Genomic DNA, 50,405 nt, shown 5'->3' on the forward strand with positions numbered 1-50,405 from the left:
CATTCGTGACAGGTTAAGAAAATGAAGCGAATGTCAATGAGAGAATATACTCAAAAATTAATCAAAAATCATTTCCCGAATCGCTCGCTGGTCGGGGAGAGGGAAAATGCAATTAGAAATTGCATTTTCCCTCTCTAAATGATTATCTCAATGTCGCAAGAAGACTCCCGGTACAGCGCAGCTTACCGGGAGTCTTCTTGCGACATTGAGATAATCACTCTGGATGAAATCAATAATTTGATGAAGTTCAGGAGTTGTTGCGTCAGGATTACTTGGTGTGGGATTTGTTGAGTCAGGTATGGAGTCAGGATTACTTGGTGTGGGATTTATGGAGTCAGGAGTTGCTGAATCAGGAGTTGCTGAATCAGGGATGAGTGATAGTGAATCTTGAATAGCGACAACAGAAGTTTTAATCGCGCCCTTAGTTGCGCCCCTGATTTCACCAAAGGACAGATTTACTCGTTCGATAGGTTCAGCAATTCCATCATCAATAATTGCAACATCAACAATTTTGTCACCGATTTCACCATCAGTCCAGGTGACAGTTACCGTTGAATTTGTGTAGTCTTTTCCTAATGTGGCACGTCCAGTTTTGGTGCTAGATGCTAATTTTATTTGGGCTGTAACTGCACCAATTCCGTCACCTGAACGGATGACAGTGACAGGGAATGTGGTAGAGCCATTTTCGGAAACTTCAAAAGTTTCTTGAGTAAAAGATATGGTGTCCATAACGTTTGATGTAGATCGTGTACCTGCTAGGGTCAGTCGAGCGATCGCCATCTGGTTTTATCGAGAGCGATCGCACTGGCTGTTTGAAATTATTAGTTTAAAAGTTCAATGTTTAAACTACTTGAACGTTGATGCTGTAGCCACGCATTTGGACTTGACCTTTACCAATATCCATTGCACAAATGTTGAGGTATCTGCCAGTAAATCTGTAACTAACCTCGACCAATTCTTCTTCTGATTGAGAATTCAGATATTTGCCACCAGCAAAAATCTCATCTTTGCCATTAGAACAACCAAACAAAGAAATTCCTGAGCCAATATAGCCAACTTTTACGGTAGCCACTCCGGTATAAACTCTCAGCAAATCAAGTTGGATTTTGCCGATATTTGAACCTCCAGCAGTAATCCCCCAGTCAGTGATTGAGGAATCTTCATTTCTCATTGCTGTTAAATTACCTGGAGTTTGACCGCCCCAATTCAATGCTGTTATGGGCAAATCTTGTAAGGGCAGAACTTTTAATTTAGAGGGGTTTAAAAGCAAAGCGCCATGATTGGTTAGATTTGAGATTTGCACGATTCCACCTATTGCTAAATCATCAGAACTTGCACCGGAATTATTTTGGATAATGGCGACTGCTGTTGTCATTCCTGTTTTGGTTGCCCCAATAATTTCACCAAATGAGAGATTTACTCGTTCTATTGGTTCGTTACTATCGTCTTCGTTCATCAAATGTAAATCAACGATTTTGGGTTCTGTATCTCCCGATGCCCAATTAACTGAAATTGCAGATAATTCGTAATCTTTACTGAAAGTGGCGCGACCTTGACGAGTCCCACTGGCTAATTTAATTTGAGCACTGACTTCGCCCTCTCCAGTTCCTTCTCTGATTAAAGTAACCGGGTAAGTTACCAAGCCACTTTCATGTACCTCGAATGTTTCCGATGCAAAACTTATTGTGTCCATTTTTTGGCAAGCGCATTAAAATTGTATAGTACAAGTGTACTATAATAGCAACCATTAGCTTCCATCAGTTTTTTTTGTGGACAAGCCAACTACTGAAGACGAGGCAGCAACGCCAGGGGTGGGGCCGCCAAGGAACAGATTGGAGAACACATTAAGAAATCGATACAAGCAAGCGCAGGCTACGCCAACGGCAGAAAATCATGAGTGAATATGATTATTTACGAGACAGAATCCGCAACAATCTTTGGTTAGGAAAAGATGTCTTAAACATTTCCGACCAAGTATTTTCGGTAATTAATGCCCCTAGAGATTGGTTCTATAACTTACCACCAATCAAATTTATTTTAGAATCCGAAAATTCTCCTTTATCGCAACTTAAGGATTTTCTGGATGAAGCATCTGATGTACCGGGAATAATTCGAGATTGTGGCTTGATTTTCTTAGAAACCGCTTATTCCATCAATAAAGCTTATAACAGCAAAGTTCATTACAATGCCCAAAATGCAGCCGCACAAAGAACGATCGCTCTTTTACGAACATCAGAGCGAGAAAAGTCGCTTTATCAAGGAGCAATCATCGCACATAATGAAGCTTTAAATCTACCTTTGTTATCCAAAAAAGCTGACGAGATAGCTGCATCAATGGCAGCAGTTGGGCAAATTGCTAATTCCGGGAGGCAACAAATTCAAAGCTGGCATCAAAAGGCAGTTCAGGAAATGAATAAAATTAAATCCGACTTAGATAAAAAGGTGGCCCAATTAACTGCCAAAGTTCAACAGAAAATTGCTGGCGCTCAACAAGAATTGAGTAAAGTTAAACGTCAATTAAATAAATTAACTAAAATTGTTGAATCCATGATTTCGGGAACTAACAAACAATCAATTCGCGCAATTGATTCATTTAGACCACGAGGCGTAATTGTACCAATAGCTGTCGGTGGTTTGGCTACAGTTGGGGGTGCAATTAGTGTGGTGAGTGCTTGCGCCACATTTCTCCTCTCATCCATGTTTCTCAAAGCAATTACCGATTTTCCGGCGCAATTACTTGGCGGATTAGTTCAAGCAACCACCTCAATAGTCCTGAAATTCTTTGGCTCTTCAGGTGCATCTGCTGTGAAATATTTGGCAGCAGCGGCACTCAAAGCGGCGGCTCAAGTTCTGCCAGCAATGTTTAGTAAAACTGGATTGTTCGGCGGTGCTTGGACTGTACTTTCTGCATACTCACCATTTATTATCATTGCGGCGATCGTCATCATCCTGGCAATTAAATCAACTAATACCGAAGTCGGCCCCATCCTTTATGTTTTTGGTTGTGGTTACAACGACCAACCCGATCTGGTTTTTGCTAGTTCTAGACGAGATATCAAGAAATTTACTATTAAACAAGTTCTCGTTAATTTAGCGAAAAAGTTAATTAATGAATCTGGGCGTAATTACAGCGAAATCTATGGATTTTCCTTGAATGAATTTGATGTTAAATTAACTTTGAATTTGACAGGCGATCGCCAAGATGTAGTGAAATCCGAAGTAGGCAAAGCACTTTTCACTACTAGATTTGCGCCATTTATCGAGGAATTTGCGTGATGATGACCGAATTTGAAAACATCCGCATTGTCGAAGATGGCAGTGTGGGACAAATCAAAACATTAAGCGAGTTTTCTGTATTTGATTGTTACGCTAAAAAATGGTCGGATAAACCCAAAGTAATTTTCCGCAACATTATGCTTTGTGGTTTGTATCCTAACAAAGATTTTTGTATGGGCGAAATCAGAGATACAGAAAAAGATTACCGTCGCTTGAATCCTCTGTTACCAGAAGGTGATGATAAACCCTGGTTTCTTGATTTAGCTTCCGGTGCTAGAACTGATGGCAGATTTACATTTGCTCGTGATACAACGATCGGCAAACTCTATTACGGACAACCAGATAAAGACCAATGGAAACGCATCATCTACGGTTCCATTATGCACACTGGTTGCAAAAAACTTGTCTACAAACAGATGAAATATATCGTGGTTGATGATGAAGCCAAAAATCAAAATGGCAATCCTCAAGATGACCCGATAAATGGATTCCATTGGCGCACTGGTGATTCCCACGCTAAAGCCAGCGGCGCTTTGATGAATCTGTTGGAAATTACTAGAAATGATGATGGTAGTCCTCTAGATGGTGAAATACCAATTCAATTTAGAGCTTGTTTACCTTCCCGCAATGGTCAACCAGGTTGGGTAGGCAAGGGTACAGTTTCTTATAATCCCCATTGTGATGAAAAGGGTATCGATTTGGTAATTCCTTTAAGTTCCCTCAAAGGTAACAAACCTGAATTAGGGAATTATGAAGGTAAACTTTTAATTGGCACAGTATTTGAAGCTGAAGAACGTCGCACTAAACTAGGTTGGATGATTTGGCAATGGTTTGCTTTTTCTACACTTGAAGACGATCTCATTATTTCTAAATTACATGAACGATGCCAAAAACTAAGTGCCGCATTTAACTCAATTCAAAACTTAGCTGAAATCTTACAACTTGACCAAAAAGAGTCAGATAAACTTTTACAAGAACTGCAAGAACCAGTAGAAACTGATGATTACAAATCTCCAGTTCTGCGAATCATCAAAGCTGATAAAAAAGGATTGCTTTTACTCCATCCATACATAATAGAACGAGTCCGAGATGGCATCAAAGAAATGTGGCTCAATTTAGCTAAATCTTGTGGAGTCAGATTTTATTCCCTGATGGCACAACCCGACGAAAATTTAGCTCATTATCATGTCGTCCAACCAGATGGCACCATTGTTGGTCAAAAAGTCTTTTGTGCTGGCTCACTTCCAGAAGGTGAATACATTGTTTACTGTAACCCGATGCGACATTGGGGTGATATTCAACTTTGGGAAAATAAACATGAAGGGATTTATCAGAATGCGATCGGCACAATGGCTGCACCTAAATTACTTTTACTAAGTTTAGGTCGTGATACCGATGGCGATTTTGTTCAGTTAATCAAATCTAGTAAGTATCCTTTTTTGAGGGATGCGATCGCCAATTTTGACAAACCCCCGGTGGTTGCCAAACTACCGAAAGTTGCCCTCACAGGGAATTTACAACAAATTGCTATCAATTCAATGACTGACTTAACTGGTGTGGTCGCTTCACTTCTGGGCAGAGCTAGAGCCGCCAACGCTGAACAGATTGTCTTGAAAATTCCCCCAGGCGGCGAACAGAAACAAGAAAAAGAAATGCGAATCATTGAATTTCTGTCTCAAGAACTTCAAATCGCTGTTGATTCCCTTAAGTCTGCTTACCCAAACAATGAAGCTGGATTAAAAGCCGTTACTGATTTTTTGAATAGTATTAATGCGGCTGCTCCTTGGTTAAAAGATTTTAAGGATGAGAGTTGTTACAGAAACCATCCCTGCGCCGTAGATGAAGATGCCCAGGATACAGTTTCTCGAATTGTGAAAATAGTTAACAGCTATTATCGAGAACCTTCATTTGGTGCGCCCGTTTCACCTAGAGATTTTCTCAATGTACTTTTTGATGATGTACCGCATGACCCAGAACAATATCAACACGCTTTATCTGAACGTGCCAGGTATCGTACAGAAATGGCAGCTGCTAGTAATTTAGCGGCTAAACAAGCTGGTGGTGATGCGGGATTAGCTGGACAGTTGAGATAGCAATACATGAAACAAGTTTCAGCTAATTTCCGCAACATTAAAGAAACGATTTTTGAAATCACTGACTTAAAGGGTGAAAAGTACGATCGCTTTTCCTGGGTCAGTGCATATTGGAAAGCGGCGCATGAAGCGGAAACTGGTAGTGCAGGTTTAGTGTTTTCTACGTTTGTAGATGAGATAATTGAAAAGCTGGAAAATGCGGAACAGAAAGACTTGGACGTTATTGAAGTTTACAATATTCAGAAAACTGCTACTTTTGATTTATGGAAAACTAAACGTTGGACTGGGCAGTTTGTCCAATATAAAGCAGTTTACGAGCCATTAAAAGTTGACTCGTTTGGTAATCCAGGTATGTACAAGTTAACGATTCATATCCGCAGCACTAAAGTTGAGATGCCTTTTTATCGATTAGGTATCGTTGGTGATAAATATGTTGGCAAAGTTGCAGTTGGTCAAACTGGAGTGATGAGGTTGTGTACGCATCGGACGATCGATGGCATAAATAAATCAGCTAAACTTTTTGCTGTTGATACCACTTATGAAGAAGCACAAGAACAACTAGCGACAAATTTCTGGAAAGAAGAATGGCCTGATAGTTAATAATTTACAGTTTTTAGGTAATAATTAAACTACAGGGTAAGAGGTAAAAATAATGAATCAAATTGAGTACATTCAAAACGCAACTGGTTATAATGCTCCAACTATTACAGGGGTATTAGATTCCTTTTTCAAATTTGTTGAAGTTTCCTTACGTCAGGGAAAGGAAATTCGTCTAGAAAAGTTTGGCAAGTTTACTTTTAAAGATACTCCACCTCGGACTGGTCGTAATCCCAGAACAGGTGAAGAAATTGAAATTGCTGCTAAACGCCGACCGGATTTTAAATTTTCCAAAACTTTTATCGTTGCTGTTCAACCAGAAGAATTACCATCAACCACTGCTCAAACCGAATCTGCTAAATTACCACCACCGTTCATCTAGCAGTGGGAAAAGCTGATGTTCTGATGTTCACAGATTTTGTTGAATCTACTGTACTTTGGAAACAAGAATTATCTAGCTGGGGTGTTTGTCTGTTAATAAAAGACAGGAAAAACGTTATTAATGCTTAATTGCCTCTTGCTGTTGCGTTACTGCTGAGATATATTGAAAGCATGAGTTTCGTGGAGGCTGAATTCAAGAGAAAGCTGTATTGAGCCAATTAAACGGCTGACAGTGAACTATTCCATAATGAATCCTAGCTCCTAGAAGCCTTTGTCAGAAGTGTTATCAGACCAAGTGGTAGGTAATTGGCAATTTAATCCCGATGTTTAAAGTAAAAGAGAGTAAATTTAAGCAAATGTTAATTTTGTAAATTTATTGGTAATTATGAGGACTTGAGATTTACAAATTATGAAACAACTAGCTGAATTTGTAGTAGCAGGCGAAATCATATTAGTAGAAGTAGATGAACCGGAGTCGAATGTTGTCGAACGAGCCGCATTACCTTCGGGACAAATGGTACTCAAAGCACAACAATCTTTTGAAGATGCTTTGGATAAAGTAAAACCAGTAGCCAATGCTATCATTTCTAAACTTAAGGATCTCAATAATCCGGCTGATGAAGTAGAGGTAAAATTTGGGATTAAACTAACTGCTGATGTGGGGGCAATTTTTACCTCGATTGGTGGAGAAGTTAACTATGAAATCACTTTGAAGTGGAACAATAATAAATCCAACTAAGTTGATGGCAACAAATAATTACTTTCAAGCCTTTAAGGGAGCGATCGCCCGTATTTATCACGCCAATGGTAATGTAGTTGGAGCAGGTTTTTTAGTGTCCGATCGCCATCTCCTCACCTGCGCTCATGTAGTAACAGCAGCTTTAGCTATTCTCCCTCAGAATGCTCAGGATATGCCTGTAGGTTCTGTAGAGTTAGATTTTCCTCTGATTGCACCAGGTCAAAAACTGAAGTCCAAAGTAGTCTTCTGGCTACCCGTTAACCCATCTCAAACACAAGAAGACATTGCGGGATTGGAATTAGAAAGTACTCCACCAGTAACTATAGAACCAGTACGTTTGCTTGCTGCTGAAGATTATTGGGAGCATAATTGTAGGATTTTTGGATTTCCCCAAGGACACGATTTGGGAATATGGGCAACCGGAATTCTGCGGGATAAAAGAGCAAATGATTGGCTTCAAATCGATGCTTTAGCGGCACAAAACCGTGCTGTAGAAAAAGGTTTTAGTGGCGCACCTATATGGGATGAATCCCTACAAGGTGTAGTGGGAATGGCGGTAGCCGCAGAAAAGCGACGGGAAGATGTGACAGCTGCATTTATGATTCCTACATCCATTCTCCGATCGGCATGGTCAGATTTAGGGCAGTGGATGGATCGGTATTCTTTATCTCTTAGGAACTTCTCTGATAATTTGCCCTCTTTTCGTCAGGTTAAATTAAAAGCTTTAAATGGTCGTTATTCAGTTTTATGTGCCCAATATGAAGCTACATATAACCAACTTAACTATACATTGAGCCAAGCCGATATAGTTAGCATTAGAGAACAAATTAAAGAGTTAGAGAAAGAAATTATCAATGTAGAGCAAGAAATTAATAATTTGTCGAAGTAATATAAATCCTTATGCAAGATGTAATTAATAATTTAAACTTAATCGAGCCAAAAGAAAAACGTTTACAGTTATTGTACAACCAATTTTATGCCCTCTATGCACAACTCAATACTGAAAGAAATAATGCTCATAAAATTTCTATTGAAGAAGACATTAAACAAAAAGAAGCAGAAATTAATAATTTAAAGGCTGAAATTAAAAGATTACGCGAATTAGAAATAGGAAGCGATCGCCTGTATAGAAACTATTGCAATACTTGGGAAGAGAAGATCCCTAAAATAGACTTTTCCAAAGCTAATGCAATTGTCGATCATATCTTCAAGAAAATTAAAAATCAAGAAGGTGCTGCTTTATTCGTACTACAAAATAGTCGTTCTATGGGGGGTGATTGGTGTATCACAAATATTAAATCTCAGCTGCAAAACATAGGTATATTGTATTCCCCTGGCAAATATGAGTTTTTAGCGCATCAGCAAGCGAATCAAATTGATTTTTTAAATTTTTTAGCTCAGAAGTTCAAGTACGAACCTTATACAGGCGCTCCTAGTCGATTTATTGATGAATTAATAGAAAAAATATGTAGTTCCCTTTGTAGTGGAAATATACTTTTTATTCAAGTAGATATCTACTCTTTGGATTCTCAAAATCAATTTTTGAGTTGGTTTTTGAAGGAATTTTGGTGTCCGTTGGTACGTCAGCTACCTGAAATAAGTCAACAACATCGTTTAGTAAGATTTGTAGCTGTTTTATCCGTAGGAGACTTGATTGAAAAAGATTGTTTGCCAGATGTTTTATATTGTAAAAAAACAAAGTTTGATCGAGAAAAATTTCTAGAGTTACCCCTGCAAAAATGGGAGCAAAAACATATTGAAGATTGGTTGTTTAGTTTTTCAGAACTTACTAGTCCCCCAATTAGATGTACTAGTACCCAAATTGAAGAAATGGCTCGAAGGATTCACAAAGTTACAAAAGGAGAACCAAATCAAGTTTACAATCAATTAATGGATCAAATGACTAAGCTTGTCAACGAAATAATAAGGAATTAAAGCTTATGGAACGAAAGATTAAATATAAATTCACAGGAAATCTAGAGAATCGCCCTCAGAATTCTCACCCTGATTCTCCGCAAAAACTAGAACCTTATATTGCCGATCGAGAATTAATTCAAGCAGTTAATTTAGCGATTTATCTTCGCCGTCCTTTGTTGCTAGAAGGGGAAGCAGGATGTGGAAAAACTCGATTAGCTGCTGCGGTTGCTTACGAGTTAGGTTTACCGTTTTATCGTTGGGATGTGCGTTCTACCAGTAAGGCAAAGGAAGGTTTATATACGTATGATGCGATTCTGCGGTTGCATGATGTTCAAGCTCAAAAAGTAGATTCCAAACTTAACCGAGATCCAAGTAACCCAACCTGCTATCGTCAATTTGGAGCGTTAGGTAGAGCTTTTTGTTTAAAAGATTGTCCTGCGATCGTCTTAATTGACGAAATAGACAAGGCTGACTTGGATTTCCCTAATGATTTGTTAGCAGTTTTGGATGAACCTTGGGCATTTGAAATTCCTGAAACCGGAGAGATAGGAGATAATAAGATTAAAGCAACCCACGAACCAATAATTATTATTACTAGCAACAAAGAGAAAGGAAATCTGCCTGCACCTTTCCTAAGACGGTGCGTATATTACTTTATCAAATTTCCTGGTGATTCAGAACGGTTGCGGGAAATTGTTGAGGCTCACTATCAGGCTCAAGCCGAAGATTCTTCTCAAGAAACCTCTGATGAGCCTGTAGCAACTAAACCATCATCAGAATTGATAGAATCTGCGAGTGAACGATTCTTGGCAATTCGTAAAGCTAAGGGGTTATTTAGAGAACCAGGTACTAGCGAATTTCTCGACTGGCTAAACGCATTGCAAAGCTTTGATTCACAGCCATACTCACACTCTAAGTTAAAAACTATCAATCCGCTTCCCTATCGAGAATTGTTATTTAAACAGTCGGCTGATTGGGAGAAATACGCATCTGCCTCATGAGTGAATTTAATCCAGAACTAATTGTTGAGAATGCCTTTAAGTACTTGCGAAAGAAAGGCTTTAATTTAGGTGTCAACGAATATCTAGCAGCATTGGATGCTGTTAGAGGTGAGATGGGTAGTCAGAATATTGATGAACTTAAATTGGTGTTGAAGTTGCTATGGTGTCATTCTCCAGAGGAGCAATCTTACTTTGCTTTACTTTGGGAAGAAATTGCTACGATCGCACCCCCTCCACCTTCTCAAAAGTCGATTCCCCCCAAACAAAACAGAGAAGAAACACCACCCCTACCGCCAAAACCACCTCCTGAACCACCTCCCGATCGCTCACACGAAATTCCATCCCCATCACCAGAGGATACTCCCGATTTAACACCCTTACCTGTTAAGTCGCCTTATATTCCTGTTGACTTACAAAATCCACCTAATCTTCAAACTTATTCACCGATCTCTCGTCGCAAGATGGCTTACACCTGGCGCTATTTGCGTCGTCTGATCCCAGATGGCCCATTAGATGTGTTAGATGTTGATGCAACGGTGGAACAAGCAGCTTGTCAAGGCTTTTTCTTAGCTCCTATCTATCGCCGTCGAGAAGTCAATCATGCTTCCCTATTGTTATTTATAGATCGGGATGGCTCTATGACTCCATTTCATCGTTTTACTCGTGATTTGGTGGAGACAGTCGAGCAAGATAGCACGATCGCTCAAATTCAAATCTATTATTTTTACAACGTTCCTGTTGTAGCTGTCTATCAAGATGCTCATTTAACCAAGCCTGTGACGATCGAGGAAGCTTTAGCAAGTTGCGATCGCGATACCAGCGTGTTAATTGTCAGCGATGCCGGAGCAGCTAGAGGTTATCATCGCATGGAGCGAATTCGCCCCACAATTCAGTTTTTAGTTCAGCTAAAACAGCGAACAAATTTAATCTGTTGGCTTAACCCGATGCCTAAAGAACGTTGGGAAAACACCTCTGCCGAAGCGATCGCCTACCTTGTGTCGATGCAGCAAATGGATCAAGATGGATTTAGTAACGCGATCGAAATCGTGCGCGGACAAGTCTTATCTCATCCACAAAATGAGTAATTGTGCAACAGGCTTATGAGCGAAACATCTCTAGAACAAAAATATGCTCGGCAGCAGGTCGATCGCTTTGTCCGTCGCTTTGAGCCATCTTATAAGAAATTGGCATACTATGCAGCCCTGCCTTTAGTTTTAACTCCAGAGTTGCTCAACTACCTGAGAAATCAGCTTTTGTGGGAAGAAGGAGAAGATATACCTTGGGTAGCAGAAGTAGATTTATTGCTATCAGATATTTGTAGACCTGTAGGCTACGAGCAATATGCAATGGAACCTGCGGTACGAGCTTACCTGATATCAGAAATGGAGGAAGTACTAGGTAAGAAACAAATAGAAGCAGTGGCTCGTTTATTGATTACTTATATCAAACATCTTTCCCAAACGAATCCATATATTAGTTCTCAAGAATTAGAGACGCAGCAGTGGGCGGCGATGGTCTGCATAGATGATAAAAGGCAGGAAGCAGTCGGTCAAATTTCCCAAGCATATCGAAAATGTATTGAAGCGACAGAAGGTGGAGGAAACCCGTTACTAAATCGATCGGAAATGGAAAGACTCTCACGCATTACGCAAGAACTGACTTCACAATTAAGAGATTATCCCACCCTTTTAGCTTTTGCCGAAGTAGTTAGACGTTTGGATGCAGATCCTACCATAGTTAGTGATGAATTACTTAATCGCTCTTGGCGAGTGGAAGATGTAGAATTGCGGCTACCAAATGCGCTAGTTCCTTCTCAAAAAGATACCAGTAACCCTGCCTCTCAACTTCCAAATAGACGGACTTTTAAATTTGAAGAAGCAAGCATTGTTTTTGAGGGTGATACTGACCTCCAACCCTTTGAATTTGAAGTGGCAACGCTTAACCGAGATATTATTGGCTTTATTAATGAGTTGCTTTTTGCTCGAAAAAAATATTATCTCAACGATATCCAAATCCAGGTTTTAACAGAAGCCTTAAATAAGAAGACTTACCAAGAAATTGCTGAGACTTTAGCATACAGTTTACGTGATATACAAAAAATTGCTTCAGAATTATGGAAATTACTTTCAGAAATTTTCAATACGAAAGTTACCAAAACTAATCTGAAAAGCTTATTTGTTAATCGGGAGTTAGTAATCCATCGCACTCGTCAACAAGCTTGGGGCTATAGCGAAGATTTGGGTAATGATGTTCTGCTGGAAATGGTAGCGATTCCTGAAGGCAGTTTTATGATGGGTTCGCCAGAAAATGAGAGTGAGCGAAGTGATAATGAAAGTCCCCAACATCAAGTAACTGTTAAATCCTTCTTTATGGGTAAGTATCCTGTCACTCAAGCTCAATGGAAAGCTATAGCAGTTTTGCCACAAATCAATCGAGAACTTAACCCAGATCCATCTTCTTTCAAAGGTGCGAATCGCCCAGTAGAATGCGTTTCTTGGTTAGATGCAGTGGAATTTTGCGATCGCCTTTCCCAACACACTAAAAAACCCTACCGCCTACCTAGCGAAGCCGAGTGGGAATATGCTTGCCGTGCTGGAACAACTACTCCCTTTCACTTTGGCGAAACAATTACCACAGATTTAGCTAACTACAATGGCGAATATACTTACGGTGCTGGCTCAAAAGGAATTAATCGTAGGGAAACAACACCCTCTGGTAGCTTTGGAGTAGCTAACGCCTTTGGATTATACGATATGCACGGCAATGTTTGGGAATGGTGTGCCGATCGCTGGCACGATAATTACGAAGGAGCGCCTAATGATGGGAGTGCTTGGGTTGATGAAAATGAGAATAAGAATGATTCTCAAATCACAAGGCGGCTGCGCGGTGGTTCGTGGCACTACACTCCTGTCTACTGCCGTTCGGCTTGTCGCTTCGACAGCAATGCGGACGATGACCTCAACTATGTTGGTTTTCGTATTGTATGTAGTGCGGAGTGGACTCGGTAGCCCTTTATACTTTAGACCTTTTGCCCTCTACCCTTTTTTCTTTTTCCTTTTCTCTTCCGCCGCAGGCGGTTAAAAATTTTTTTCAAAAATGAGTGAATTACCAATTATCCAAAAAACTTATGATTTAATCAAATGGTACGTGCCAATTTTGAATCGTTTACCCCGCAACCATAAATTTATCTTGGGTGACAGAATGATTACCGGATTGTATGATTTATTGGATGGGTTGATTATAGCCAAGTACGCATCAGATAAACTCAGTATATTAGAATCATTAAATAGCAAATTAGATATCCTACGCCATCAAACCCGACTGTTGTTAGATTTTAACTTGATTGAAGTTGAACGTTATGAATATGTGGGACAGTTAATTAACGATATTGGCTCAGACTTGGGAGGATGGATTAAACAACAACGTAAGCGGCAGTCAAACCCATGAAAAGATCTAATAACCTGTGGCAGCAAATCATTGAATTTGAGAATATCCTACAAGCAGCAAGACAAGCACAGCGGGGTAAGCGATTTCGAGATAACGTTTTAGCATTTAACTATAACCTAGAAATAGAATTAGCACGAATTAAGAAAGAACTGGAAACAAAAACCTATCATCCGGGTGCTTACAAAACTTTTGAAATAATGGAACCAAAACGGCGCATGATATCGGCTGCACCTTATCGAGATAGAGTTGTGCATCATGCTTTGTGTAATATTATCGTACCAATTTTCGATCGCACTTTCATAGCAGATTCCTACGCTAACCGAGTTGGTTTTGGTACGCATAAAGCCTTGGGTAGGTTTATTGATTTTTCTCGTTCTAGCCGTTACGTTCTGCAATGTGACATTCGTAAATATTTTCCTAGCATTGACCATGAAATATTGAAAACTTTGTTACGCCGAAAATTAAAATGCTCAGATACATTGTGGTTAATCGATACTATTATTGATGCTAGTAACGAACAACAAGAAGTTATAGATTATTTTCCCGGAGATGACTTACTCTCACCAGTACAAAGAAGGCGTGGATTACCTATTGGCAATCTTACCAGTCAATTTTTCGCTAATGTTTATCTTAATGGATTAGATCATTTCGTTAAAGAACAAATCAAAGCTAAGAAATATATTCGCTATGTAGATGACTTTGCCTTATTTTCGGACGACTGGGAATTTTTAGCTCAAGCAAGAATCGCCATTGAAAATTACTTAGCATCATTGCGATTAAAAATTCATCCGGTGAAAAGTCAATTATTTGAAACAAAACAGGGAGCCAATTTTCTAGGGTTTCGCATTTTAACAGACCGTATCCGAGTCCGCACGGAAAACCTGAGACGAGCCAGAAGAAGATTGCGACGGATGCAGCGAGACTTTGCTCAAGGTAAAATTGGAGAACCAGAAATCACCCAATCCATCCAAAGTTGGGTAGCGCATCTCAAACATGGCGATACCTGGCAGTTGCGCCAACAGATATTTACTAATCTGGTATTTACCAGAAGGTAAAGATGGGACAGGCACCCCGGCTGCGCGGTGGTTCGTGGAACAACAATCCTGAAAACTGCCGTTCGGCTTGTCGCAACAACAACAATGCGGACAACGATAACAACAACAATATTGGTTTTCGTATTGTATGTAGTGCGGAGTGCGCTCTTGTGTACCAGAACTGGCGGATGGGAATTCGTCGGGCGTGTCGAACAAGAGTCCAGACCTGTTCCAGTGATGTCGGTGACGGCATCCGAAAATAAACCTGAGTGAGGTAGCCTGGTAAGTTCGCTGAACGGTTGCCTCATATCATGTCCGATCGATCGGCGATAATATCCTTAATCCAAAACCCTGTAGAGACGTTATATATAACGTCTCTACATTATGAAAGATGCGATCGATGATTGGTTGCGTTCTCAAAGTAGCCGAACAGTTTTATTAATGCAAGCAGGTGCTTTAGCAGATGATGATTCCTTGGCAGAGTTGAGAGCAACAATTTACCAAGCAAGGGAAAAATATTTTTAATTTCTATTGCTCGGCTTTTTAGCATAATGTATGGCGAAAGACATTTACCACGATACAGTAAAAACCGCGCTCTTAAAAGATGGGTGGACAATAACTGACGAGTTTTTCCGGCTGGCGATCGGCTCTCGTTCAGTTTACATTGATTTGGGTGCCCAAAAAATCATAGCTGCTCAGAAGGAAGACCAGAAAATCGCTGTGGAAATCAAAAGTTTTTTAAGTCCATCACCAGTAAAGGATTTGGAAAATGCTCTGGGGCAGTATATTCTTTATCGTGATGGTTTGAACCGATCGCAACCTGAACGCATCCTTTATTTAGCTATTCAAGAGCGAGTTTATCTTGACTTTTTTCAAGAGGAAATCGCCCAAATGGTAGTAGAGAATCACCAGATTAAATTGATGATATTTGATGAGGAAAAACAGGAGGTTATCCAATGGATAGAGTAGGAGAATATCGGGAGATTATTGAACGTATTTTAACAGCACACGCTCGGATTCCTTACAGTCATGGGGAAATTGAAAGTAAATTGATTATCGATCGCGATCGCAACAATTTTGTCTTGATGGTATCAGGTTGGGACGGTAAACGCAGAGTTCATGGTTGTGTCGTTCACGTTGAAATTATTAACAACAAAATTTGGATTCAAAGAGATGGAATTGAAAATGGCATTACTGATGAACTAGTTGCCGCAGGCATTCCAAAAGAGCAAATTGTTTTGGCTTTTCATGCCCCCAACGTGCGACAGCATACTGGATATGCCATAGCTTAAATTCCGCAATTTCAAATTTAAAAGGTCAGGATAAATGCCAAGAATGGTGATTAAGCGCATTGAGCGTCAAGCAGAATATTTTGTGGAAGACCTGGGCGCTAAAGTTGAACTAGAGATGGTGTTGATTCCAGGCGGCAGCTTCTTGATGGGTTCTCCAGAAAATGAGCTTGGAAGAACCGATGATGAAAGTCCTCAGCGTCAAGTAACTATCAAGCCCTTTTGTATGGGCAAATACCCTGTCACTCAAGCTCAATGGAAAGCAGTAGCAGCTTTACCTCAAGTCAGTCGAGAACTTAATCCAGATCCATCTTATTTTAAAGGTGCGGATCGCCCTGTAGAATGTGTTTCTTGGTATGATGCAGTGGAATTTTGCGATCGGCTGACTAACAAAACGGAACGAAAATATCGCTTACCCAGCGAAGCTGAATGGGAATATGCTTGCAGGGCTGGCACAACTACTCCATTTCACTTTGGCGAGACGATTACCACAGATTTAGCGAATTATCGAGGTACAGATAACGAAGAGTATAAGTGGTCAGGCTCTTACGGTCGTGGCCCAAAAGGAATTTATCGTCAGGAAACAACCCCTGTAGGCAGTTTCAAAGTTGGTAATCGTTTCGGGCTATTTGATATGCACGGAAACGTTTGGGAATGGTGCGCTGACCATTGGCATAGTAATTACGAAGGCGCACCTGTTGATGGCAGTGCTTGGGTCAATGAACCACAAAATGAGAATGATAATAATTCTCAAATCGATATGGTGCTGCGCGGTGGTTCGTGGCTCAACTATCCTGAGGACTGCCGTTCGGCTTGTCGCAGCGACGACGTTGCGGGCAGCGGTAACAACCATATTGGTTTTCGTATTGTATGTAGTGCGGAGTGGACTTAGTAGCCCTTTATACTTTAGCCCTTTTGCCCTCTACCCTTTTTTCTTTACCCTTTCCGCCGCAGGCGGTCAAAAATTTTTTTAAATCAAGAGAACAGCTGATATTTTGAAAATTGCTCTAACTTGCTCGGTTTAAATTGATTTGGATGAGGATAAAATTGTAGCGATCGCAATAACTTATACAAATGCGATCGCCCCATTCAAAGATTAACGTTCACTGGGCAATAGTAAAACTCTGTTTTCCAGGTAGAATGTGATTACTGGTAGAGGAAAATCAGTATAAGCAATCTGCTGAGAAACTGCTGGTTTAACACCAGGGGAAGGTGTATCCTCCCAACAGGTTAACACAGCTTTGTTTCCTGAGTTGGGTTTGATGAAATCGTGTTCGTTACCAACAACTAATAACCACAATTGGAAGTCTCGCAGTCTGGGATTTTGGCGTAGTGTTGGTTGATAGGAACCAATTGCATCTAATAACCAGTAAGCTTGTGCGTTATCAGCCAAGAATTTGATGCCATCTGTGTATTGAAATCCTAACCAATGTTTGTAGTAGTTATCAGTTCCAGTGAAGTGACTTAACTGAGATTTGAGTTGTTTTGCTGATAGCATTGTAATTGATTGAACACATCAATCTCAAAAAGCGAAGCATTAAATGAAACTTCATTTAAAACTCTGTTTAACCAGCATCAAACCACATCCATTTAGAGCCACCGCAGACTTGAGGCGGTTCATACACTTGCTTTTTGCCGCATTTTTACCTCGATAAAACATTAACATTAAAAAGCGATCGCATTTAATCCATTGAAATTCTCGATAAATTCAATAGCAGAGTGTGATAATTCAAACCATTCACCCTGCCGACGATGCAATTTAAACTTTTGGTGGAGACAAGTTTCTGTGGAAATAGCATCATGACAACGAATCAACTTAACAATTGTTAAAGGCTGACTATTCATAGTCTGAAGTTGGCGGAGACGGCGATACGCGCTACGCGCAGGCTACGCCAACGATATTAGTTGTGCGACCAATTTTGTAGAGATTACTTTGTCCGGCGCGAAGTTTCAGTCCCCTTGCGGGGATTTAGTGATTTGAAAGTCTTTAAATGCTGAAACCGTAATAGTTTCAACATACGAAACGTTTCAGTCCCCTTGCGGGGATTTAGTGATTTGAAAGTTAAAGTCGTCGTGAGGGGTGTTACGCCTGATTTTATTGTTTCAGTCCCCTTGCGGGGATTTAGTGATTTGAAAGGGAAACATTGCCCCAAAGCTTTGAGAAACTTGTATTGTTTCAGTCCCCTTGCGGGGATTTAGTGATTTGAAAGCCAAAGGACGCAAGCGGGGAGAGATTGAACTGGACTGTTTCAGTCCCCTTGCGGGGATTTAGTGATTTGAAAGGCTGCATCTCAAATAATGGTGTCGTATGCGTTGGGGTTTCAGTCCCCTTGCGGGGATTTAGTGATTTGAAAGAATTAGGAGTGCAAGTTAAACCGATCGAAGGTGGAAGGTTTCAGTCCCCTTGCGGGGATTTAGTGATTTGAAAGCGAAGGGAACAACTCCCGGTCGCAAAATTACTCTACATAACGTTTCAGTCCCCTTGCGGGGATTTAGTGATTTGAAAGTCCAGTGCAATATACTTTCTTTAATCTCAAGGTTGGTTTCAGTCCCCTTGCGGGGATTTAGTGATTTGAAAGTTTTGGTCGTCATTGTACTTTTCAATCAGCAGCGATAGTTTCAGTCCCCTTGCGGGGATTTAGTGATTTGAAAGATTGTGGAATATTTGGAATAAGCAGGATAAGAAATATGTTTCAGTCCCCTTGCGGGGATTTAGTGATTTGAAAGCTGGTATCACCACTGGATACAGCATGATTGGGTTATGTTTCAGTCCCCTTGCGGGGATTTAGTGATTTGAAAGAAGCGATCGCGCTTCTCCTCTAAACTCATCTGCTCTTGTTTCAGTCCCCTTGCGGGGATTTAGTGATTTGAAAGCGAAAAGCATCTTTTTATGATGCGTGCTGGGATATTGTTTCAGTCCCCTTGCGGGGATTTAGTGATTTGAAAGTCATCAATCGCTATTTGTCGATCGCTCATACTTTTTATGTTTCAGTCCCCTTGCGGGGATTTAGTGATTTGAAAGTACGATTAAGCTTCTGTTCACGGCAAAACTCTCGAATCTGTTTCAGTCCCCTTGCGGGGATTTAGTGATTTGAAAGACTAACCGATAGTCGCACTATTAAAGCCAAGTTGCCGGACATTGTTTCAGTCCCCTTGCGGGGATTTAGTGATTTGAAAGCAAAACCGATTCAACTAGGAGAAGATACTTTTACCGAGTTTCAGTCCCCTTGCGGGGATTTAGTGATTTGAAAGAGGTCGTCAGCTTACCGGAAACTGCTAAGTTCTTCCACGTTTCAGTCCCCTTGCGGGGATTTAGTGATTTGAAAGCAAAATTATTTTTTCTGGGTCTGAGATGGAGTCGATGTTTCAGTCCCCTTGCGGGGATTTAGTGATTTGAAAGTAAGCGATAGGGAACTGCAATTCCCTATCGCTAGAGTTTCAGTCCCCTTGCGGGGATTTAGTGATTTGAAAGCAGGATTGTGTCCAGTCCTGCATTAAAACCATTGCATCATGTTTCAGTCCCCTTGCGGGGATTTAGTGATTTGAAAGATCGTTTCTTCCTATCACCCCGCAAACTTGCTTTCTAGTTTCAGTCCCCTTGCGGGGATTTAGTGATTTGAAAGCTGCCAATCCCGTAAGAAAAAATTCAAATCAAAGTGAAATAAGGTTTCAGTCCCCTTGCGGGGATTTAGTGATTTGAAAGCAGAGGGGACAAAGCAGAAGCCATCAGTCCGATCGGTTTCAGTCCCCTTGCGGGGATTTAGTGATTTGAAAGCCAAAGCGAATAAAGCAGAAATTACTTTCTGTTGGGTGTTTCAGTCCCCTTGCGGGGATTTAGTGATTTGAAAGTTAGGGACGATTGTGATGACGGCTGGTACTGGAATGTTTCAGTCCCCTTGCGGGGATTTAGTGATTTGAAAGTCTGCCGCCCAAAACCCTGACCAAGAGAGGATTGTGAAACCACTTTTCGTCGATCTCATTTTTGACCTCATTTCAGCCAAGTTTATTGCTACTAATTTGCAACAATTGAGCGGTTACTGAAACTGAAAGTATTGAATTGTCAAGGTTCTAAGCTTTTTCGTGAATCCCCCCAGGTTTTTGCTCCTGCTTTGGTTCACGAAAACTATCATAAATCACCAGCATTCTCTTGTCAATGTTTTCCGTTTATGTTATGAAACCTGGCTCCAAAAGAGAAACCAGGCTTGAGGTTAATAAATTACTGGTAGTTAAAGAACGATCGCAACTTCCTGCCTTGGTTCCTCAGAACCATAAGTAATCGTGCGTTTGAGAGATCCAGCATCCAAAACATAAATGCGTACCGAATCTTCTTTTGGCTTAATCAACTTTTCAATTTTCTGTTGCAGCTTCACAAATTGAATCGTAGTCAGAAAACATTCAAACACACTGTATTGCGTCCATTTGCCGTAACCAGATAACATTTTATGCAAGCGGTTACGCCGCTTATTAGCTGCCTTAGAATCCGGCAAATCGTAGATTACCAAATAAAACAAAGTATCTTTCATCGTAACACCAAAGGTTTGTAAGTAATGCCTTCTTGTAGATAACGACTCAACAAACGCGCCTGTAATTCGATCGCCCGTCGATAAGTACAGCGATAATCAAAAACCGGATGGGTAAACTCATCATTCATCTTGCGTTCAAACGCTTGTAAAAATCGCTTACGTCCATCATCATTAAGTCGATAAGCACCCAAACTTTCTGTAAAATCATTTGGTTGGATTTCACGTTTATTCAATACAGACAACACCAAACTATCTGCTACCAAAGGACGAAACTCTTCCATCAAATCTAGTACGATCGCAGGTTGACCTCGACTCACTTCATGCAAATAACCAACATAAGGATCGAGTCCCACAATATGAACTGCTGCTGTTACCTGTACCCGCAACAAACCATAGCCAAAACTTAACAAAGAATTCACCGGATCGGTGGGAGGACGGCGATTTCTTCCCGGAAAAGACCAAGGTTCCTTTAACATTGCTGTCCATTCTGCAAAGTAATCTTTAGCCGCAATCCCTTCCACTCCTCGAACTTCATCTAAAGTCTGCTTTTGCGGCACTAATTTCTTATAAGATTTCAGCGAACTATTAGCAATTTTCTGCCGATACAAAACCGTATATTGATTTTGAATTTTCCCAGCCACAATTGCCTTAACTAATTCCAATCTACGGGGAGAATCATTGTAAAGTTCAAACTGTGCCAACCGCAGAGAGCCATTACGAGAATAGCCAGGTAAAGCACTACCTAAATATTTCCCATAACCGGAAAGATAATGAATCGGCATCCCCAATTCTAAAGCATAAGTCAAAGCATCACCTGTAACTTGAGGATTACCCATCAATACTACTTGCTCAACAGTTTGAGCCGGAATTGATTGTTTTTTCCAATTGCCATCTTCTTGTTTCAGAGAAACAGTAAAAGCTTCGTAATTTTTACCCAAAACAGCTTCAGGTTGAGTGACATAAAGTACAGACATTTTTATTAAACTCCTTGACGCATTAATTGTTTAACTTCAAAAGGTAGACAAATTTTAATTAAGCTACAAGCGTGACATTTTTTCGGGTTGTCAATAGGTACAGGGATTTTTCCAACAGTAGTTTGTTGTGCCGCAATAATTGCTTGTTCAGTCATTTGACGCAACTGGGGCGTAAATTTTACCTGCTGTCTTCTCCGATTACCGTGATAGAAAATTTCCCCGAAAGGAATGTCTCTTCCCGTGCGTTCTTCCAAACACAAAGCAGCAGCACAAAGTTGAAAATGGTCATTTAAATGTTGTGCCATCTTCCCTTTTTTATATTCCAAAGGAATTAGTTGATTGTCTCGTTCTTCTACCGCATCAATAATGCCGCTAACTTTTAGGCGATCGCTCCATACCCACTGCTGACGATGAATTAAAGTATCGCCTTCTTGAGAAGTTCCTTCTTCATTAATATTTTCATGCAAGTAACGACCAATAATGATATGTTCGTTGTCCTCCATTTCGCCTAATTGGTATTCTAAGTAAAAGCGACGAGGACAATATTCCCAAGCATTTAAGTAAGCCAAAGGTAAGTAATTGTCATTCATAATTTTCCCTGAATAAGTCTGGTTTGTCCCATACCCATTGCCGTTTTGCGCCCTACCCCAGCAAAAGTAGCGAAATGAGCTAAAGTTGTAGCAATTTGAGCTTGTGTACTATTAGGAAATTGATAACGAACCCAACCTTTTGTGCCAATTTCTGCTACTCCTTTCATTTTTAAAGCAACAGTTTTTAGTTCATAAGCAGCAGTAAAACCTTGCCATTCAATTTCCGGTAATTCTAATTCTTTAGGTGCAAAAGTATTCCACTTGCGCCATAAACTAGAAAATACTAATTCTGGTAAAGGAAAAGGTTGGATTGCTTGACCTTGTTTAAAGCTTGTTGGTGACAAAAATTCTAAGTCAATAGTATTTTGACTAGGAACTTGAGCCAAAGCAGAAAAACTAGTCGAATGCTGAATATTTATCCACTTTCCTAACCGACAATGAATATTGGTTAAGGTAATCTCACAACCAATATCGTGACTCATCCCCCAAAGTAAAGGAGCAAGTAAATCCCTTTGCAAAATGCTAATTATTAAAGTTAATTGGTTAGCAGTTTTACCAGGTTTTACTACTAAAGTAAAAGGAAAGAAATCAGAATTATGTAGTCGTTCAGCTAAAGCGGGATTAGCAGTTGCTAACCAATGAAAACATAGAGCATGAATTGCCCGTCCTATACTTGATGGGAGAGGTTCAGATGTCAATAAAGAAATCTCTAAAACGTGCAATTCATTATGGTCGATTTCTACTCCAGTTAATTCATAAGGTTGACCTTGCCATTGCACCGCAGTTCGTTGACTAATTTGCCCAAAAATATAGGGTATAATCTCGGCATATTGTTCTGAATGAGAAGCAACTGCTAAAACTTTGTTCACTCCATTTTTTCTAGCTAAAGGTATCCAAATTGGCAAAGGTTCTACATCTGATAACCAAGTTTGTAGCGGGGTAATATTGCTGCTATTAGTTGGTTGTAAAACGAGGCTTAGTCCGGCGATCGGGGATTCATTTTCGCTGGTATAAATCATACTTCGCACTACTAGCTACTAATTCCAACGGTAAAAATCCAGTTTGAATTACTCGATCTTTGTCTAATTGTGCTTTTTCATTAGAATAAGGATTGATTTTGCTAAACTTGGTTTTAGCGCCCAAATCATCCATCAACTGCACAATAAAGCTTTGGTTAGGTTGGGGTGTAAATTGAGGTGTCGCTGTAATTTGAGTAGCATCTGGTAAGTATTGAAAAAAGCAACCACGCTTCCCAAAATAGTTAATTTGTGCTAACAATTGTTGCAATTCTTCTACCTTAACAGTTGGGCCAAAACAAATTTGTAAATTGCCCTCCAGGTACACCCATTCCCGAAACACAAATCCATCCTGCATCGGTACGGTAGGTCTATTTTTATCTGCTTTATCGGCAGTTTGATCGTAATATCGTAGTTTGTAACCATTCCGATTTACTATTAATCGTTCCGGTGGTTGGACAAAAATTTGTAAGTCACGAATCCAGGTAAATTCATTGTTAATCCACGCATCAAAATCTGTGCTGTGTGCGAAACCTTCATTTTCTAGTAATACTTTCAGAACTGCCATTTTAATAGCGTAAGGAGTTGGCACTAAATTTGACCTAGCTGCCATGCTAGTAGCATCAGAACGTTTGAGAGAAAATAAACTAACAGGTTTGTAAGCAACAGTAAGCCATTGTTCTGTTGACTCAGGTAATGATCTTTTTGATTTATTCGATCGCTTCGGCATGATTGCTCTCCCAAGGTTGTGCTACGTTAATTAGTTGGGCAATTTGTTCGGCAAATTCTGCCATACTATTAAAAGGAAATAAATGCACTGTACCTGCGCCATTCAATCGATTCAAAGTATCAGCAATACTCTGAATTTGGTCACGATAAGTTGGCTCTAAAGCACTAATCATTGGCGCGGGACAACGGCGGGTAGTGACAGTAATTATGCCTTCAAAATCATCAGGATGTGGCAGATTGGTATTCCGTTTTGCACCATTCGGTTGCAAGTAGGTGTACATGACACTTTTGAGTAAAGCATCCAAGCGTTTTTTGCGTTCGTCCAGATCGATCGCATACTTAAAATTATGGGGATTATAACCAATCCGAAATGCTTCAATATTCAAGACAGTAGCGTATAATCCCGAACTAATTTGTACGTTGTAAGGTGTAGGATTATCGACACCATATTTAGCATGAAAATAACTTTGAGTTTTCACAAAGTCAGGTAAACCAACTACTGCACCAAATTCAATTACCGACTCGCGTTTCAGGGTTTGACCTTTCTTTTCTGTCACCATAAACCCTTCTAAATCGCTGATAGTGCAAAGTTGAATTACTTTCGCAGTTTTGGCAGTTAGATCGGTTTCACCTTCAGCAAACAAAGATGTTTTTTGTTTTTCTGCTAACTCAATATCGTAGCCAATGCGATCGGGATTAAATTGCTTACCACCCTCTGATAAAGTCAGTCCTTCTTCGATAGTGATTCGGTGTAAATGTTCGGCTTGAATATGTTTGAGCATATCACCAGATACACCATTAACAAACTTTGGTTCTGGGTCGCCTTTTTTAACAATATAGTAGCGGCGAGTTAAAGATTGATTGCCTTCATTTCCTTCATTATTCAATGCTTGTAATTGCCAAGATAGCAAGCCACTAATGGAAATGGAATAAACTGTTAATCCTTGATTAGTCATTGGTTAATTCTCCTAATTATTCTTCGTCTGTTGTGTCTTCATCTGAGTCAGTTGAGTCATCAGTCATATCGGTTGAAGGTGATTTTTTGACTGTATTCCATTTAGCGTAACCATAAGCAATCAATAAATTAGCTACTAGGACTGTATCGAATTCATTGATTAATTCTATCAACCTATCCAAATCTTCTTTAGTAGGCTGTACGCGCTTTAGACGCTTACCTTCGTTTAAGTATTTTTCGGACAAACGCAAATTTTCATGTTCATATTTGCCGATAAAATCTGCGATCGCACAGATAAAATCTTTTTTTGAACCCGACTGACTGCTTAAAAGTTGTGCTAATCCATAATTTCGCTGCCAATCTAATTCTTTTACTCCATCTTTAGTGGTAACTTTCCCCGCATAAACTGTTGCTTGATTTATGGCTTTGGCAATTCTCAAAAAACTAGCATCTCTGGTAATCTTAGTAAAATCAACATCTTTTTTGGTCATGATATTTAGTCCATTTACGGAAAACAAACGAGGGTTTTTCCCTTGGGGATTGGCTAATTGTTTGACAACATAATCAGCATAACTAGCTTGGAATCTAAAAAAGCTAGAGAAATTAGTTCCAGTAATAAAATCTCGATAAGCTGCTAATAATTCACTATGTCCGGCTTCAGCTGATAAGGAAACAATTACTGATAAATGCTCTTGTAAAACATCTAAGTAATCAAGAAGTTCGGCATAATTATCAGGAATAATCCACCCTGGTAAACCCAGCGTAAATAATTCTTTTACACCATAAACTTGTCCTTTTGAGCCAAAATGCGTACCGGGAAAACTGCCAACAAAATCATTTACTGGTTTTCCCCAAAACTCAAAGGGATTATCTTCTTTAGCTTCAGCTTTAGCTGGATGATTCTCTAAAAGTTGCTGACATAATTTTAACACTAACTCAGCATCAAATCGCGCAATACCATGACCTCCCCCTGGTGGATTTGATTGTCTCAAACTTCTTAATATTTCTCGGTATTTCTGGAAAGAAATATCTTTCGGTTCTAAAGCAACTACTCGCCAATCATAGCTATTTTCCGCGACTTTGACTCGTTCAGAAATGGCAAATTCAAATAAGCCATTAGCTATCAACCAAAGATTTAGCCAATCTACTTTTTGAGCATCAGTTCTATTGCTATCAGCTTTGATTCGATTGACTCCCTGTACAGATGTGGGAAGATAAATTTTCACAGCCGCCGCTGTTTCTGGTAATTTTATACCTGTTTGTTGAAAAAATAGCTCGGCGACTATTTCTGATGTTGGCTGAGTATGATTATTTTGAGCGAAAGTTTGGCATAATGCAGTTACTAAACTTCCATAATTGTCTTTAAGTTTCCAACTTTCTAACCATAAGCTATTATGATTGCGATCGTGCCGCATGGAAACCAGAATTGAACCATTTTGAGTCCTGGGATCTGGCGGTTTTGGTACTTCCTCACTCCACTCTCCTTTCCCACCAGTTTGATAACGATATTGTTGATACAGTTTACGTTTTTCTACCTCCTTAACTACATCAAAAAAGCTAGTTTCAGATGGTATTTGACTTTCATCTGTTTTCTGTCCTTTGACAGGTGGAAATGGATTGGTATAATCTAGTTGAGCAAAGGCGGCAATATCGATCGGTTTAGCAAATTGAATCCGGTAATTAGTTCCCGCATCGATTAGCTGCATTTCTCTATTTTGTTGGGTACGATGCAGTGCATCATCCACAATTTGTGCTAAACCCAATAACAAAAAGGTGTCAGCATAAGTATTAAATTTCTTCGGTACAATCAGCGCCTCAGTCATTGGTGGTTTTCTCTATTGCTGTTGCTATTCTATTACCTGATTGGAAGGGGGGTCTTCCAATTAAACTGATGCTGTTCCCAGATAAGAAATCTGGGAACAGTGGATATTTACTTCTGGAACAGACTTGTTTGGGTAGAGGAATTAGCTAAACTGATTGGAGAAAGAACTATGTCCCATCGCCAAAACTTACCAGATTTCCTTGTTTGAGAAGGAAAAATTTGCAAAACTCCGTACAGATAACCAACCTCTAACTTCCCATTTTTGGCACGAGTGCGAATTTCCTGAGCAGATAATTTTGCTTTGGCAACTATTTCCAGGAACTCTCGTACTTTCTCGGTAGTTAAACCGTTGGCAACTGGAAACTCAAAATTATTGAGGTTTAGCTCTAATTGCGAGCTTGTTGGTTTATAATTCATAGTAATTACGAAAAATGTGAAAGGTAACGGCTTGATGTGGAAGATCAGCCGTTTCTAAAGCAAACAATACGAGAAAGTGTCTCTGAAGTGGAAGTTCAGGGGCACTTTTGTTGTATCCGTACTTTAACACAAGTATTTCTTTTAATCCATAAGAATATACTTTTATTTTTTCTCGGCATTTTGCTAGTATACTTTCAGTGGGGTAGCAGACAGGCTACTTAAGGTTGACTATAAATAGAACAGAATCCCTGCAAGGGACTGAAACTATTCTTATGGGTTAAAGTCTTCCATGCCATTTAACCTTCTGCTATCCTCACCTCCTTAGCATTGCTAATAGATAAAGAGCGTTATGGTTCAAGCAATACCCACAATACCCACAAAGGTTACATTTGACGAATTTATTGCTTGGTATCCAGAAGGGACGGGATGCCACTACGAACTACGCAGCGGGGAAATCGTTGAGATGCCTAAACCTACAGGGAAACATTCGCGGGTAGCTGGTTTTATTACAGTGAAAGCAGGGATTGAAATCGATCGCCTGAAACTTCCTTACTTTATTTCCAAAGAATGCGTGATTAAATCTGTCCGCGACGAGTCTGGGTATGAACCTGATGTGATTGTACTTGATGAAAGATCGATCGCAGATAATCCACGATGGGAAAAGGAATCTGTGATTACTCAAGGAAGTTCTGTCCGTTTGGTGGTGGAAGTAGTTTCTACTAATTGGAGTGATGATTATGCTTTGAAGTTAGAAGAATATGAAGCTTTAGGTATTTCGGAATATTGGATTGTAGACTATTTAGGGTTAGGAGGAAGGCGCTTCATTGGTAATCCTAAACGACCTACCCTTTCGATTTACCAACTTATTGAAGGAGAGTATCAAGTGCGTCAGTTTCGAGAAAATGAACGGATTGAATCTCTTACTTTTCCAGAGTTGGATTTGACTGCATCGCAGATTTTTCGAGCAACTAATTGATAATTATTTCATGATTTCAAAGTTGTACCGATCGTTGGTCACATAGTCGTAATGCTCTCACGACTAACCAATATAATTGCAAATATTCCATTTGGTTTAGAGAAAATCTTTTGAGGTCTAATTCTCTAATTGGATAACAGCTTTGATTTAGATTTGGTGCTTCTGTTGGTAGAGGTAAAGTTTTGGATAACCAACGAGTCATACTGCGCCAACTGAATGCGATCGCATTTTGTGCTTCTGGATGTAATTGAATATCTCCAACTTTCCGAATCTCTTTAATTTCCCAACCTTTAGCCCAAGCAGAATGATGTCTTCCTGCTGCTAAAATCACTGTGTACATAACACCGAAAATCTGTTGATTATCAGCATTAAACTCATTTTGTAATAAGGGAAATAGAGATTGTTGTAAAATGTATTGTGCTAAGAAAGCACTTTCAACAGCGTGGTTAGGTCGTTTATGTTTAGCTTCATAAGCTTTGAGAGCCTGTTTTTGTTCCTCATCTTCTGGGTTATAGTCTGTGTGTGCTAGTAAATGTGATTTAGGTGGTTTACCTTTGAAGCTAGAATGTGCGATCGCCTGCCATCCCCTCATCACTGCTTGCCATTTAATTTGTAGTTTCCCCAAATCATGAGTAAAGATTGCTAATAATACCAAATATTCAAACAGTTCTTCTGCTTGGGTTATGGTTAATTGAGTCAAAATCTTCTGCTGAATAAATCGTCCGCCAGTGTTTAGTAATTCATGACGAACGCTACCATATTTAGTTTTTACCCAAGTACCATTTTTTAAGCTAATTGTCGAGAAAGATTCTTGCCAGCATTTCCACATACAACCCAAATGTCCGACATAAGTATCCATCTGATACTGATATTCACTAACTGCTTGCTTTGGTGGTTTATTGGGAGAAATAAAGTTATTACCTTCAACATTTACTCCGATAAGTAAACCAATTTTTTCGTCATAGTAAACATAGCGAGGATTAACTAAAATTTGCCAGCTATACACCAAATCATTTTGGGAACGGACAGTAATACAAATGGGTAAATTATAAGTTTCAGCAGCTTTTCCCTTTGGTGATTCAATCCGCTTAAATATCCAATCGATTTGATATTCTAAATTTTGGACTTCGCGCCAAACCTTTAATAAGGTAGTAAGGGGTACAGAAAAGGCTAATAGTTTCTTGGGATTAATTTGTTGATTATCGTCAAAATCAATGAAAGTTGGTTCATTCCAAACAAATACATTGCGGTTATCTACATGACGAATTAAGTCATCGGCAACTGAGCGATCGCCTGTGAAAATAGCATCATTGAACTTTCTTTCAAATTCAGCAGAGTCATTTTTTCTCCGTTCTGCTTGTAGGGAATCTGCGGCTATATGTACGCGATTAATCCAGGCTTGTTCTAGGTTAAAATTAACCTGTTGATTAACTTGTTCTGATTGTGTATGTGCTTCTAAAACCTGCCAAGTTAACTCACAAAGTTCTCGCTCGTAAGGCAAAAAGCTTTTCTTCTGTTCTGTCGGTTCTTCTGCAAAATCCCGATCGCCCAATTCCCCGTTTTCGGGATTAATCTGAATACTCCAATAAACGCAAACTTCACCTTTCTCTCCTTTGAATCTGGCACATCTTCCGGCTCTTTGTAATAGTGAGTTCATCGGACATAACTCTGTGTGCATAATTTCACAAGTGATGTTAAGTCCGGCTTCTATTACCTGAGTAGCTATCAAGATATGACAATAACTATCAGCTTGCCATTGCTCAGAAAATACAGCTTTAATATCAGCTTCTTTTTGGGCGCGATGTTCTGGTAAAAAGCGAGAATGAAGCAAAGTGATTTTTAACTTGTCTTCAAAATTCAGTGCATCCAAGTCTCGAAATAAACCTTGCGCTTGAGACACAGTATTACAAATAACGATAACTCGCTGGCGCTGATTTTGTTGGATGTCATCGAGGATAACTTCAGATATTAAAGGAGTGGCTATGGCTCTAAAAGTGCGGTGACGGTTGCCTTCAATTGTAGCTAAATCTGTTTGGCTAACTTCAATAATTTCCACGATCTATTACCTCTTTAATTTGCTGAGATAGTTCGTCAGTTAAAGTAGCAGTCATTAGTAGAAATGGTGCAATTCCTTTGACTTGTTGTAAGACTTTTAAGACAGTGGTAAATGAGCGTTCTGGGTCGAGTAAGTGCAATTCATCAAATACTAAATAAGAGGCAAAGATTGCTCCAGCGTTGACGTTAGCAGAACCGCGACCTACAGAATAAGGTATGTTGAGAAAACTGCTTAACATTTGGTCGATCGTACAGAAAATGATATCGCCTTCAAAACGCGGGTCTTCTGGGTTTTCTCCGGTTTGTAATGTGACTGTTAAAGGTCGAGGTAAAGGATAGTGTTTTGACCAATTTTGAACGAGAATTTCTGTTCTTTGACGCAAGCTATTGGCGAGGGTGCGTAAAGGGACGACGTAGATTAATTTGTTGGGAAAATCGAGTTGCAGGGGTTTGGCGAAAAGGAAAGGTGCGATCGCTGTTTCTGTCTTCCCCGAACCTGTGGGAGCACGAAGTAAGATATCTTGGCGGTTGAGGAGCTTCTCAATAGTTTGGAGTTGAAATTGTCGCGGGGAAAATCCAGTAAGAGTGTAAAAGAATGGCTCAACATTCATAACTTAAATTATAATAGTTGTTTTTCGGACTGGTTGAAAAAAGCTTATGCAACTGACTGAACGCCGTGCCGATCGCGTTGTTTTATACAATATCAGTTGGCAACAATTTGAAAACCTTTTAATTGACTTGGGGCAAAGTCGTGCTGCGAGACTTGCTTATGATAACGGAACTTTAGAAATTATGACCCCCTTACCCGAACATGAATATTACAAAGAATCCCTTAGCGATGCTGTTAAAGATATTGCCGAAGAATTAGAAATTGACTATGAAAGTTATGGTTCAACCACTTGGAAACGTGAAGCGCGTTTAGCAGGAATTGAACCCGACAACTGTTTTTATTTTCAAAATGAAGCGAAAGTCCGAGGTAAATTAAAGTTCGATTTGACACAAGATCCACCTCCTGATTTAGCTTTAGAAATTGATTTAACTAATAAATCATTAGATCGCTTTCCGATCTATGCCCGTTTGGGTGTACCGGAAATTTGGTGTTACGATTCTGGGGAATTAAAAATTTATCAATTGCAAAATGAAGAATATATAGAAGTAGAAAATAGTTCAGTTTTTCCCATGTTGCCAATTCAAGAATTACCTGCTTTAATCGCACAATATCGTCCTAATGGAAGACGCGCAATTAGACAAGCTGTGCGACATTGGACAAAGCAAATGGGGTGAGGGATGCGATCGCTGTTTCTGTCTTTCCGGTAGGTGACTTCAAAAAATACCAAACAATTGTATGAGTATCTACAACTACAGAACTCATAAAGGAAACTCCTTGGGAAAATTACCCCACATTTCCTGACGAATTTCGGCAATATCTGCTTCTGTAATTTCAATATCTAAATCGCTCCATAATCCATATAAATTACTACGTGGCTGTGGTGATAAAGAGTTTTGTTTGAGCGATTGAATAAAGTTTAGAACTTCTTGTTGTTGTTCAGGTGGTAATTCCCGTAAGTTTTGTAATACAGCTTGCTCAATTGTCATTGTTTAATCTCCTAGTTCTTTGAATTAACATAGAACAAAAACTTTTTTCTTGTAATGAGTATTAAGCTAATTTGTTTATTTATTTGTGTTACTTAAATTTTTCAGTCCCCTTGCGGGGATTAGTTAAGAAAAATGATTCTACTGTCTAACCAGTATCTTAGAAAGAGTGGCTTCAGTCCCTCAAAGGGATTTTAAAAGCAGAATCTTAGCTTTAAAGCTTTACTATGGGTAGTATAGCATAGAAGAACTAACTAAGATTATGTACAAAAATTAATTTTTACTTAAAGCGACTTCCAATTCTTATCTTGGAAGACCTCTTGATATTCAGAAATATCAAGAGGTCTTCCTTAAGAAATCTTCAGCTTAATAATCTGAAGCTTCCTAAAAGTCAATCTGGTAAATAGATTCCTGTCTGTTGAAGACTGATGTTTTCATCCTTCAGATTGGCATTTTCATTAGCTAAGGTCCATTCCAGATTATCTTGGCGCTTCTCCAGATTATCTTGGCGCTTTTTGATAGCCTGAATTTCTTGGAACAAGGAATCTAGATAATCTGGCAAGTCGGATAGTAAAATTCCTGCCTTGGGAATAGAAGACATCTTTCTAGATACAGGATAAACAGTGGAATCAAGGTTGTATTCGGGTTCACTCATCTTTGACATCCTTTATTTTACTATTCGTGAGCATAAAGCTCTCCACTAATAAAAATTCAATCTCAAGTATAACAATTCTTTCTTTTACTTGCCTTAGCTCTGCGAGTTTTCAAGTTCTATTACCGTTTGACCCATTCCCAAACGAGTTTTTATTCCTGTACCTGCAAACTGTGCATAATGAATGAGTAAGTTCGCAACGTTTGCCAGTAAAGGGTCTATTCTGCTGATAATTTGTAGTCTTACTTGACCTGTAAAACCGATCGCATATCCTCTCTGTAAATGGTGCAAACCAGTTTTTATCTTGTGCGAATTAATCACAACCGCACTTTCCAAATAAGCAATTAACTCATCACTTCCTAAATAAACAGGTGCAAATTCATTCCATCTTTCTAACCAACTGCGAAACATTAAACTTGGCAAAGGTAAAGGTAAATTTTTGTTTCCTTGAGCAAAAGCAGTAGGAGTAGTAAATTGCAAATTAAAGCGGTTAATTGGTTCTGGTTCGTTGGCAACTAAAGTGGTGTAAAGTTCTTCATAACTGGTGATTTCGTCTTGGCGATCGCACACCGCAAAATTCCCACCCAAAAACTCTAATTCAGAGGAGAGATCTAGAGATGCGATCGCTTTTGCATGAACTTCATTTAATCCACAAAGCGATAATTTATAAAACTCTTCAGGTACAAACGTTACAAAGTCTTGAGAGCAACTGCAACGGCCTAATATTCCAGAATAACTGATAGCTGGAATCTTTTCCTTACCAACTTCCAAGCTCATTTTCTGGTGTAATTGCTTCACCAATTCTAACCCATAAGCACGGGGTAAAACAGTAGGTTGAGATACAGTTAATATCCAATTAGAACGGATTAACATATTTTATAACTCTTTAAACTTTACCCATCCTGGTACAAATTTAATTTCTCCCTTCGGATCAACTACAGTTCGCCTAGATTTCGGTGCTTCATAACCGGGTGCAGAAATACCGCAAGTATCACGAATTGTCTCAACTAATTCTTCATCTAAACACAAGCTAACTGTAGTGCCAAACATTCCACTTCCCCAACCTAATCTTAAGCTAAAAGAACAGTCTTGAGCATAAAAATTGCGGATACTGCTAAACTCTAAATTTTTCCCACCAGCATGAGGATTATTTTGGATATCCTGCCAGTAAAAATTTTCTGCTTCCCATTGATCTTGACTAAATTCCCGACAAATATTTAAAATATCATCTACATTTTTAAAAGGGATATTCATTTTTTCTTTGTGACAAAACCAAGATAAGAGTTCTGGATTAATACTCAAAGTAAATTCGGTTCTTAAATTTCTAATCATTTCCACATATAGAGAAGCCTTATACTTGGCTTTCATATTATCAAATCGACTGGAAACTATTACCTCAACAGCAACAGGCAAATTAAACGATACGGATTTATCTTGTTTATTTTTCCGATTAAATTCTAAAATTGGTTCAGAATCTGTAACATGAACTGCTCTCATAAAATCGGTATTCGGAAGACTGGTTTTACCAGGTGCTAATTTTCCCTGATAAAAAAGAGAGAATTCCGAAAATAAGCTATTCATAAATAGTGAATCATCAGCAAACTTGGCATTACGCTTTAGTTCTCCCATTGTTTCGCGCAATCTAGTTTCAATCTCGCTGACTCGCGTTTTTTGAGAAACTTGATATTGATCTGGGTATTTGAGTAAATGGTATGCGATCGCAGTCCGAATCGCACCCTTAATCGAAGAACCTGGAATATAAAGTTGTCCAAAACCATTGCGAATCATCGGACGCAAATCACTAATTTTTTCTTCCGTCCATTTGCGACTAATACCAGTCTTGGGAAAAATTGCTTCAAGTTCTTGATTACTTTGCCAATTTTCTCCAAAAGCTTCTTTTAAAAGGCTAGTAATCTCTTCTCTATTTTCAATTCTAGTAATATACTCCTGTAACTTTGCTTTCTGATATAGAGCTTTTGCCAATAAATCACGATTGGGTAAATAAACTCGATTTGATGTTTGCACATATTCAAATGGACTCAGTTTAGAAACTTCTGAACCAATATGCAACATTGGACTGGTAAGTTGAATGCGTTTTGTTTCGTAAACTTCGGGTTTAACCAGAGTATTTTCAGGAGTAGAAACCATAATTTTACTCAACTTTTACATTAACAGGTAAACTCAAACTAATGCCACTGCGATAAACTTTGTGACCGTTTCTCTGCTTTTCAAAATCAAAATTTTCGCTTTTGGGAGGAGTAACATCTGCCAGTTTCCCTTTGGGTTTACTCAGAAAAACAGAACCCTCTGCAAACATTTGTATTGACTTGCGGCGACGCTGACTTCCTGAAGGAGAAGATGAAATCCACCCACCTCGACGCAGCAATTCATAGCTGGTATTTGCTAGAAATTCATTCGATAAGGATTCTTCCCAAAAGAGGCTAATCAAACTATGAAAGTTTCCCCGATCAAAGTTGACAACTTTTTCCCATTCAGGAGTTAATTCACTGTGTTCAACTTCAAATTGTCCCGCACCGCTAGAACGTTCGCCACCAAGTCCTTCCTCACCCAGAAATTTTAAGACATTCAAAAAAGTATTTTCAAATTCCGGTTTAGAAAATTCAACAAGAAAATACAAACCTGAATTTTCTTGATAGTAAACGAAATTGGTGCAATAGATGTTGGTTGCTCTGGTGATGCGATCGACTGCTATTTTAGGAACTTTACCCTTTTTGACCGCTTCCCCATAATCAAATGTTCCTGCTTTCGTCAATTCTCCATCTATTTTATCTCCCTTTTTAGCCTTAGCCTTAGCTTTAAGTTCTTCTCCATCGCTGTCTTTCCATCCGTCCCCTTGATACCACCGTTGCCAAACTTCCAACGGTAAATAATTGAGTTTTTTGTACTCTTTGGCAAATTCAAAGTCATCTTCTGGATACTTGATCGGACGTTTAAGCGGACAGGGTAAATAGTAAATAGTTTTGCCGTTAACCTGCCGATAAATAAAGGTGGAACTTAAGCGAAATGGTGGTTCTTCTTGAGTTTGAAATTGTTGTAATAGTTCCTCAACAGCATCTTTTAGAAATAAGCGAGCATAAGCACTTATCCAAGCACTAAATAGGGTGTCTGAGTGGATGCGATCGCTAGTCTCTTCCATCCCAATTCCCAACTCGCCAAAGTGAACGGGATTCCCTTCAAATTTCAGTTTAAATAATTTCCAGTAACTCATTTTTCCTCTGAATTTGGCAAAAGTTTTTGGATATCCGCAAACTTATTCGGTAATTGGCTAGTATTCTCAATCTCTGGTAGTTTATTTGATAACGGTAAACTGAGCGAACTGCTTCCAGGTTCGCCGATTCCCGCATAATCTCGATAGGAAAATTCCAGATTTTCAAACTTAATTTTGCCGTAACCGCGAGAACCATGTCCGCCTAAAGCATCATCTTCTAGAATCAAAATTGCACGCAGAATATTTTTCAAATCCACTTTTGCTTGACTGGCATCTTCAACCGTATAAACCATTTCAAAGTTAAATTTTGCTCCTTTGGGAACTCTTTCTACTTGTCTCGGATTAGCTGCTGCTGTAATGCGATCGATTCCATTTTCAAACTTCCACTCAGTCATATATAAACCAGTGTCAATTTTTTGGAGGTTTTCGACAGACTCTTTTATCAAATGACAATCACGAACTATTAACCGTGCTGGAGCATTTCGTCCTGTAACTTTCAAATATTCCTTACCATCAATCTGTTTCTTTTCGCTTTTTTCGTCAAATATCCCCTCTTGACGAGCTACCTCAGTTTCAATCCAGCACTTGACACCAGTAGAGCCGAAAACACGAGATACTTCACAATTCCTTGCTCCGTCAAATTTGATATATTGTCTATCAATTTCCGTGACTCCATCAACTAAATCATCGCTTTCGTATCGGTAAGTTCCACTACCACCAAAACGATTTAAAGGCTTGTTTAGTAACCGTTCTAAAATTGCGCGGAGTTTCCCTTTTATCGAAGAACCAGGTAAATAAGGATGTTGAGTAATTGGATCGCGGATTACAGGTTTATCTAGTCCTCCAATGTTAAGAGTTTCGCCACCTCCGCCAATGTGAAGTCCTGTTTCTACTAACAAAATACTTTTAAAGTAAAGCTTTCCAAGTAGTTGTTTTTGAGGTTTATCGGTTGTTGATACACTCATTGATCTTTTCCTCCGGCTGCTTTGTGGTATGCAACTATTGACTCAATAAGTTGAACGAGACGAGCAAAATCACGAGCAAAATCATCTTGATTCTCATTCCTGACTTGTTTAATGGCAGCTTCTAGCACTTTTTTCAACGGCTCAACGGGCCCCGGATCTTTTTCCTTTTTCTGTCGAGCTGCAGCATAGGCTAATTGGTATCTTAGGACGTGCAATTCATCCCTCTTCTCTTTTAATATCTGAAGTAATATCTCAGGTTGTTCGTTTGGTTGAATATTTGTTTTACCGTACTCAATCTTGAAACGATTTACAGCATCTAAAAATTTGCGGATTTGATTAGTTTTTAACTTCTTTTCAACCAGTTTATTTCCTAGTTTTTCTGCGTCTTCAACTAAATCACAAATTTTATACTGGTTTAAACCCTCTCCTTTAAAGCCATCAATCTTATTGACCATTACCGTTACAATATCTTCATCCATTTTCGGTTTAGGCTTAGAGTATTTATCTTCTGGTGTCATGGCTCTTCCTAATTAACATTTCAATTCCGATAAAAGTTACTTATCCTTGCAATACCTGTTCCACAGTTAAAGCCAATTCTGGAAACGTCTGAGAAGAAATTCTCTCATTTCCGCGAAATTCTACCTGTTCATACAATCCCTCTACCAAGGTCAAAACAGTAACTTTTTGCTCAATTGGATCGACAATCCAATATTCAGGAATTCCGACTACACTATATTCAGAACGCTTAAAACGATAATCTCTAGTTCGAGATTCTGGACTCACAATTTCTACTGCTAACAATGAAGCTGATTCTAGAATGGCTGATACATCTCTTTGGATTATTTGATCTCTATTTATCACAGAAATATCAGGAATTCGCGATCGATTTATTGATGTTCTTACTCCTATACTTTGCAATGTCAGCCAAGGTAAATTAAGCCGATTAATCTCGGCTTCAAAGTTATTTGCCAACAATCGAATAATTAACGCATGGTCAAATGTTGGTGGATTCATCAGGATTAATTCTCCATCTTCCAATTCATAACGATTATCAGTACCATCGTCATAATGAAGGTAATCTTGAAAGGTAAATTTGGTTTTAGTCGTTGTTTGAGTCATGGCTTTCTTTGCGGTTAAGTAGTTCTATCCAAGTGGCAATACCTTGAAAATAAGGCGCATTATACGGACTCTTTAAAGATTTACGAAAATCTTCATTATCCAGCACATTTTTTGGAAGTCGTGCCAAAGTATAAGCAATTTTTGGTAAGTGTAAATAGTAGCGAATATCTCGCTCTTGATCTTGATAATCTCGATTTTTACGTTTTTCTTCAATCTCCTTAATCATTTGTTTCTGAACTTGAGCCGTAGCTAGTAAGTTTCTGACAAAACTACGCGAATAATTACTGTCCACATCATAAAGCTTTTTCACAAAAGGTAGGATACCAAATAAACTAGGCAAACTTTCTGAGCTTAGATAGGTTCTAATTTCTTCATCAATCACTTCTGATTTATAAGTCCCTAACCATTCATTCCACTTAAATACTTCTCCAAATAATCCTAAACTATCTCGACCATTTCCTTTAGCTTTATTCTCAGCTTCCCCCGATTCATTTGCTGCTTGATAAAGAGGAAATTTAACATCAGCAAGGCTAATTCCACCAGAAAGAGTGATATCAGGATTATAACCTGTGTAAGCTCGAAATGCTTGATAAACATCAAAGGCAAATTCAACTACTTCATTCCAAGTTCCGCTAATAAATAAGTCGTCACCTCCTGCATAAATGAAAAGTAAATTATTTCTATGCTCATCAGTTAATCCGGTAACAGTTTGTAACTTGTCAAAAAAGTATTTATGGCGGTCTTTAGCAAGCTGATTTAGATGAACCTTAAAGAAATAAGTCATTAAGCGAGAAAGTCCAGCAATTCTCGGTAAGTTTTGAATTGTCTTTTTCTTAAGACCTTTAGCAAAAATTTTACCTAAGTTATCTACATCCATCCGTAAATAACCAACTCGCTTAATTCCATCGGCGCAACTTGCCATTTCTTCAGCACGTATGAATCTAGATTTATCTAATCTAGATTCATCAGTAATTTTGATGCGCTGACCATAATTGCCTAAAAGAAGAAAAATTGCATTATTGGAGTTTCGATAATTTTCAATTTTCCAATCATTCACTCTAAAAATTGTCTCTTTTGTTTGATATTTTGGCTGAACTTCTTTAAAAAGATGATAGTAAACATCCTGACAAGTTGAATCAATTTTGGAAAATTGGAGAGGAATGTAATAATCTGAGTTAATTTCTTTTTCTTTAGAATGCGATCGCAGAATCGTTTTTACGCCAAATAATCTTTCCCCTAATTCAAACATTTGATTACAAATTGGACAAGCTAATACTGATTCATTTTCATTAAGGGGTTTTAATTGCTCAGGCTTAAAATCATCCCTGTGACAAACTTTACAGGGTGGATAACTATCTTTCTTATCTAAAATTTCCTGGATCTGATTGTCAAATTTTCTAGTTTTTTGTTGGTTGACAAGACTAATTGCTTTTTGCCAATGAATCTTGGCAAACTTTTCGCTACTGACATCTTCAGCAGGAAAACAATGATTAGCTAGGGCTAAAAATATTTGTCCTTTAAATTTATCAAGTAACCATTTATTAAACCTATTTTTGATTTCGGTAATTTTATCATTAATACCGACAGCAGGCGCTAATAGATATAAATTTCCTCCACCAGCATAGATAACACTGGTGCGAGGTAAATGTAATTTCTCCAAAAGTTGCTGCACAATTTCCTCTGCGACTAATTCTAAATAAAAACTTCTTGCTCTCAAAGATTTCAACGCACCATCAGAAGAAATCGTGTAAATAAATTTTTGAATTCCTGATAAGTCACCAGCAATTAAAGTTATTTGATCATCTTCAGGATTTTCGGCTAAAGCAGCAGCAACGGCAGCAGTCGATCGAGCTAAATCAATCAAAGCAATATCTGACTCGCCAAAGCTGAGACAGGAACCATATTTTTCTAGAATGACTGTCAGTAAAGATAAGTTTTTGAACCAATTCGGATCTGTTTGTATGAGGTGAGCAATGTTCTTTTGTATTTCCAATTTTAAATTTTCTAGCTCGGCAGTTGTTGGTTCTTCCATTTTGGGATAAGGGATGGAAGGATAGGTATCTTTGATTGCACCTACAGGACAGTAATTTTTTTGTTCTGTCTTTTCTTTTCCATCTTTAGAAAAATCCACAAAATCAAATAGCAATCGTAAAGGTTGAGGTTCTTGTTTTTCAGGCCATTTTAGGTGACTTTTCGCTTTTTTTACAGCTTGCTGTTCTTGTGGTTCTAGAGATTGCAACTGAGGTAAAGAAACGTTTGTCCATTTAGCTAAAACTCCAACAGCTTCCTGCATTATTCGTAAAGCTACATTTTCAGATGCCATAACCCATTTTTCCTCAATTACTAACTTAACTTTGAAAAAAAGTACGATCGCCAACCATCACCCCCCAGGCAAATCAACCTTAAACACCTGGGAAATCGAAACTTCATGTGTATGCGTCGCCACTACCACTACACCCAAACGCGGATCGTAACAACCTACCCAAGCAGCAGGGTGACATTCATGCACTAAATACCCATACAACCAAATAGGTGCTTTACCTTCAATAACTATTCCTTGACTAAAATCAACACCTGCTGGCAACTTCAACCCTTTGAGATCGGCAGGTGTAATAATGCCATTTTCGTTGGTAATTTCCAGGCGTAAGTGTTGATAAGGCAACCCTGATTGTGTTTGATGCGGAAAAATTTCCAGTTTTATCGCACTCATATTTATCGTTGTTGATTGGACTATTCCTACTATCCTAGTAGGTAAATTTAGATATATTCAGTTGGCAAAACTTCATGGCTTTAGGTAAACAATGATTACCTCATATCTTCGACAAAGAGCTACTTTCAACCCGTACAGTATGTAAGTTGAAAATTTACCCTGTTATCAATTTAACAGAACCCTGCGCCAAAAGTCCGTCAAAAAGTTAAAATTAACCATTAAGAATTTATACAAAATCATAAATTTTGGCTCAAATCTTTACTAACTTTTGCACGGCGGTAATTAATGCTGGAGAAAGTAATCGATTTTGTCCAGCAACCCAAGGGCCACAAGTCATTTCTAAATAAGGTTGTTCTTGGTGAATAACTTCACACTCTGTCAATTTACTATGAATCACAGCTACAGGTTTAAGGTTGCCTCTATCCCGACAAAACTTATGCCAACTTTCTACTTCTTCCGGTAAGGAACTAATAATTAAGTAATGAGAGCAAGCTTCTAATATTGGTTGTTTTTCCGGTTGTACCATTCCTCCTACATCGACAATTACTAAAGATTTTTGTCGCCTTAATTGGAGAATCGCTTCTGCTTGGAAGGGAAAAAACTGTGGTGTTAAACCGCCTTTATTAGCTGCTTTAAATGTTTCTCCATCACCATTGGCTTCTGGGGTAAGTTCTAGTACATAATTTCCTTCACCGTCCCAATTTGCTCGTTGTAAATAAATATTGGGAAATTGGGATAACAAAGCTTTAAATAAAGCATGAGATAATAGGCTTTTCCCGCTATTTGGAGGCCCAACAATCATCAATCCCGTGCAAAGCGGACTATCTTGCTGCTGTTCTAACCCGATTCTTTGACCAATTTTAACTAAACGGCTGTGGGTGGCTACGACAATGGCACAATGGAATCGGGGTTCGTAACTGGCAATCCAAGCGGTAGGATGTAATTCGTGGACAAGATAATTGTGTAACCAAATTGGGGCACGACCGGAAATAATTACACCGATTGTGGTGTTAATTCCACTGGGTAATTCTAAATCAGTTAGTTCTTCTGGATAAATAATTCGGTCTTCGCTGGTTAATTCAATTGATAATAGCTGATATTTCAAGCCTTGGGGGTTTTGCTGGTGAGACAGCGAAAGGCAAATATTCTTCTTCACTCGGTTAGTCATTGTTCCGATTTCCATTATTGACTTTGTGCTACTATAACCTCTAGGTAGAAAAGGGGTCTTCCATAGTTGGTTGATGTTGGTTTTGTTTATCCCCCTAGTCCACACATTCTCCAATGGTTAGCCGCAGGTCAACTGGCAAATCGGTTTGCTCGATCGCTCCGTCTCTGGGTATTATTGCAGAGGTTTTATCATCCAGATTCTCGTTGGCTTTCTTTGCCGCAACCTTTTAGTTATAGTGAGGTTCGATCGCACTTATTCGCACCAACTCATCCCCAAAGCAACCAATTGAGTGTAGAAGAGTTGGTAGCGGCTTGTCATGACTCTGGCTGTATTTGTCACCAACCTTTTCGAGATTGGATTTTTGCACCGGGAAGCCTTCAAGAGGAGTCTGTTTGGCGGCAAATAGTAATGCAGTTGACGGGGTTGAGTGAAGATGAGTTAGAACAAAAGTTACAAGAACGTCCTTTTGCTACCGTACATCGCTCAATCCGCGATGACTTAAAGTATTTGCAGCAGATGGGATGGCTAAAATCTCCTAGTTCGGGAAAGTACCAACTTTGTTCGATTCGAGAGTTACCCACGCCTCCAATTGAAGTTAATCCGCAACCAGATTTGGGATTATCAAAAGCGCAAGTTTGGGAGTTGTTGCGAGTGTTGGAGTCTGTGGCTTTTGTGCAGCCAAATCTTAATTTGGTGGTGGAATCGCTTTGGGAACAAGCAACTAATGATTCCCCTACTACTTTGAAATTAAATCAAGAACCTACCCAACGAATTTTTATTCATTTGGATTATATCCTGACAGAGGAAATGCAAGAGCAGGTTGATACTTACCAAGAACAATTAGAATCACTCTGGCGCAGACATGAGGGGGGAACGATCCGGTTTAACTATTGGCTGGTTACTCAAGAACGATTGGTGGAAATTATTACTTACCCAGTTTGCTTGCATTATATGCGACGGGCGAAATATTTAAGTGCTTATGGCATCGACCCTCATGGAAACTTTGGTTGGCATAATTATCGCCTCGATCGCATCGCCGTGAAAAGTCTGCAAATTTTAGCTTGGGGAGATCCGTTGATTCCTAAACCCTTGAAAGATTTGTGGCGTACAGGTAATTTACCTACTCCAGATGAGATACAAGCTGAACTTGATGAAGCTTGGGGTTTTAATTTCTATTACCCGAAAGGGTTACTGATTGTTCGTTTTCCACCGCAGTTTGCCCGTTGGTATGTGGATGATACGGTGCGCCATCCTACTTTTGAACCGATTGCTTACCAACAATTACTACAGTTGATTCGGCAACAGGTTAAAGGTTCTCAACAGCAGCAACTTTTAAGTATTATTCAGCAAAGACCTACAACGGATGCTTATTATAAAGCTTGGATTCGGTTGGGTGATATTAATGTTTTAATGCGTTTGCGTGATTGGCGACCTAATGGTGAGGTGATTGCGCCTTTGTCTGTTAGGCAGAAGTTGCTTGATGAGGCTTTGCAGGAAGTTTCACATTATCAGGATTTTTAATGTTGCAGGTCAGTTTTCAAAGCAGCACGAGCCAATTTCACATAAGTTTTCACTGTTTGATAAGGCATTTCCAAATCTTCAGCAATTACTTGCAAAGATTCTCCTAATTCTCGCCTCGCCAATATTGTCGCCCAAGTTTCAGCAATTTCTCTAGCTCTTTCGCCACCAATTCGCTTACGTTGTGATACAAATATTTCTGTTAACTGAGCAATTCTTTGTCCTAACAAATCTTCTACTGTTGGTGCTGTTGGGATATCTTCAGAAGAAAGCCATCCATTTCGGGTTTGTCCTAAACCGAAAGTGGTTTTGTGACCAGTTCCACAATAAGGAGCTAATCTTCCCAAGGTGTAGAATAATTGGGTAAATTCCGATCGCTCTTGACCTTCTTTACTTAAAGCATATTCGATCGCACCCACAAATCCCGTCACCGAGCCTTTTTTCCCAGCTTGTACTTTACAGGATTCTAGTTTGACTTGTTGGACAATGACATTCTCATCTACCCAATCCAAAAAAGCATCTTGTTCAAAAGGCATTCCCGAAAAATCATTCCATCGCCGCAAGTAACTATGAAATACATTAAAAGGTAATGGTAAAGGAAAGTGATGTTTTTTCCGCCGAAAACTGGTTGGTGTGACAAAACTGAGTTTTAATGTTGATGAGGAACGTTCTGCTTCCCATAACTGTTTATAAGTCATTGCTGGTAGGGCGATTTTACATGATTTAATCACTAAAGGTACATTCCGCAACGCCACTTCTTCTGGTAATGCTTTCATCCATTGGGTCAACCATTGCACCACTTTTGCAGATAATGCTGTCACATACCAACGATAAGTTTGTGATGCTTGTACCAGAAATTCCTTACCTACAGGTTGTAATGCGCCTTCTAGTCCAGAAATGGTGAAAGGTTTTTCTGATTGTCCATCGTGCAGATATGCCGACAATTCTGGATCGAACGATCGCACTTGATCAAGTAACCAGGCATGAAGTCCGATCGTATATTGGGGATATAAAAAAGCGTCTGTTTTGGGTTGTAATTCAAAAACTAATCCCAGCAGTTCTGTATCTTTTGACCAACTGAGTTCGGGTGAGTTTGATTCTTTTCGCTGGCGGCGACTTTTGGCAGGTTGAGGCATTGTGATTTGCCGAATTTTTGCTGCTTGTATTTTACTTGGTTTCCATCTCCTTCTGGGGATTCTTTTAGCCGAAAGGTAAGGAAATTGTTGGTGCGATTCCCGCAGGGATCGGTACGCGAATCGCATTCGGCAATCTCAACCGTCAATACTTAGGAAAAAGAACAACTGCAAAAGCTTTCTTGCTGCGATCGCTTCCTTTAATCTCTGCCATCAATTCCTCTGTTTTTCAGTCCCCTTGCGGGGATTTGGTTAGTTGAAAGCAGAGTATCCAAGTAGGAAAAGACTATGGAATGGCGTTTCAGTCCCCTTGCGGGGATTTGGTTAGTTGAAAGCGGTTTTACTATGGAGATTGGTAGATTTCTTGGAACGTTTCAGTCCCCTTGCGGGGATTTGGTTAGTTGAAAGCATCTAAAGTAACGGCTAAGCCCGGAAGGGATGCGTTTCAGTCCCCTTGCGGGGATTTGGTTAGTTGAAAGTATTGAGCCTGGGAAAATCTACACTCTGGCTTGCTGGATGTTTCAGTCCCCTTGCGGGGATTTGGTTAGTTGAAAGAAGGAACACGGTATCTGCGTGGGGATTGATGCCCCAAGAGAGTTTCAGTCCCCTTGCGGGGATTTGGTTAGTTGAAAGTTGCCAAGAGTATTGGAGTGGAAATTTGTCTCGGAGAGTTTCAGTCCCCTTGCGGGGATTTGGTTAGTTGAAAGCTGAGATTTATCAATTTTTGCTAAATCTTAGAAAGGTTTCAGTCCCCTTGCGGGGATTTGGTTAGTTGAAAGCTTGAGGGTTTGAATATCGTTAATGTGCCAAGGTAGCCGTTTCAGTCCCCTTGCGGGGATTTGGTTAGTTGAAAGTTGGAGAAGTTGGTAGTTGCGGATAGTAAGGAAAATGTTTCAGTCCCCTTGCGGGGATTTGGTTAGTTGAAAGTGGCGCGGTGCCATTGGTTCAGTTAGTGCGGTGGTGGTTTCAGTCCCCTTGCGGGGATTTGGTTAGTTGAAAGAAGGATGGGAAGAAGATTAAAGCATGATGACATTAACTGTTTCAGTCCCCTTGCGGGGATTTGGTTAGTTGAAAGCAGTTAAAATCCTGCGTCCATCAATCTTGTAAACAATGTTTCAGTCCCCTTGCGGGGATTTGGTTAGTTGAAAGAGTTTTAGCATGGGCAATAAACAAAGCGTGCATATTGTTTCAGTCCCCTTGCGGGGATTTGGTTAGTTGAAAGAGTTTTCATAAAAAATGTTTGTGCGCTAGCGCACTGGTTTCAGTCCCCTTGCGGGGATTTGGTTAGTTGAAAGACTGCAACAAGGAAGGACATTTTGAAGGCAGTCAAGACGTTTCAGTCCCCTTGCGGGGATTTGGTTAGTTGAAAGTTCTAATTAGATTTATTCCCCCTTAATTGGGGGACTTGTTTCAGTCCCCTTGCGGGGATTTGGTTAGTTGAAAGATTAATCCCAATACGATAAATACTACCAAATAAAAGACGTTTCAGTCCCCTTGCGGGGATTTGGTTAGTTGAAAGAGCTTGAGCATGGTAGCTTGGTTCGTAAATATCAAGGTTTCAGTCCCCTTGCGGGGATTTGGTTAGTTGAAAGTCAATCCCCTGCATTACCTGTGAGCTAACGCTTATTGTTTCAGTCCCCTTGCGGGGATTTGGTTAGTTGAAAGTTAATGAGACTTTGGCTTTTGAGCAGGAGAAAACTAAGGGTTTCAGTCCCCTTGCGGGGATTTGGTTAGTTGAAAGCTATTTGACTATTAGGAACACTGCTACCAACAAATTAGAGTTTCAGTCCCCTTGCGGGGATTTGGTTAGTTGAAAGCACTGTTGGGTTTCAAGGGCTGACCCTTACTAAGAAGTTTCAGTCCCCTTGCGGGGATTTGGTTAGTTGAAAGCGGACACAAGGGGGGTGGGAGTAGAAGATATTTATTGTTTCAGTCCCCTTGCGGGGATTTGGTTAGTTGAAAGCAGCTGACAGCCCGGAAGCGGTCTGTCTTCGGTTTGATGTTTCAGTCCCCTTGCGGGGATTTGGTTAGTTGAAAGCTCAAATTTTGAAATGCTTAAAGGAGTTGGCGCAATGAGGGTTTCAGTCCCCTTGCGGGGATTTGGTTAGTTGAAAGTCTGTCGCCCAAAACCCAGACCAATAGAGAGTTGTGAAACCACTTTTCGTGGATCGCAAATTTCACCTCATTTCAGCCGAGCTTATTGCTAGTCTTTTTCAATAACTCTTAAGGTACTGAAACTGAAACTATTGAATTGTCAAGGTTCTGGCGTTTTTCGTGAATCCCCCCAGGTTTTTGCTCCCGCTTCGATCCACGAAAACAATCATAAATCAGTAGCATTCTCTTGTCAATGCTTTGTGTTTATGATATGTAACAGAATCACTAGTACCAAAAACTAGTTTTTCTTTACCTTTGAGTTTTGCCGATCAGAAAACGGGGTTATTGAATTTGCGATCGCTTTTAAATGAATCTTTGACACTGTGCCATCCGAGAAATCTGGAATCAAATATTTGCTTTCATCAATCGCTTTGTCCCATTATCTCAGATTGGCATGAATAGTGAAAGAAGCGATCGCATCTGGAGGAAATTAGCTTCTACTGTTAAATTCTGATGTTATCGTATCAGACTCAAACAGTTCCCATAAACCAACCGTACCCACGAAAAAAGTATAAATGCCATATTGAATTGGCTTATGCTTTTTCGCAGGTGCATAAATAGCCGCCACAACTGCCTCGATTGAATGAACTGAGATCGCGAAATGTCCCAACCAAAGAACTGGCATCAAACTGCTGGGGAAATGATTGGTCGTTAGTCTGGCTTCCAGATTCCATAATTCCAGTGCGATCGCAGCGACCATCACAACTGGAGATATTACTTTGAGCAGACTTTCAAGTTTTTTCTTGCTCTCGTTTAAAGTCAGGGGATTCATTCCAATATTTCCGGTAACAACATTATTATTATTCATTTGGTTTTTCAGATGGTTGCCAAAATCGAACTATCTTTGAGATGTTCAAAACTAAATCCGTTGTAGTTTGAGTATAATTAAAATCAGGATTCAAAAGCGGTAAAATAAGATGAGTATTACAGAGTCTATCAAATTAGTTAAATATGTGGCTAATGCTAACGGAGAAAAGACAGATGTAATTATTCCGATCGAAGTTTGGGAATCTTTGTTAGCCTCCTGGTCAAATATGGTAGAAGTTTTGGAAAATCAGGAAGATGCAACGATATTTCAAGAGTTTTTACATCAGAAAAAAACTGGTGAACTCCAGACAATTTCTTTAGATGATTTAGAAAAAGAATTAATGGCAGATGGACTTATATCAAGTTGAAGTGACGAGTGCTGCCCGCAAGGAAATTCGCGGTTTACCAGGTAATATGCGGCAACGAATAATTGATTTACTTAAACAACTTAGCGCCTCACCTAGACCGCATAATACCAAACTTATGAATATGTCCGAATTGGTAGCACCTCAAACCGATGTCAGCCGATGGAATTTGACGCTGCTTGATTTCGGTGCGTTGGTCTGTACCGCACTCAAACCTCGCTGTAGTGATTGTCCGCTACAGGAACGCTGCAATTACAATTTACTCGGTGGTAGAAATTAGCATCCACAGCATAATGCAAGACCGATGCAGAAATACGTCCTGAGAGTTTTGCGCTCGCCCATAGTGCTCTTGTAAAATCAATTTTCAATTGTTGAGAATTCGCAAGAGGAAAAAGTTTATGGCAAATATGTCCGGTCAAGACCCCTCGGAAATCACAATGGCAACGGTTGATGAAGAACGAAAAGGCGCAACTTTCAGCGGTACGGTCATCCTTGGTATAGATCCTGATGGTGGGGAAGCCCTTTCCTTTAGAGACTTTTTAATTGAAGATTATAAAGGCGAACTTACCGCAAATCTGGCAACAGATGGCGATATAACGAAAAGCATTGATTTAGGCTCACTCGATCGTAAAAGCCCCAGTTTTAAGCTGCCAATTCCGCTGGGAACGGATACATTACCCTACAATACAGTCGTGTTGAGCGACAAAAAAAGCCAGAAAAAAATCCTGACGATCGATCTATAAAATTTGTCAAATGGGTTCTATAGGGTTGCGACAAAAAGTTACGGCCCAACGCGGGTCACTTTCATGCAGCCCTGTCAATCAATGAAGCTTTGCAAAATGCTGGTTTACAGATGCCAGAGACAATTATCGATCGCAATGGTAAAGCTAAGAAAACTTGGCATTTAACCACAGAGGGCGAAAATTACGGTCAGATGCAGATGGATACCGCCAAAGGACACCATAAAACCGTGTTTGTTCCTCGGTGGTTTACCTCGGTTATCCCGGTAATCATTGAGCAGTTCTCTGCCTAAACAGTTGACAAACCCGCTGCTTATTGCGGCGGGTTTTCTGTAGTGCGGGTTGTAAACGGTCATTAACAGCGATCGCATTCTGGTCTTTTAATCATAAACAAAAATGACTTCTGTTCTGTTGACAGCTTCTGTGATATTTGAGTTCAATAAATTCTAATTCTGAGTCAGAATGGTGAATTAATTTAAGCTCCCGAAAATTCAATAGGGTTGACTATCTTTATGAGTAAATTGCCATTTCCCGTCTACCAGCATTGCTTGTAGATCGTCATCAGGATAAGTGACTACATCACCAGGGGTGCGATCGCCTATTTCTAGGTAAACAACTTCCTCGTTGGTATTATTGACCAAGTGATGAGCATTACCAGAACCAGCCCGAAAACCTGCACACATACCAGGGGTTAACTGCTGTGAGCCTTCATCTGTAATTAATGTGGGACAACCTTGCAAAACATAGATAAACTCATCTTGGGTAGTATGGGCATGGCGAAGAGCAGATGATGCCGATGGCTTTAATCGTGTGAGGTTAACGCCAAAATTCTTTACTCCAAACAAATCACCCAAAATGCTTTTCTCTCGTCCTTCCATTCGGCTAGCAAATGGTTCTGGGTAAATACTCTTCTTCGCACGGGGAGCTACTTCGCTGGCTGTAATTGCGATCGGATAGTTGAACTCTGACATATCATTATTTGTAAAGACAGAGAATCTGTTCAGTATATAACAGATTTAAAAGGAGATATTATAGTTGAGTAACTAGGCAATCATTACCCATCCGACAAGTCGATGAGTATTCAAAGAAGTCAGTTAAGAACTCAAATAGTCACCTAGTTTAATAGGAAGTGTCCCAGGAAAGGAAACTTTCACTTTCCCCTTCCCTACTAGAGGTTTATTATGAGTATTGAAATGCGAGTTAAATGGTTACTATATGTTTTAAATCAAAATCGTGAAAAAGGCTTTAGCTTTTTTCCTCTGATTCTTGTTATGTTTATTCTGACAATTGCGGCATATTTTTTCATTTTACCTGAACTTGTGACTAGTCCCACAAGCGGCGTTAGCAGAGGTGCCACTAGAGGTAGGCAAGCTGAAGGTAAACAGTATGTATCTTCTATTAACAAAGCTCAACAAGCCTACTACACAGAAAATGCTACTTTCGTAACACAATCTAATGCTGAAGGTTGGGGTAGTTTGGCAGTTGGTATTAAAACCCAAACCACAAATTATAAATATTCAATCTCACCGATTGGCACAGATGGAGTTAATGCCTTTGCCGATGCTAGTAAAATAAATAAAAAGTTGAAGAACTATACAGGAGTTGTTGGTTTGGTACAAGATCCGGAAAATCGTGGGAAAAAAATATCGCAAGCAATAGTATGTGAAACATATAAAGCTGGAGATGTACCTATGCCGGGTGAAGTAACTGAAACCGAAGTAAAATGCTCACCTAATTCTTATCTTGTAGTTAGATAATAGACATAACGATCGCACCACGCCGCACCACGCCCAAACCGTCGAAGCATCACCTGAGCATTTAAGTAAAAAATTTCCTGGGAATGCGGCCTCGTTTTTTCTGGTGATACCATTTCTCTGTAACAATGCGCTTAATACTTCTTGCACGACTTACTATGTCTATCAAGGATTTCAGGAAAAATAATTACGAAATATTAAGCGCATCTTTATGGAGAATTGGTATGAGCAATTCCTTTAGCGATGCTGTGATAGATTTCCCGATCGATCGCATTCCACCTCGCTTGGTGCTTCTTCCATTGCAGCCAGGTTGCCAAACACCAGGAAAAACCACAACCATGTAGTCGGTTTGCCATTGGTTTTAATCATCATCAAAGATCGACCGTCTGCTTACGCCCAGCTTGGCACAGGCAGATTCCATTTCTCCGGTGATAGCACACGCTTATCACTATAGCCAGCAAGACTTATACCATAACTCATTGAATTTGTTGACATCTTGTAAATAAAACGTTACATTAATTTACAGAAGGAAACAAACGAGAGAGAGAGAAACAAATGTACACCACCAACGAAGAAGGCATTTTGAACAACTACGCTGTAGAACCCCCGGTTTACTTTGCTGAGTACCCTTCACAAGAACAGCAACAGCGTTATCTGTTTCAAGGTG

54 protein-coding genes, 1 pseudogene and 2 CRISPR repeat arrays are annotated in these 50,405 nt (G+C 39.5%); of the genes and pseudogenes, 26 read left to right on the forward strand and 29 right to left on the reverse strand.

What is annotated here, in order from left to right; translation table 11 throughout:
• Positions 1-147: 147 nt before the first annotated feature.
• Both ACE1B6_RS06615 and ACE1B6_RS06620 read right to left on the reverse strand, forming a co-directional pair.
• Positions 148-729: a Calx-beta domain-containing protein gene (locus ACE1B6_RS06615; protein WP_413256457.1), complete on the reverse strand. Its 582-nt coding sequence runs from the start codon at positions 727-729 to the stop codon at positions 148-150.
• A gap of 112 nt (positions 730-841) precedes the next feature.
• On the reverse strand, positions 842-1,693 hold the full coding sequence (locus tag ACE1B6_RS06620) for a hypothetical protein (protein ID WP_413256458.1): 852 nt from the start codon (positions 1,691-1,693) through the stop codon (positions 842-844).
• A 200-nt stretch (positions 1,694-1,893) separates the two neighbouring features.
• Here ACE1B6_RS06620 and ACE1B6_RS06625 point away from each other — a divergent pair, with 200 nt between their 5' ends.
• The 17 genes from ACE1B6_RS06625 to ACE1B6_RS06705 all read left to right on the forward strand — a co-directional run bounded on the left by ACE1B6_RS06625 (position 1,894) and on the right by ACE1B6_RS06705 (position 16,666).
• Positions 1,894-3,276 (forward strand): hypothetical protein, encoded by a 1,383-nt coding sequence (locus tag ACE1B6_RS06625; protein ID WP_413256459.1) that lies wholly within the window; start codon positions 1,894-1,896, stop codon positions 3,274-3,276.
• Entirely contained in the window at positions 3,276-5,369 is a 2,094-nt protein-coding gene (locus ACE1B6_RS06630) for a hypothetical protein (protein ID WP_413256460.1), read from the forward strand. Before ACE1B6_RS06625 ends, ACE1B6_RS06630 begins: the two co-directional genes overlap by 1 nt.
• A gap of 6 nt (positions 5,370-5,375) precedes the next feature.
• Positions 5,376-5,969 (forward strand): hypothetical protein, encoded by a 594-nt coding sequence (locus tag ACE1B6_RS06635; protein ID WP_413256461.1) that lies wholly within the window; start codon positions 5,376-5,378, stop codon positions 5,967-5,969.
• Between the two features lie 52 nt (positions 5,970-6,021).
• The gene (locus ACE1B6_RS06640) at positions 6,022-6,348 is read left to right on the forward strand and encodes an HU family DNA-binding protein (protein WP_413256462.1); all 327 of its coding nucleotides are present in this window, start codon (positions 6,022-6,024) and stop codon (positions 6,346-6,348) included.
• Positions 6,349-6,756: 408 nt separating this feature from the next.
• Entirely contained in the window at positions 6,757-7,086 is a 330-nt protein-coding gene (locus ACE1B6_RS06645) for a CU044_2847 family protein (RefSeq protein WP_413256463.1), read from the forward strand.
• Between the two features lie 4 nt (positions 7,087-7,090).
• Complete coding sequence (locus ACE1B6_RS06650; RefSeq protein WP_413256464.1) at positions 7,091-7,975, forward strand: trypsin-like peptidase domain-containing protein; 885 nt, start codon at positions 7,091-7,093, stop codon at positions 7,973-7,975.
• Between the two features lie 11 nt (positions 7,976-7,986).
• Positions 7,987-9,021, forward strand: coding sequence for a hypothetical protein (locus ACE1B6_RS06655; RefSeq protein WP_413256465.1), 1,035 nt, complete (start codon positions 7,987-7,989; stop codon positions 9,019-9,021).
• 5 nt (positions 9,022-9,026) lie between these two features.
• Positions 9,027-10,004, forward strand: coding sequence for an AAA family ATPase (locus tag ACE1B6_RS06660; protein WP_413256466.1), 978 nt, complete (start codon positions 9,027-9,029; stop codon positions 10,002-10,004).
• Positions 10,001-11,089: a VWA containing CoxE family protein gene (locus tag ACE1B6_RS06665; RefSeq protein WP_413256467.1), complete on the forward strand. Its 1,089-nt coding sequence runs from the start codon at positions 10,001-10,003 to the stop codon at positions 11,087-11,089. Before ACE1B6_RS06660 ends, ACE1B6_RS06665 begins: the two co-directional genes overlap by 4 nt.
• A gap of 15 nt (positions 11,090-11,104) precedes the next feature.
• Entirely contained in the window at positions 11,105-13,012 is a 1,908-nt protein-coding gene (locus tag ACE1B6_RS06670; RefSeq protein ID WP_413256468.1) for a formylglycine-generating enzyme family protein, read from the forward strand.
• Between the two features lie 88 nt (positions 13,013-13,100).
• Complete coding sequence (gene avd / locus ACE1B6_RS06675) at positions 13,101-13,451, forward strand: diversity-generating retroelement protein Avd (protein ID WP_413256469.1); 351 nt, start codon at positions 13,101-13,103, stop codon at positions 13,449-13,451.
• On the forward strand, positions 13,448-14,506 hold the full coding sequence (locus tag ACE1B6_RS06680) for a reverse transcriptase domain-containing protein (RefSeq protein WP_413256470.1): 1,059 nt from the start codon (positions 13,448-13,450) through the stop codon (positions 14,504-14,506). Before avd ends, ACE1B6_RS06680 begins: the two co-directional genes overlap by 4 nt.
• 84 nt (positions 14,507-14,590) lie before the next feature.
• Complete coding sequence (locus ACE1B6_RS06685; RefSeq protein ID WP_413256471.1) at positions 14,591-14,758, forward strand: hypothetical protein; 168 nt, start codon at positions 14,591-14,593, stop codon at positions 14,756-14,758.
• A 111-nt stretch (positions 14,759-14,869) separates the two neighbouring features.
• Positions 14,870-15,010 carry a hypothetical protein gene (locus tag ACE1B6_RS06690; protein WP_413256472.1) on the forward strand — a complete coding sequence of 47 codons (141 nt, stop codon included), beginning with the start codon at positions 14,870-14,872 and terminating at the stop codon, positions 15,008-15,010.
• A 30-nt stretch (positions 15,011-15,040) separates the two neighbouring features.
• Positions 15,041-15,454: an element excision factor XisH family protein gene (locus tag ACE1B6_RS06695; protein WP_413256473.1), complete on the forward strand. Its 414-nt coding sequence runs from the start codon at positions 15,041-15,043 to the stop codon at positions 15,452-15,454.
• On the forward strand, positions 15,442-15,777 hold the full coding sequence (locus tag ACE1B6_RS06700) for a XisI protein (RefSeq protein WP_413256474.1): 336 nt from the start codon (positions 15,442-15,444) through the stop codon (positions 15,775-15,777). The genes ACE1B6_RS06695 and ACE1B6_RS06700 overlap by 13 nt, the downstream gene beginning before the upstream one ends.
• 34 nt (positions 15,778-15,811) lie before the next feature.
• Entirely contained in the window at positions 15,812-16,666 is an 855-nt protein-coding gene (locus ACE1B6_RS06705; RefSeq protein WP_413256475.1) for a formylglycine-generating enzyme family protein, read from the forward strand.
• Between the two features lie 204 nt (positions 16,667-16,870).
• On the opposite strand, the gene ACE1B6_RS06710 is transcribed toward ACE1B6_RS06705, so the two are convergent.
• From ACE1B6_RS06710 to ACE1B6_RS06755, 10 genes and pseudogenes are all read right to left on the reverse strand, one after another.
• Positions 16,871-17,272 (reverse strand): DUF6876 family protein, encoded by a 402-nt coding sequence (locus tag ACE1B6_RS06710; protein WP_413256476.1) that lies wholly within the window; start codon positions 17,270-17,272, stop codon positions 16,871-16,873.
• Positions 17,273-17,439: 167 nt separating this feature from the next.
• Positions 17,440-17,637: pseudogene (locus ACE1B6_RS06715) on the reverse strand (GIY-YIG nuclease family protein); the annotation flags it as partial.
• Positions 17,638-17,721: 84 nt separating this feature from the next.
• Positions 17,722-19,695: direct repeats of the CRISPR family, unit length 37 nt; unit sequence GTTTCAGTCCCCTTGCGGGGATTTAGTGATTTGAAAG.
• A gap of 305 nt (positions 19,696-20,000) precedes the next feature.
• Complete coding sequence (gene cas2, locus ACE1B6_RS06720) at positions 20,001-20,297, reverse strand: CRISPR-associated endonuclease Cas2 (protein ID WP_413256477.1); 297 nt, start codon at positions 20,295-20,297, stop codon at positions 20,001-20,003.
• Positions 20,294-21,271: a type I-D CRISPR-associated endonuclease Cas1d gene (gene cas1d, locus ACE1B6_RS06725; RefSeq protein ID WP_413256478.1), complete on the reverse strand. Its 978-nt coding sequence runs from the start codon at positions 21,269-21,271 to the stop codon at positions 20,294-20,296. The genes cas2 and cas1d overlap by 4 nt, the downstream gene beginning before the upstream one ends.
• A gap of 5 nt (positions 21,272-21,276) precedes the next feature.
• Positions 21,277-21,861, reverse strand: coding sequence for a CRISPR-associated protein Cas4 (cas4, locus tag ACE1B6_RS06730; protein ID WP_413256479.1), 585 nt, complete (start codon positions 21,859-21,861; stop codon positions 21,277-21,279).
• Positions 21,858-22,880, reverse strand: coding sequence for a CRISPR system precrRNA processing endoribonuclease RAMP protein Cas6 (gene cas6, locus ACE1B6_RS06735; protein WP_413256480.1), 1,023 nt, complete (start codon positions 22,878-22,880; stop codon positions 21,858-21,860). Before cas6 (ACE1B6_RS06735) ends, cas4 begins: the two co-directional genes overlap by 4 nt.
• Positions 22,858-23,607: a hypothetical protein gene (locus ACE1B6_RS06740; protein ID WP_413256481.1), complete on the reverse strand. Its 750-nt coding sequence runs from the start codon at positions 23,605-23,607 to the stop codon at positions 22,858-22,860. Before ACE1B6_RS06740 ends, cas6 (ACE1B6_RS06735) begins: the two co-directional genes overlap by 23 nt.
• The gene (locus ACE1B6_RS06745; protein ID WP_413256482.1) at positions 23,588-24,562 is read right to left on the reverse strand and encodes a DevR family CRISPR-associated autoregulator; all 975 of its coding nucleotides are present in this window, start codon (positions 24,560-24,562) and stop codon (positions 23,588-23,590) included. Before ACE1B6_RS06745 ends, ACE1B6_RS06740 begins: the two co-directional genes overlap by 20 nt.
• A gap of 16 nt (positions 24,563-24,578) precedes the next feature.
• Positions 24,579-26,384 carry a hypothetical protein gene (locus ACE1B6_RS06750; protein ID WP_413256483.1) on the reverse strand — a complete coding sequence of 602 codons (1,806 nt, stop codon included), beginning with the start codon at positions 26,382-26,384 and terminating at the stop codon, positions 24,579-24,581.
• 107 nt (positions 26,385-26,491) lie between these two features.
• The gene (locus tag ACE1B6_RS06755) at positions 26,492-26,800 is read right to left on the reverse strand and encodes a hypothetical protein (protein ID WP_413256484.1); all 309 of its coding nucleotides are present in this window, start codon (positions 26,798-26,800) and stop codon (positions 26,492-26,494) included.
• A gap of 349 nt (positions 26,801-27,149) precedes the next feature.
• Here ACE1B6_RS06755 and ACE1B6_RS06760 point away from each other — a divergent pair, with 349 nt between their 5' ends.
• Complete coding sequence (locus tag ACE1B6_RS06760) at positions 27,150-27,776, forward strand: Uma2 family endonuclease (protein ID WP_413256485.1); 627 nt, start codon at positions 27,150-27,152, stop codon at positions 27,774-27,776.
• A gap of 16 nt (positions 27,777-27,792) precedes the next feature.
• Here the strand turns inward: ACE1B6_RS06760 and cas3 are convergent, their stop codons facing one another.
• Both cas3 and ACE1B6_RS06770 read right to left on the reverse strand, forming a co-directional pair.
• Positions 27,793-29,832 (reverse strand): CRISPR-associated helicase Cas3', encoded by a 2,040-nt coding sequence (gene cas3 / locus ACE1B6_RS06765; RefSeq protein WP_413256486.1) that lies wholly within the window; start codon positions 29,830-29,832, stop codon positions 27,793-27,795.
• A complete protein-coding gene (locus ACE1B6_RS06770) occupies positions 29,819-30,442 on the reverse strand; it encodes a DEAD/DEAH box helicase (protein WP_413256487.1) in 624 nt (207 codons plus the stop codon). Before ACE1B6_RS06770 ends, cas3 begins: the two co-directional genes overlap by 14 nt.
• Positions 30,443-30,488: 46 nt before the next feature.
• Here ACE1B6_RS06770 and ACE1B6_RS06775 point away from each other — a divergent pair, with 46 nt between their 5' ends.
• Positions 30,489-31,115, forward strand: a complete 627-nt coding sequence (locus tag ACE1B6_RS06775) for a Uma2 family endonuclease (protein WP_413256488.1) — start codon at positions 30,489-30,491, stop codon at positions 31,113-31,115.
• Between the two features lie 84 nt (positions 31,116-31,199).
• Here ACE1B6_RS06775 and ACE1B6_RS06780 read toward each other — a convergent pair whose 3' ends face one another.
• From ACE1B6_RS06780 to crn3 (ACE1B6_RS06830), 11 genes are all read right to left on the reverse strand, one after another.
• Entirely contained in the window at positions 31,200-31,427 is a 228-nt protein-coding gene (locus tag ACE1B6_RS06780; protein WP_413256489.1) for a DUF2281 domain-containing protein, read from the reverse strand.
• 388 nt (positions 31,428-31,815) lie between these two features.
• Entirely contained in the window at positions 31,816-32,079 is a 264-nt protein-coding gene (locus tag ACE1B6_RS06785; protein WP_413256490.1) for a hypothetical protein, read from the reverse strand.
• A 93-nt stretch (positions 32,080-32,172) separates the two neighbouring features.
• Positions 32,173-32,949, reverse strand: coding sequence for a CRISPR system precrRNA processing endoribonuclease RAMP protein Cas6 (cas6, locus tag ACE1B6_RS06790; RefSeq protein WP_413256491.1), 777 nt, complete (start codon positions 32,947-32,949; stop codon positions 32,173-32,175).
• Positions 32,950-32,952: 3 nt separating this feature from the next.
• Entirely contained in the window at positions 32,953-34,224 is a 1,272-nt protein-coding gene (gene csm5, locus ACE1B6_RS06795) for a type III-A CRISPR-associated RAMP protein Csm5 (protein WP_413256492.1), read from the reverse strand.
• A 4-nt stretch (positions 34,225-34,228) separates the two neighbouring features.
• Positions 34,229-35,305, reverse strand: a complete 1,077-nt coding sequence (gene csm4, locus ACE1B6_RS06800) for a type III-A CRISPR-associated RAMP protein Csm4 (RefSeq protein ID WP_413256493.1) — start codon at positions 35,303-35,305, stop codon at positions 34,229-34,231.
• The gene (gene csm3 / locus ACE1B6_RS06805; RefSeq protein ID WP_413256494.1) at positions 35,302-36,270 is read right to left on the reverse strand and encodes a type III-A CRISPR-associated RAMP protein Csm3; all 969 of its coding nucleotides are present in this window, start codon (positions 36,268-36,270) and stop codon (positions 35,302-35,304) included. Before csm3 ends, csm4 begins: the two co-directional genes overlap by 4 nt.
• Positions 36,267-36,788, reverse strand: coding sequence for a type III-A CRISPR-associated protein Csm2 (csm2, locus tag ACE1B6_RS06810; protein WP_413256495.1), 522 nt, complete (start codon positions 36,786-36,788; stop codon positions 36,267-36,269). The genes csm3 and csm2 overlap by 4 nt, the downstream gene beginning before the upstream one ends.
• A 40-nt stretch (positions 36,789-36,828) precedes the next feature.
• Positions 36,829-37,389 (reverse strand): Uma2 family endonuclease, encoded by a 561-nt coding sequence (locus tag ACE1B6_RS06815; RefSeq protein ID WP_413256496.1) that lies wholly within the window; start codon positions 37,387-37,389, stop codon positions 36,829-36,831.
• Positions 37,370-39,712: a type III-A CRISPR-associated protein Cas10/Csm1 gene (gene cas10, locus ACE1B6_RS06820; protein WP_413256497.1), complete on the reverse strand. Its 2,343-nt coding sequence runs from the start codon at positions 39,710-39,712 to the stop codon at positions 37,370-37,372. Before cas10 ends, ACE1B6_RS06815 begins: the two co-directional genes overlap by 20 nt.
• 57 nt (positions 39,713-39,769) lie before the next feature.
• On the reverse strand, positions 39,770-40,099 hold the full coding sequence (gene crn3, locus ACE1B6_RS06825) for a CRISPR-associated ring nuclease Crn3/Csx3 (RefSeq protein WP_413256498.1): 330 nt from the start codon (positions 40,097-40,099) through the stop codon (positions 39,770-39,772).
• A 250-nt stretch (positions 40,100-40,349) separates the two neighbouring features.
• Entirely contained in the window at positions 40,350-41,267 is a 918-nt protein-coding gene (gene crn3, locus ACE1B6_RS06830; protein WP_413256499.1) for a CRISPR-associated ring nuclease Crn3/Csx3, read from the reverse strand.
• Positions 41,268-41,333: 66 nt separating this feature from the next.
• On the opposite strand from crn3 (ACE1B6_RS06830), the gene ACE1B6_RS06835 reads away from it, so the two are divergent.
• Complete coding sequence (locus ACE1B6_RS06835) at positions 41,334-42,788, forward strand: TIGR03985 family CRISPR-associated protein (RefSeq protein WP_413256500.1); 1,455 nt, start codon at positions 41,334-41,336, stop codon at positions 42,786-42,788.
• Here ACE1B6_RS06835 and cas6 (ACE1B6_RS06840) read toward each other — a convergent pair.
• Positions 42,785-43,921, reverse strand: coding sequence for a CRISPR-associated endoribonuclease Cas6 (gene cas6, locus ACE1B6_RS06840; RefSeq protein ID WP_459562980.1), 1,137 nt, complete (start codon positions 43,919-43,921; stop codon positions 42,785-42,787). The two genes, ACE1B6_RS06835 and cas6 (ACE1B6_RS06840), sit on opposite strands and share 4 nt — an antisense overlap.
• Before the next feature lie 223 nt (positions 43,922-44,144).
• A CRISPR array of direct repeats spans positions 44,145-46,033; the repeat unit is 37 nt; unit sequence GTTTCAGTCCCCTTGCGGGGATTTGGTTAGTTGAAAG.
• Between the two features lie 469 nt (positions 46,034-46,502).
• Positions 46,503-46,880, reverse strand: coding sequence for a hypothetical protein (locus tag ACE1B6_RS06845; protein ID WP_413256502.1), 378 nt, complete (start codon positions 46,878-46,880; stop codon positions 46,503-46,505).
• 109 nt (positions 46,881-46,989) lie between these two features.
• On the opposite strand from ACE1B6_RS06845, the gene ACE1B6_RS06850 reads away from it, so the two are divergent.
• The 4 genes from ACE1B6_RS06850 to ACE1B6_RS06865 all read left to right on the forward strand — a co-directional run bounded on the left by ACE1B6_RS06850 (position 46,990) and on the right by ACE1B6_RS06865 (position 48,277).
• On the forward strand, positions 46,990-47,247 hold the full coding sequence (locus ACE1B6_RS06850) for a hypothetical protein (protein WP_413256503.1): 258 nt from the start codon (positions 46,990-46,992) through the stop codon (positions 47,245-47,247).
• Positions 47,228-47,524 (forward strand): type II toxin-antitoxin system RelE family toxin, encoded by a 297-nt coding sequence (locus tag ACE1B6_RS06855; RefSeq protein WP_413256504.1) that lies wholly within the window; start codon positions 47,228-47,230, stop codon positions 47,522-47,524. The genes ACE1B6_RS06850 and ACE1B6_RS06855 overlap by 20 nt, the downstream gene beginning before the upstream one ends.
• Before the next feature lie 118 nt (positions 47,525-47,642).
• Entirely contained in the window at positions 47,643-47,987 is a 345-nt protein-coding gene (locus ACE1B6_RS06860) for a hypothetical protein (RefSeq protein ID WP_413256505.1), read from the forward strand.
• Between the two features lie 110 nt (positions 47,988-48,097).
• Complete coding sequence (locus ACE1B6_RS06865) at positions 48,098-48,277, forward strand: hypothetical protein (protein WP_413256506.1); 180 nt, start codon at positions 48,098-48,100, stop codon at positions 48,275-48,277.
• 198 nt (positions 48,278-48,475) lie between these two features.
• On the opposite strand, the gene ACE1B6_RS06870 is transcribed toward ACE1B6_RS06865, so the two are convergent.
• A complete protein-coding gene (locus ACE1B6_RS06870) occupies positions 48,476-48,955 on the reverse strand; it encodes a cupin domain-containing protein (RefSeq protein WP_413256507.1) in 480 nt (159 codons plus the stop codon).
• A gap of 210 nt (positions 48,956-49,165) precedes the next feature.
• Here ACE1B6_RS06870 and ACE1B6_RS06875 point away from each other — a divergent pair, with 210 nt between their 5' ends.
• Entirely contained in the window at positions 49,166-49,741 is a 576-nt protein-coding gene (locus ACE1B6_RS06875; protein ID WP_413256508.1) for a type IV pilin-like G/H family protein, read from the forward strand.
• 206 nt (positions 49,742-49,947) lie between these two features.
• Here the strand turns inward: ACE1B6_RS06875 and ACE1B6_RS06880 are convergent, their stop codons facing one another.
• A complete protein-coding gene (locus tag ACE1B6_RS06880; RefSeq protein ID WP_413256509.1) occupies positions 49,948-50,094 on the reverse strand; it encodes a hypothetical protein in 147 nt (48 codons plus the stop codon).
• Between the two features lie 199 nt (positions 50,095-50,293).
• Here ACE1B6_RS06880 and psb34 point away from each other — a divergent pair.
• A partial coding sequence (gene psb34, locus ACE1B6_RS06885; RefSeq protein ID WP_413255236.1) for a photosystem II assembly protein Psb34 occupies positions 50,294-50,405 on the forward strand: 112 nt, incomplete at its 3' end.

It is taken from the genome of Floridaenema fluviatile BLCC-F154 (assembly GCF_041929135.1).
GTDB classification, from domain to species: Bacteria; Cyanobacteriota; Cyanobacteriia; order Cyanobacteriales; family Aerosakkonemataceae; genus Floridanema; species Floridanema fluviatile.

Coding starts and splice junctions, on each gene's coding strand:
- ACE1B6_RS06615 (WP_413256457.1), bottom strand. CDS start 729: ATGGACACCATATCTTTTACTCAAGAAACTTTTGAAGTTTCCGAAAAT.
- ACE1B6_RS06620 (WP_413256458.1), bottom strand. CDS start 1,693: ATGGACACAATAAGTTTTGCATCGGAAACATTCGAGGTACATGAAAGT.
- ACE1B6_RS06625 (WP_413256459.1), top strand. CDS start 1,894: ATGAGTGAATATGATTATTTACGAGACAGAATCCGCAACAATCTTTGG.
- ACE1B6_RS06630 (WP_413256460.1), top strand. CDS start 3,276: ATGATGACCGAATTTGAAAACATCCGCATTGTCGAAGATGGCAGTGTG.
- ACE1B6_RS06635 (WP_413256461.1), top strand. CDS start 5,376: ATGAAACAAGTTTCAGCTAATTTCCGCAACATTAAAGAAACGATTTTT.
- ACE1B6_RS06640 (WP_413256462.1), top strand. CDS start 6,022: ATGAATCAAATTGAGTACATTCAAAACGCAACTGGTTATAATGCTCCA.
- ACE1B6_RS06645 (WP_413256463.1), top strand. CDS start 6,757: ATGAAACAACTAGCTGAATTTGTAGTAGCAGGCGAAATCATATTAGTA.
- ACE1B6_RS06650 (WP_413256464.1), top strand. CDS start 7,091: ATGGCAACAAATAATTACTTTCAAGCCTTTAAGGGAGCGATCGCCCGT.
- ACE1B6_RS06655 (WP_413256465.1), top strand. CDS start 7,987: ATGCAAGATGTAATTAATAATTTAAACTTAATCGAGCCAAAAGAAAAA.
- ACE1B6_RS06660 (WP_413256466.1), top strand. CDS start 9,027: ATGGAACGAAAGATTAAATATAAATTCACAGGAAATCTAGAGAATCGC.
- ACE1B6_RS06665 (WP_413256467.1), top strand. CDS start 10,001: ATGAGTGAATTTAATCCAGAACTAATTGTTGAGAATGCCTTTAAGTAC.
- ACE1B6_RS06670 (WP_413256468.1), top strand. CDS start 11,105: ATGAGCGAAACATCTCTAGAACAAAAATATGCTCGGCAGCAGGTCGAT.
- avd (WP_413256469.1), top strand. CDS start 13,101: ATGAGTGAATTACCAATTATCCAAAAAACTTATGATTTAATCAAATGG.
- ACE1B6_RS06680 (WP_413256470.1), top strand. CDS start 13,448: ATGAAAAGATCTAATAACCTGTGGCAGCAAATCATTGAATTTGAGAAT.
- ACE1B6_RS06685 (WP_413256471.1), top strand. CDS start 14,591: ATGCGGACAACGATAACAACAACAATATTGGTTTTCGTATTGTATGTA.
- ACE1B6_RS06690 (WP_413256472.1), top strand. CDS start 14,870: ATGAAAGATGCGATCGATGATTGGTTGCGTTCTCAAAGTAGCCGAACA.
- ACE1B6_RS06695 (WP_413256473.1), top strand. CDS start 15,041: ATGGCGAAAGACATTTACCACGATACAGTAAAAACCGCGCTCTTAAAA.
- ACE1B6_RS06700 (WP_413256474.1), top strand. CDS start 15,442: ATGGATAGAGTAGGAGAATATCGGGAGATTATTGAACGTATTTTAACA.
- ACE1B6_RS06705 (WP_413256475.1), top strand. CDS start 15,812: ATGCCAAGAATGGTGATTAAGCGCATTGAGCGTCAAGCAGAATATTTT.
- ACE1B6_RS06710 (WP_413256476.1), bottom strand. CDS start 17,272: ATGCTATCAGCAAAACAACTCAAATCTCAGTTAAGTCACTTCACTGGA.
- cas2 (WP_413256477.1), bottom strand. CDS start 20,297: ATGAAAGATACTTTGTTTTATTTGGTAATCTACGATTTGCCGGATTCT.
- cas1d (WP_413256478.1), bottom strand. CDS start 21,271: ATGTCTGTACTTTATGTCACTCAACCTGAAGCTGTTTTGGGTAAAAAT.
- cas4 (WP_413256479.1), bottom strand. CDS start 21,861: ATGAATGACAATTACTTACCTTTGGCTTACTTAAATGCTTGGGAATAT.
- cas6 (WP_413256480.1), bottom strand. CDS start 22,880: ATGATTTATACCAGCGAAAATGAATCCCCGATCGCCGGACTAAGCCTC.
- ACE1B6_RS06740 (WP_413256481.1), bottom strand. CDS start 23,607: ATGCCGAAGCGATCGAATAAATCAAAAAGATCATTACCTGAGTCAACA.
- ACE1B6_RS06745 (WP_413256482.1), bottom strand. CDS start 24,562: ATGACTAATCAAGGATTAACAGTTTATTCCATTTCCATTAGTGGCTTG.
- ACE1B6_RS06750 (WP_413256483.1), bottom strand. CDS start 26,384: ATGACTGAGGCGCTGATTGTACCGAAGAAATTTAATACTTATGCTGAC.
- ACE1B6_RS06755 (WP_413256484.1), bottom strand. CDS start 26,800: ATGAATTATAAACCAACAAGCTCGCAATTAGAGCTAAACCTCAATAAT.
- ACE1B6_RS06760 (WP_413256485.1), top strand. CDS start 27,150: ATGGTTCAAGCAATACCCACAATACCCACAAAGGTTACATTTGACGAA.
- ACE1B6_RS06770 (WP_413256487.1), bottom strand. CDS start 30,442: ATGAATGTTGAGCCATTCTTTTACACTCTTACTGGATTTTCCCCGCGA.
- ACE1B6_RS06775 (WP_413256488.1), top strand. CDS start 30,489: ATGCAACTGACTGAACGCCGTGCCGATCGCGTTGTTTTATACAATATC.
- ACE1B6_RS06780 (WP_413256489.1), bottom strand. CDS start 31,427: ATGACAATTGAGCAAGCTGTATTACAAAACTTACGGGAATTACCACCT.
- ACE1B6_RS06785 (WP_413256490.1), bottom strand. CDS start 32,079: ATGAGTGAACCCGAATACAACCTTGATTCCACTGTTTATCCTGTATCT.
- cas6 (WP_413256491.1), bottom strand. CDS start 32,949: ATGTTAATCCGTTCTAATTGGATATTAACTGTATCTCAACCTACTGTT.
- csm5 (WP_413256492.1), bottom strand. CDS start 34,224: ATGGTTTCTACTCCTGAAAATACTCTGGTTAAACCCGAAGTTTACGAA.
- csm4 (WP_413256493.1), bottom strand. CDS start 35,305: ATGAGTTACTGGAAATTATTTAAACTGAAATTTGAAGGGAATCCCGTT.
- csm3 (WP_413256494.1), bottom strand. CDS start 36,270: ATGAGTGTATCAACAACCGATAAACCTCAAAAACAACTACTTGGAAAG.
- csm2 (WP_413256495.1), bottom strand. CDS start 36,788: ATGACACCAGAAGATAAATACTCTAAGCCTAAACCGAAAATGGATGAA.
- ACE1B6_RS06815 (WP_413256496.1), bottom strand. CDS start 37,389: ATGACTCAAACAACGACTAAAACCAAATTTACCTTTCAAGATTACCTT.
- cas10 (WP_413256497.1), bottom strand. CDS start 39,712: ATGGCATCTGAAAATGTAGCTTTACGAATAATGCAGGAAGCTGTTGGA.
- crn3 (WP_413256498.1), bottom strand. CDS start 40,099: ATGAGTGCGATAAAACTGGAAATTTTTCCGCATCAAACACAATCAGGG.
- crn3 (WP_413256499.1), bottom strand. CDS start 41,267: ATGACTAACCGAGTGAAGAAGAATATTTGCCTTTCGCTGTCTCACCAG.
- cas6 (WP_459562980.1), bottom strand. CDS start 43,921: ATGCCTCAACCTGCCAAAAGTCGCCGCCAGCGAAAAGAATCAAACTCA.
- ACE1B6_RS06845 (WP_413256502.1), bottom strand. CDS start 46,880: ATGAATAATAATAATGTTGTTACCGGAAATATTGGAATGAATCCCCTG.
- ACE1B6_RS06850 (WP_413256503.1), top strand. CDS start 46,990: ATGAGTATTACAGAGTCTATCAAATTAGTTAAATATGTGGCTAATGCT.
- ACE1B6_RS06855 (WP_413256504.1), top strand. CDS start 47,228: ATGGACTTATATCAAGTTGAAGTGACGAGTGCTGCCCGCAAGGAAATT.
- ACE1B6_RS06860 (WP_413256505.1), top strand. CDS start 47,643: ATGGCAAATATGTCCGGTCAAGACCCCTCGGAAATCACAATGGCAACG.
- ACE1B6_RS06865 (WP_413256506.1), top strand. CDS start 48,098: ATGCCAGAGACAATTATCGATCGCAATGGTAAAGCTAAGAAAACTTGG.
- ACE1B6_RS06870 (WP_413256507.1), bottom strand. CDS start 48,955: ATGTCAGAGTTCAACTATCCGATCGCAATTACAGCCAGCGAAGTAGCT.
- ACE1B6_RS06875 (WP_413256508.1), top strand. CDS start 49,166: ATGAGTATTGAAATGCGAGTTAAATGGTTACTATATGTTTTAAATCAA.
- ACE1B6_RS06880 (WP_413256509.1), bottom strand. CDS start 50,094: ATGGCAAACCGACTACATGGTTGTGGTTTTTCCTGGTGTTTGGCAACC.